At 67.4% G+C, this 41,369-nt stretch carries 44 protein-coding genes (1 of these 44 cut by a window edge); 26 read left to right on the top strand and 18 right to left on the bottom strand.

Features of this window, described 5'->3' with window-relative positions; genetic code table 11:
• Positions 1-383: 383 nt before the first annotated feature.
• On the bottom strand, positions 384-1,964 hold the full coding sequence (locus LOK44_RS27175; protein WP_237573181.1) for a molybdopterin-dependent oxidoreductase: 1,581 nt from the start codon (positions 1,962-1,964) through the stop codon (positions 384-386).
• A gap of 110 nt (positions 1,965-2,074) precedes the next feature.
• Here LOK44_RS27175 and LOK44_RS27170 point away from each other — a divergent pair, with 110 nt between their 5' ends.
• Positions 2,075-2,842: an SDR family NAD(P)-dependent oxidoreductase gene (locus LOK44_RS27170; protein WP_237573180.1), complete on the top strand. Its 768-nt coding sequence runs from the start codon at positions 2,075-2,077 to the stop codon at positions 2,840-2,842.
• A gap of 12 nt (positions 2,843-2,854) precedes the next feature.
• Here the strand turns inward: LOK44_RS27170 and LOK44_RS27165 are convergent, their stop codons facing one another.
• Both LOK44_RS27165 and LOK44_RS27160 read right to left on the bottom strand, forming a co-directional pair.
• Complete coding sequence (locus LOK44_RS27165; RefSeq protein ID WP_237573179.1) at positions 2,855-3,838, bottom strand: class I SAM-dependent methyltransferase; 984 nt, start codon at positions 3,836-3,838, stop codon at positions 2,855-2,857.
• Positions 3,839-3,871: 33 nt separating this feature from the next.
• Positions 3,872-4,546: a winged helix-turn-helix transcriptional regulator gene (locus LOK44_RS27160; RefSeq protein WP_237573201.1), complete on the bottom strand. Its 675-nt coding sequence runs from the start codon at positions 4,544-4,546 to the stop codon at positions 3,872-3,874.
• A 125-nt stretch (positions 4,547-4,671) separates the two neighbouring features.
• Between LOK44_RS27160 and LOK44_RS27155 the strand changes: the two genes are divergently transcribed.
• The 3 genes from LOK44_RS27155 to LOK44_RS27145 are packed head-to-tail and all read left to right on the top strand — an operon-like array spanning position 4,672 to position 7,784.
• A complete protein-coding gene (locus LOK44_RS27155; protein WP_237573178.1) occupies positions 4,672-5,490 on the top strand; it encodes a class I SAM-dependent methyltransferase in 819 nt (272 codons plus the stop codon).
• A 54-nt stretch (positions 5,491-5,544) separates the two neighbouring features.
• Entirely contained in the window at positions 5,545-6,732 is a 1,188-nt protein-coding gene (locus LOK44_RS27150; RefSeq protein ID WP_237573177.1) for an acyl-CoA dehydrogenase family protein, read from the top strand.
• A complete protein-coding gene (locus tag LOK44_RS27145) occupies positions 6,729-7,784 on the top strand; it encodes a phosphotransferase family protein (protein ID WP_237573176.1) in 1,056 nt (351 codons plus the stop codon). Before LOK44_RS27150 ends, LOK44_RS27145 begins: the two co-directional genes overlap by 4 nt.
• Positions 7,785-7,788: 4 nt before the next feature.
• Here the strand turns inward: LOK44_RS27145 and LOK44_RS27140 are convergent, their stop codons facing one another.
• The 3 genes from LOK44_RS27140 to LOK44_RS27130 are packed head-to-tail and all read right to left on the bottom strand — an operon-like array spanning position 7,789 to position 10,596.
• Positions 7,789-8,550, bottom strand: coding sequence for a sulfite exporter TauE/SafE family protein (locus LOK44_RS27140; protein ID WP_237573200.1), 762 nt, complete (start codon positions 8,548-8,550; stop codon positions 7,789-7,791).
• A gap of 13 nt (positions 8,551-8,563) precedes the next feature.
• Positions 8,564-10,228 (bottom strand): SulP family inorganic anion transporter, encoded by a 1,665-nt coding sequence (locus tag LOK44_RS27135; RefSeq protein ID WP_237573175.1) that lies wholly within the window; start codon positions 10,226-10,228, stop codon positions 8,564-8,566.
• Entirely contained in the window at positions 10,225-10,596 is a 372-nt protein-coding gene (locus LOK44_RS27130) for an ArsR/SmtB family transcription factor (RefSeq protein WP_237573174.1), read from the bottom strand. The genes LOK44_RS27135 and LOK44_RS27130 overlap by 4 nt, the downstream gene beginning before the upstream one ends.
• 251 nt (positions 10,597-10,847) lie before the next feature.
• On the opposite strand from LOK44_RS27130, the gene LOK44_RS27125 reads away from it, so the two are divergent.
• Positions 10,848-11,327 carry a 2-isopropylmalate synthase gene (locus tag LOK44_RS27125; RefSeq protein ID WP_237573173.1) on the top strand — a complete coding sequence of 160 codons (480 nt, stop codon included), beginning with the start codon at positions 10,848-10,850 and terminating at the stop codon, positions 11,325-11,327.
• Here LOK44_RS27125 and LOK44_RS27120 read toward each other — a convergent pair.
• Both LOK44_RS27120 and LOK44_RS27115 read right to left on the bottom strand, forming a co-directional pair.
• Positions 11,309-12,637, bottom strand: coding sequence for an MFS transporter (locus tag LOK44_RS27120; protein ID WP_237573172.1), 1,329 nt, complete (start codon positions 12,635-12,637; stop codon positions 11,309-11,311). The genes LOK44_RS27125 and LOK44_RS27120 overlap by 19 nt on opposite strands.
• A gap of 84 nt (positions 12,638-12,721) precedes the next feature.
• Entirely contained in the window at positions 12,722-14,206 is a 1,485-nt protein-coding gene (locus tag LOK44_RS27115; RefSeq protein WP_237573199.1) for a cytochrome P450, read from the bottom strand.
• 112 nt (positions 14,207-14,318) lie between these two features.
• On the opposite strand from LOK44_RS27115, the gene LOK44_RS27110 reads away from it, so the two are divergent.
• Together LOK44_RS27110 and LOK44_RS27105 are read left to right on the top strand one after the other, a co-directional pair.
• On the top strand, positions 14,319-14,984 hold the full coding sequence (locus LOK44_RS27110) for a TetR/AcrR family transcriptional regulator (protein ID WP_237573171.1): 666 nt from the start codon (positions 14,319-14,321) through the stop codon (positions 14,982-14,984).
• A gap of 23 nt (positions 14,985-15,007) precedes the next feature.
• The gene (locus tag LOK44_RS27105) at positions 15,008-15,868 is read left to right on the top strand and encodes an SDR family oxidoreductase (RefSeq protein ID WP_237573170.1); all 861 of its coding nucleotides are present in this window, start codon (positions 15,008-15,010) and stop codon (positions 15,866-15,868) included.
• A gap of 3 nt (positions 15,869-15,871) precedes the next feature.
• Here LOK44_RS27105 and LOK44_RS27100 read toward each other — a convergent pair whose 3' ends face one another.
• From LOK44_RS27100 to LOK44_RS27090, 3 genes are read right to left on the bottom strand one after another with little or no spacing between them, the layout of a single operon-like run.
• Entirely contained in the window at positions 15,872-17,032 is a 1,161-nt protein-coding gene (locus LOK44_RS27100) for an AAA family ATPase (RefSeq protein WP_237573169.1), read from the bottom strand.
• Positions 17,033-17,042: 10 nt separating this feature from the next.
• Entirely contained in the window at positions 17,043-18,122 is a 1,080-nt protein-coding gene (locus tag LOK44_RS27095) for a DNA polymerase IV (protein ID WP_237573168.1), read from the bottom strand.
• Between the two features lies 1 nt (position 18,123).
• Positions 18,124-18,732, bottom strand: coding sequence for a TetR/AcrR family transcriptional regulator (locus LOK44_RS27090; protein ID WP_237573198.1), 609 nt, complete (start codon positions 18,730-18,732; stop codon positions 18,124-18,126).
• A 96-nt stretch (positions 18,733-18,828) separates the two neighbouring features.
• Between LOK44_RS27090 and LOK44_RS27085 the strand changes: the two genes are divergently transcribed.
• From LOK44_RS27085 to LOK44_RS27060, 6 genes are all read left to right on the top strand, one after another.
• Positions 18,829-19,371: an NADPH-dependent FMN reductase gene (locus LOK44_RS27085; protein ID WP_237573167.1), complete on the top strand. Its 543-nt coding sequence runs from the start codon at positions 18,829-18,831 to the stop codon at positions 19,369-19,371.
• A gap of 451 nt (positions 19,372-19,822) precedes the next feature.
• Positions 19,823-20,065, top strand: a complete 243-nt coding sequence (locus LOK44_RS27080) for a redoxin NrdH (protein ID WP_163918334.1) — start codon at positions 19,823-19,825, stop codon at positions 20,063-20,065.
• Between the two features lie 37 nt (positions 20,066-20,102).
• On the top strand, positions 20,103-20,552 hold the full coding sequence (nrdI, locus tag LOK44_RS27075; protein WP_237573166.1) for a class Ib ribonucleoside-diphosphate reductase assembly flavoprotein NrdI: 450 nt from the start codon (positions 20,103-20,105) through the stop codon (positions 20,550-20,552).
• Positions 20,522-22,684: a class 1b ribonucleoside-diphosphate reductase subunit alpha gene (gene nrdE, locus LOK44_RS27070; RefSeq protein WP_237573165.1), complete on the top strand. Its 2,163-nt coding sequence runs from the start codon at positions 20,522-20,524 to the stop codon at positions 22,682-22,684. Before nrdI ends, nrdE begins: the two co-directional genes overlap by 31 nt.
• A gap of 27 nt (positions 22,685-22,711) precedes the next feature.
• On the top strand, positions 22,712-23,467 hold the full coding sequence (locus LOK44_RS30025; protein ID WP_237573164.1) for an NUMOD3 domain-containing DNA-binding protein: 756 nt from the start codon (positions 22,712-22,714) through the stop codon (positions 23,465-23,467).
• Positions 23,464-23,631: a hypothetical protein gene (locus LOK44_RS27060; protein WP_237573163.1), complete on the top strand. Its 168-nt coding sequence runs from the start codon at positions 23,464-23,466 to the stop codon at positions 23,629-23,631. Before LOK44_RS30025 ends, LOK44_RS27060 begins: the two co-directional genes overlap by 4 nt.
• Here LOK44_RS27060 and LOK44_RS27055 read toward each other — a convergent pair.
• Complete coding sequence (locus LOK44_RS27055; protein ID WP_237573162.1) at positions 23,628-24,014, bottom strand: DUF5997 family protein; 387 nt, start codon at positions 24,012-24,014, stop codon at positions 23,628-23,630. The two genes, LOK44_RS27060 and LOK44_RS27055, sit on opposite strands and share 4 nt — an antisense overlap.
• A gap of 28 nt (positions 24,015-24,042) precedes the next feature.
• Between LOK44_RS27055 and LOK44_RS27050 the strand changes: the two genes are divergently transcribed.
• Positions 24,043-24,756 (top strand): LysR family substrate-binding domain-containing protein, encoded by a 714-nt coding sequence (locus tag LOK44_RS27050; RefSeq protein ID WP_237573161.1) that lies wholly within the window; start codon positions 24,043-24,045, stop codon positions 24,754-24,756.
• A 54-nt stretch (positions 24,757-24,810) separates the two neighbouring features.
• Entirely contained in the window at positions 24,811-25,152 is a 342-nt protein-coding gene (locus tag LOK44_RS27045; RefSeq protein ID WP_237573160.1) for a cupin domain-containing protein, read from the top strand.
• Positions 25,153-25,158: 6 nt separating this feature from the next.
• Here the strand turns inward: LOK44_RS27045 and LOK44_RS27040 are convergent, their stop codons facing one another.
• Positions 25,159-25,956, bottom strand: a complete 798-nt coding sequence (locus LOK44_RS27040; RefSeq protein WP_237573159.1) for an SDR family NAD(P)-dependent oxidoreductase — start codon at positions 25,954-25,956, stop codon at positions 25,159-25,161.
• A 182-nt stretch (positions 25,957-26,138) separates the two neighbouring features.
• Between LOK44_RS27040 and LOK44_RS27035 the strand changes: the two genes are divergently transcribed.
• From LOK44_RS27035 to speB, 3 genes are read left to right on the top strand one after another with little or no spacing between them, the layout of a single operon-like run.
• Complete coding sequence (locus LOK44_RS27035; protein WP_237573197.1) at positions 26,139-27,701, top strand: ABC transporter substrate-binding protein; 1,563 nt, start codon at positions 26,139-26,141, stop codon at positions 27,699-27,701.
• A 5-nt stretch (positions 27,702-27,706) separates the two neighbouring features.
• Positions 27,707-28,318 (top strand): TetR/AcrR family transcriptional regulator, encoded by a 612-nt coding sequence (locus tag LOK44_RS30020; protein WP_237573158.1) that lies wholly within the window; start codon positions 27,707-27,709, stop codon positions 28,316-28,318.
• A 33-nt stretch (positions 28,319-28,351) separates the two neighbouring features.
• Positions 28,352-29,446, top strand: a complete 1,095-nt coding sequence (speB, locus tag LOK44_RS27025; RefSeq protein WP_237573157.1) for an agmatinase — start codon at positions 28,352-28,354, stop codon at positions 29,444-29,446.
• A gap of 8 nt (positions 29,447-29,454) precedes the next feature.
• Here the strand turns inward: speB and LOK44_RS27020 are convergent, their stop codons facing one another.
• Positions 29,455-30,639: a geranylgeranyl reductase family protein gene (locus LOK44_RS27020; RefSeq protein WP_237573156.1), complete on the bottom strand. Its 1,185-nt coding sequence runs from the start codon at positions 30,637-30,639 to the stop codon at positions 29,455-29,457.
• Positions 30,640-30,765: 126 nt separating this feature from the next.
• On the opposite strand from LOK44_RS27020, the gene LOK44_RS27015 reads away from it, so the two are divergent.
• The 6 genes from LOK44_RS27015 (at position 30,766) to LOK44_RS26990 (ending at position 36,632) form a co-directional block, all read left to right on the top strand.
• A complete protein-coding gene (locus tag LOK44_RS27015; protein WP_237573155.1) occupies positions 30,766-31,506 on the top strand; it encodes a TetR/AcrR family transcriptional regulator in 741 nt (246 codons plus the stop codon).
• Positions 31,507-31,542: 36 nt separating this feature from the next.
• On the top strand, positions 31,543-33,048 hold the full coding sequence (locus LOK44_RS27010) for a flavin-containing monooxygenase (protein WP_237573154.1): 1,506 nt from the start codon (positions 31,543-31,545) through the stop codon (positions 33,046-33,048).
• A gap of 145 nt (positions 33,049-33,193) precedes the next feature.
• Entirely contained in the window at positions 33,194-34,156 is a 963-nt protein-coding gene (gene nrdF, locus LOK44_RS27005; RefSeq protein ID WP_372481329.1) for a class 1b ribonucleoside-diphosphate reductase subunit beta, read from the top strand.
• 28 nt (positions 34,157-34,184) lie between these two features.
• Entirely contained in the window at positions 34,185-34,688 is a 504-nt protein-coding gene (locus tag LOK44_RS27000) for a nuclear transport factor 2 family protein (RefSeq protein ID WP_237573152.1), read from the top strand.
• 73 nt (positions 34,689-34,761) lie between these two features.
• Positions 34,762-35,832 (top strand): NAD(P)H-dependent amine dehydrogenase family protein, encoded by a 1,071-nt coding sequence (locus tag LOK44_RS26995; RefSeq protein WP_237573151.1) that lies wholly within the window; start codon positions 34,762-34,764, stop codon positions 35,830-35,832.
• Entirely contained in the window at positions 35,829-36,632 is an 804-nt protein-coding gene (locus LOK44_RS26990) for a glucose 1-dehydrogenase (RefSeq protein WP_237573150.1), read from the top strand. Before LOK44_RS26995 ends, LOK44_RS26990 begins: the two co-directional genes overlap by 4 nt.
• A 20-nt stretch (positions 36,633-36,652) precedes the next feature.
• On the opposite strand, the gene LOK44_RS26985 is transcribed toward LOK44_RS26990, so the two are convergent.
• Together LOK44_RS26985 and LOK44_RS26980 are read right to left on the bottom strand one after the other, a co-directional pair.
• Complete coding sequence (locus LOK44_RS26985) at positions 36,653-37,270, bottom strand: TetR family transcriptional regulator (RefSeq protein ID WP_237573149.1); 618 nt, start codon at positions 37,268-37,270, stop codon at positions 36,653-36,655.
• Positions 37,271-37,302: 32 nt separating this feature from the next.
• On the bottom strand, positions 37,303-37,890 hold the full coding sequence (locus tag LOK44_RS26980; RefSeq protein ID WP_237573148.1) for a TetR family transcriptional regulator: 588 nt from the start codon (positions 37,888-37,890) through the stop codon (positions 37,303-37,305).
• A gap of 89 nt (positions 37,891-37,979) precedes the next feature.
• Between LOK44_RS26980 and LOK44_RS26975 the strand changes: the two genes are divergently transcribed.
• The gene (locus LOK44_RS26975) at positions 37,980-39,023 is read left to right on the top strand and encodes an NAD(P)-dependent alcohol dehydrogenase (RefSeq protein ID WP_237573147.1); all 1,044 of its coding nucleotides are present in this window, start codon (positions 37,980-37,982) and stop codon (positions 39,021-39,023) included.
• 69 nt (positions 39,024-39,092) lie between these two features.
• Here LOK44_RS26975 and LOK44_RS26970 read toward each other — a convergent pair whose 3' ends face one another.
• The gene (locus tag LOK44_RS26970) at positions 39,093-40,148 is read right to left on the bottom strand and encodes an NAD(P)-dependent alcohol dehydrogenase (RefSeq protein ID WP_237573146.1); all 1,056 of its coding nucleotides are present in this window, start codon (positions 40,146-40,148) and stop codon (positions 39,093-39,095) included.
• A gap of 168 nt (positions 40,149-40,316) precedes the next feature.
• Positions 40,317-40,592 carry a YciI family protein gene (locus tag LOK44_RS26965; RefSeq protein ID WP_237573145.1) on the bottom strand — a complete coding sequence of 92 codons (276 nt, stop codon included), beginning with the start codon at positions 40,590-40,592 and terminating at the stop codon, positions 40,317-40,319.
• 173 nt (positions 40,593-40,765) lie between these two features.
• Here LOK44_RS26965 and LOK44_RS26960 point away from each other — a divergent pair, with 173 nt between their 5' ends.
• Positions 40,766-41,369: the 5' portion of an urea amidolyase associated protein UAAP1 gene (locus tag LOK44_RS26960; RefSeq protein ID WP_237573144.1), read on the top strand. The gene runs 257 nt beyond the window's last position; the window shows 604 of its 861 coding nt (coding positions 1-604); it begins with the start codon at positions 40,766-40,768; the stop codon falls past the right edge of the window.

The raw sequence follows: 41,369 nt of genomic DNA, 5'->3' as shown, positions 1-41,369 counted from the left end.
GCCAACACATACCGAACCTTGTCTTCAGCCGATATCTTCGACCGCCGCGACCTGGTCATCTGACACTCCTTCCGACATGTCACCAATCTTCACTCGGCGACCGTGACAAGAAGTCTGAGTCAGTGCATCGCGAACTGTTCGAACATACTTTCGACTTTACAACCTGGGTACGACAAGTCCTCGCACCAGGAAGCGGTCGTGACCAGGCTGTGGATGGATTCCGCACTGGGGATGACTCAACCCGAGAGTGGTCAGTTTGTCGGACCGCTGGTGTAGTGCGCGGTGCGGTGGGTCCGATGTAGGGCGCGGCTCACCAATCACGAACACAGTGTCGCGAGTTGTCGCCCAGAGGCGGGCATTTCGCAGAGTGGTCACCACCCACCTCACACCACGGCGAAGGACACCGTGTGCCAGCCCGTTGCGCCATCGGGTATCACGTCGGCCAGCTGTGACGTCTGGGTGGCGCCGGTACCGTCCGTCGCCCGCACCGAGATCTCGTGGAGTCCGGGCTCGCCGGCCTCCCACGTGAACTTCCACAGCCGCCAGGTCTCGTTCGAGTAGGCCGCGCCCAATTCGGCTGGCTGCCAACGATCCTCACCACCGGGCCCTTTGACCTGCACCTCGACGGCCTTCACCCCGCGGTTCTGCGCCCACGCCACACCGCCGAACGTCACGGTGCCGCGCGGCACGTCCTGCCCGCTGCGGGGCACGTCGACGCGCGACTGCGTCTTGATCGGGCCGAGAGCGGACCACCCGAGCTTCGTCCAGTACGCCTCGGCCCGATCGAACCGAGTGAGTTCCAGGTCGACGACCCACTTCGTCGCGGACACATAGCCGTACAGACCCGGCACCACCAGACGGGCGGGATACCCGTGCTCGGTCGGCAGTGGAGCGTCGTTCATGCCGATCGCCAGCAGCGAGTCCCGCTGGTCGGTCATCGCCTCGATCGGCGAACCGGCAGTGAACCCGTCGATCGACTTCGACAGCAGCATGTCCGCGTCGGACTGAACGCCCGCCCGGTCCAACAGATCCCGCACCCGATAGCCCGTCCACTTGGCGTTCGAGATCAGGTCGCCGCCCACCGGATTCGAGACGCACGCAAGCGTGACGACGTCTTCGACCACCTCGAACTGCTCGAGATCGTCGAACGTCAGGTTCACCTCGCGGTCGACCATGCCGTGAATGCGCAGGCGCCAGTCCTCGCGGCTCAGCTGCGGCACCGACAGAGCGGTGTCGATTCGGTAGAAGTCGGCGCTCGGGGTGATGAAGGAAGGCAGCGACACACCGGCGGGTTGCACGGCCGGCGGCACGGGCGCGGCAACGACCTTGGGCGTGGGCAGCGCGAAGGCGCTGCGATCACCGGAAACCGAGGCGCGCATCCTCGTCAGCACCGCACCGCCCACGCCGGTCAACGCGCCACCGGCCAGGAAGCCCAGCGTGATCAACGACAGCCGTCGACCGGGGTCCGGCACCGGGCCGATCCGGGTACCCGCGGTGGCGCGACCACGGGCGTCGCGCGCCGGAGGTCCGTCGGTGAATCTGCCCGAGGCGAGGAACCGCAGCACCGCGATACCGCACACCGTTCCCACGAGGGTGGGCACCACGTCGGCGATCGTCGCGCCCTCGCGTGACAGTACGGCCGCGCAGCCGGCGACCCCCGCCGCGGCGATGACGAGGCTGCCCACCGGTAGGCGTGGCCGCTCCAACTGCGCTGCGAGCCCCGCGATCAAGGCGATGACACCCAGGATCAACAGCGTCAGCACCAATTTGTCGGAGGTGCCGAAGGTCTGGATCGCCCATTCCTTCACCGGCCCGGGCGTGAGGTCGATGACCGCCGACCCCACCGCAGTGCGCGAATCTGCGGACGGACCGAACGGAACTGCGGCCAATTGGGCAACCCCGAGGGCGACCGCGGCGGCAGCTACGCCCGCCATCGGGCGGGGGCGAACAGCCTGACGTGCCATGCACGCCAAGGTACCTACTCGGCCACTCGAAAGCCTTAACGTAAGGTGACGACGCCAGTGCTTTACACAATGACGTCAATCTGGAAAGTACGCAGCGGAAAGGGAGCCACATGGAGATCTCGGGGAAGAAGGCGATCGTCGTCGGCGGCGCATCGGGCTTCGGCAAGGCCACCGCGGAATCACTCGCGCAGCGCGGCGCGACCGTGGCCATCCTCGACCGGCCTCAGTCGAAGGGCAAGGAAGTAGCCGACTCGATCGGCGCCTCCTTCCACGAGGTGGACGTCACCGACTTCGACGGAACCGAGAAGGTGCTCTCCGAGGCCGTGGGTGTACTCGGCGGACTCCACATCATCGTGACCACCGCGGGTGGCGGCATTGGCGAGCGCACCATCAAGAAGGACGGCCCGCACAGCCTCGACTCCTTCCGCTTCTGCATCGACCTCAACCTCATCGGCACGTTCAACATCAGCCGTCTCGCCGCGTGGCAGATGAGCCAGCAGGAGCCGGTGGACGACGAGGCCGAAGAGCGCGGCGTCATCATCAACACCGCATCGATCGCCGCCTTCGAAGGCCAGATCGGGCAGGTCGCCTACACCGCATCCAAGGCCGCGATCGCAGGCATGTGCCTCACGATGGCGCGCGACCTCGGCAGCCTCGGCATCCGCGTGACCGCCATCGCGCCAAGCCTGTTCGCGACCGGGCTCACCGAGGGCATCCCCGACGACTTCGCCAAGGCGCTCACCAAGGACGCCGCCTTCCCCAAGCGCCTGGGCAAGCCGGAGGAGTACGCCAAGCTCGCGCTGGCGATCGTCGAGAACCCCATGCTCAACGGCCAGTGCATCCGTCTGGACGCCGGACAGCGCTTCGCCCCGAAGTAGCGCCCGAGGCTCTCAGTCGGGCGAGCCACCAACTCGCTGCATGTAGAACGAACCTGGTTCTCGGTTTGGCGTCAGGAACGGGCACTGAGCCTTCAACTCGTCGTAATGGTGATGCCGTAGGTGATTGAGCGCTCCGATGACCTTCCAGTCGCCGTTCGACGTCAGGAAGGCTTCGAGTAGGTACTGCTCGTTCCAGAGTCGCACTTCATCGACAATCCACTCGGCTGGATAGTCTCGCGGCGAGAAGATGTCGTGCACGTGGACGATGACACCCGGCGCAAGTGTGGGAAGTAGTTCCAGGTACTCGAAGACGACGTCACCTCGGGGCCGGATCACGTGCGACGAGTCGATGAACAAGATGTCGTCGGCCTTCAAGCTCTCGAACATCCGAATGTCGGTGCATTCGACCTTCTCGCGGATGACCGTGACGTCCAGCTCCTCGAGCCATTGATGCTCGTAGGGCTCGATCAAGGTGTGTTGGCAGGTGAAGGTCGGGTCTTCTCGCTTGTTCGCCTCTAGAGCCCGTATGGCCATTCGCGTGGAGAACCCGCTGCCGATCTCGATGATGCGTTTCGGCTTCTTGAGGCGAATGAGGTTGTACCAGTACTCGGCATCTCCGGACTCGAACGCCCGGTTCTCCAGATAGAAGTCGTACCCACCGGCGTCGTGGCGGGGCAGCGTGGCCAACTCGCCGGCGAACGTGAACGAGTTCAAGAGTCTCAGCTGTTCGTCGACGTTCCAATCGATCCCCGGCAGGTGCCGTTCGGTGGAGATCAGTTCCCGTATGGCTGCGTTGTCGAAGGACGGTTCATAGTAGTGATCCCGCAGCGGAAAGCAGCCGGCGCGCAAGAGCATTGCCCTGGACGCGGGGAGACGTTCGACTCCAACGGTTCTGACGTACTTGAGGAGTAGCGCGCAGAGGTAGACGAGGGGGAAGATGATGACGTCGATGGCAGGCATGGCTCGAATCACCGCCTGCTTAACGGGGTTGGACATGGTCGACTACCGTTCCCTTCGCATCGAGGTTCTTCACGCGGGTCGCGGTACGTCGGCCAGCCCGCCCTGACCGATCCACATCGGGATGGCGCGGCGGACGTCGGCCGGACCGGTCAGCGCGACGCTGCCTTCCCGCATGGCGCTAGTCCACCCGATGTCGCCGCGCCACACGCGAGTGAGCGTCAGGAGACTGGTCTCCACCGTCCCCGCCACCTCGTAACCGGGATCGAAGTCGCATACGTCGGCCTTGCCGTCGGCGACCACCAGCCACCACCGGGACGCCTTGGCGGCGACCCCGTCGAGATGGAACGCCAAGGTGGTCCGCTGCGGCGGCCAGAAGTCGATCGGAACGGTGCGGTGGATGTCCCACATCAGTAGATGCGGGTCGAGATCTTCGTCGCCGAGTTCGCCTATCCAGCGCACCCCCCAGCGGCCCAGTGCGTCGACCACCGCGCCCAATTCCCGGCCGCACTCGGTCAGCGAATAGGCGGTACGGCCGTCGACCTCCTCGCGCTGCACCACCCCGGCGCGCACGAGCGACTTGAGCCGTTTCGACAGCAAGGCAGGCGACATCTTCGGAACGCCGCGGCGAAGCTCGTTGAAATGACGGCTACCCAAGAGCAATTCGCGGACCACGAGCATCGTCCACCGCTCATCGAGCAGTTCCATCGCCTTGGACACCGGACAGAACTGGCCGTATCCGGGCATCGCGATCACCCCCATCGCAGGTCAAACCCCTTGTAACCATGAAACCACCGCGGTACAGATCTGGAACTGGAATGGCACGATCCGCGGCGCGACGATGAATTCACCGGAGCCGAAGGAGCAAGAACATGACAACTGCCGTCCACGATCCCGCCCTGACCGCCAAGCATCGCGCCATGTGGGCCACGGGGGACTATCCCCGGCTGGCCACCGAGCTGGTGGCACCACTGGGTCCCGTTCTCGTCGAGGCGTGTGGAGTCAAGCCCGGCGACCGGGTGCTCGACGTCGCCGCGGGCACCGGCAACGCGTCCATTCCGGCAGCGGTGGCCGGCGGTGACGTAATCGCCAGCGACCTGACACCCGAGCTGCTCGACGCCGGACGGCTCGCCGCCGAACAGCGCGGTGTCGAGTTACGTTGGCAGGAGGCCGATGCCGAGGCGCTGCCGTTCGGCGACGCCGAATTCGACACGGTCATGTCGTGCATCGGCGTGATGTTCGCGCCCCACCACGAACTGGCCGCCGGCGAACTCCTCCGGGTGTGCCGGCCCGGCGGCACCATCGGGCTACTCAGTTGGACTCCGGAAGGGCACATCGGGCGGTTGTTCGCCGCCATGAAGCCGCATGTCCCCGCTCCGCCGCCGGGTGTCCAGGCCCCACCGCTGTGGGGCGACGAGAACCACGTTCGAGCGCTGCTCGGCAATGGGGTGGACGACGTGACGGTGCAGCGACGCTCCCTCACCGTCACAGCCTTCCCCGACGGGTCGACGTTCCGGGACTACTTCAAGGCCATCTACGGGCCGACCATCTCCGCCTACCGCGCCATCGGTGACGACCAAGACCGCATCGCGGCGTTGGATGCCGACATCGCCGCCGTTGGGGACCGGTTCGTGACCGGGCCGTCGACCATGGAGTGGGAGTACCTGCTGGTCGTGGCCCGCAGGGGCTGAACCACTTCCCGATTCCGCCACGCGATCGGTGCCGCTGCGGTCACGATGTGGGGCATGACCCAGGTTGCCCCACCCCGTGACAGTCCCGTCGTCGCCGCGGCCCGCAGCATGCGCGATCTGGTCGGCGCCCAGGCGTGTGAATCCGAGCGGATGCGCACGTTGACGCCCGCCATCGTCGACGAGATGTGGGCGTCGGGCCTGATGAGTTCGATGAACCCGGCGGCCGCAGGTGGCACCGAGCCGTCGTTTGCCGAGATGATCGAGACCTGGCTCGAGATGGCCTGGCAGGACGGGTCATTCGGCTGGATCGGCATCGCCAACCTGCCGTCCTCGTTCGCAGCCGCGGCGTACCTGCCGGACGAGGGCTTCGCCGAGGTGTTCACCGCCAACGACAATCACGTCACCATGGGCGGCCAGTTCTTCCCCAACGGTCAGGGTGCGGTGGTCGACGGTGGCTACCGGCTGAGCGGCGCATGGAGCTTCGGATCGGGCACCGGGCACGCGCAGTACGTGGCCGCGGGCTTCATGCCCACCGACGACGGTCAGCCGCGCTGGGTCTCCGAGGGCATCCCCGAGATGCACGTCGCGATCATCCCGCGCGACGAGATCACGTTCAAGGACAACTGGCACGTGCAGGGCCTCAAGGGAACCGGCTCCTACGACTACGCCGTCGAGGAACTGTTCGTGCCTGCGTCGAGGACTTTCCCGCTGTTCGCGCGCGAGCCGCGCCGGGGGAGTTCCCCGGCCACCCGGATGGGCATGATGCCGGTGACCGCCGCGGGGCATGCCGCCTGGGCGCTCGGAGTCGCCAAGAGCATGCTCGACGACGTCGCCGAACTGGCCGAGACCAAGTACCGCATGAGCGACATGGCGTCACTGGCCAGCAGGCCGACGTTTCAGAAGGGACTCGCTCGGCACGTCGCGGCCTGGCGAGCCGCGCGGCTCCTGGTGCTCGACGCCTTCACCACCGCGGAGGCGGCCGTGGCGGCGGGGGAGGACCTGACGCCGACGCTGCGCGCCGACATGCGGGTGGCGGCGGTCTACGCCACGGACGTGGCGCGCGAGTGCGCCGAGTGGTCGCATCTGGTCGCGGGCACCAGCGCGATTCGCGAGGGCACGCGACTCGAACGAGCCTTCCGCGACGTCTACACCGGCACGCAGCACGCCTTCATCAGCGAGAAGGTCGCCATCGACGCCGCGCAGATCTGGCTCGGACTCGTCGACGATCAGTTCGGGCTGTGAGCCCCCCGACCCCACCGACACTCAGCGACGACGACCGGACGGCGGTACAGAGCTGGGTCCGTCAGCAGAATCTCGGCTCGGAGGTCACCGACGTCCGGCCACTGACCGGCGGCTCCCAGAACATCGTCGTGCACCTGCTCGTCGACGGCAGGCCGATGGTGTTGCGGCGGCCGCCGCTGCATCCGCGGCCCACCAGCGACAAGACGATGCTGCGCGAGATCGCCGTGCTGCGCACGCTGGCGGGCACCGATGTGCCGCATCCCGAATTCGTCGCGGGCTGTGACGATGTGAGCGTGCTCGGCGTCGTCTTCTATTTGATGGAGGAGGTCGACGGGTTCAATCCGGGCAACGAGATGGCCCGGCCCTACGTCGACGACGCCGCGATGCGCCACGACGTGTGCCTGTCCTACGCCGCGAGCCTCGCGCGACTCGGCGACGTCGCCTGGGAGGGCAGCCCGCTGGCCGAGCTGCAGCGGCCGGGATCGTTCATCGGCCGGCAGGTCCCGCAATTCCTGCGGCTGCTCGAAAGCTATCGGCACGACGCGTACGACCCGCGCACACTGTCGGTCGACGTCCTCGCCGACTGGCTCCGGACGAATCAGCCCGACGACGGGCGGCCCGGCGTCATGCACGGCGACGCACACCTGAACAACGTTCTGCTGCGCCGAGATCGAGCCGAACTGGCCGCCTTCATCGACTGGGAGATGTGCACCGTCGGCGATCCGCTGCTCGACCTCGGCTGGATGATGGTGTGCTGGCCCACCGAACCCAACACGATCGACGCCGGCGCGGAGCTGGCGGCACTCGGCGGGCTTGCCACCCGGGCCGAACTGCTCGAGGCCTACCTCGCCGCCGGTGGCCGCGCTACGCCGCACCTGCCCTGGTACGTGGCGCTGGCGTGCTTCAAGCTCGGCATCGTCATAGAGGGCACCTGGTCGCGCTATCTAGCCGGGCAGGCGAATCGTGAAGCGGGGCAACGGCTGCACGAGTCCGCGATGTCGCTGATCGACCTCGGCACACGGGTGGCCCACGGCGAGGACGTCTTCGCCTGAGCGGTCAGCGGTAGGCGTCGAGGCCCAGCTTCACCGCCAGGGCCAGCCCGGCCACGGAGATGCCGAGGCGCAGCGGCGTCGCAGGCGCGCGCCGCACGATGATCGGCCCAAGGCGCGCCCCGATCAGGCACCCGACGCCCATCGCGACGACGGCAGGCCAGTGCACGTGCGCGAAGACGACGAAGATTAGGGCGGCCACACCGTTCGCGATGCCCAGCACCACGTTCTTGGTGGCGTTGGCGTGCGCCAGGGTGTCGCTCGCGGTGCTGAGGAACAGCGCCAGCAGCAGCACTCCCGCCGCGGCGCCGAAGAACCCGCCGTAGATCGAGATCAAGAAGACCGCCGCGCAGACCAGCACCGTCTGCACGATGCCGCCCTCGTCACCGTCGGCGCGGGTGCGGCGCGGCAGGGCGATGAGGACCGACGACACGGCGAGGAGCACGGGAACGGCGTCCTCGAAGCCCTCCGACGGAATCGACAGCAGCAGTACCGCGCCGAGGACACCGCCGACCGCGGCCATCGGGACCAGCCTGAGCAGGGCCGCGCGCTGGCCCGCCAGTTCTGGTCGCGATCCCCACACCGATCCGACGCCGTTGAACACCAGGGCGACGGTGTTGGTGACGTTGGCCGTGACCGGCGGCAGACCGACCAGGAGCAGCGCCGGGTAGGTCGACACCGAGGCGAGGCCGGCGATGCTGCCGGTGAGCCCACCGCCGACGCCTGCAACGAACAGCAGCAGCACGTCCCACCACGTCAGCGCCATCATCAAGCGATGAACCCTAGGCGATGCCCGCCGATTTGGGGACTCGAGGCGGCCCAACGGCGTGAGCGCGTGCGTGGACGATGGCTTCGTCGAGAGAGTCGATCATGTGGTTCTCGTGCCGGAGCGACTCGAGGATTCCAACGTTGGTCAGCAGTGACATGTGTGCGGGCTGGACTCCCTTGACGATCACCGTGATGCCGCGTGCCTCGAGTTCACCTGCGACCCGGGCCAGCGTGTTCGCGCCGGTCGCGTCGAGCATGCCCAGCTGTGACATCCTGATCACGACCACGCGTATGTCGCGATGGTCGGCGTCGACGATCATGCTCGAAATCCGTTCGGCTGCACCGAAGAACATCGCGCCGTCCAGACGCAGCAGCGCGATGTGCTCGTCACCCGGCAGCGCCGGTGAAGGAAGTTCCTCGCGTATGACGCTGCTGCGCCGGGCGACGGTGCGAAGCGCGAAGAACGCGGCCACCAGTACTCCGATCTCGACCGCTTCGATCAAGTCGAAGCACACCGTGACGACCGCGGTGAGTACGAAGGTCAGGGCATCCGATCGGGTGGAGCGCATGATCTTGACGACGGTGTCGAGGGAGATCATCTTGAACGAGGTGACCACGAGAACGGCGGCCAGGGCGGCCAGCGGGATGGCCGCGACCGGACCGGTCGCCAGGTAGACCACCCCCAGCAGCAGCAGCGAGTGCACGATGGCCGCGAAACGGGTGCGCGCGCCCGAACGCACATTGACGGCCGTCCGCGCAATCGCCCCGGTGGCGGGCATTCCGCCGAAGACGCCGGACGCGACCGACGCCAGTCCCTGGCCGATCAGTTCACGGTCCGGGTCATAGCGCCCCGTGGTCGACATGGTGGCAGCGACCCTCGCCGAGAGTAGGGATTCGATGCCAGCCAGGGCTGCGATCGCCAGCGCCGCTCCGAGCAGGGTCCGCATTGCCGCTAGGTCGGCGTGGGGCATGACAGGTGCCGTCAGGTGCGAGGGCAGCGCGCCGATCCGCGCCACCGGCACGGCGAGCACGCCCACCAGAATGGATGCTGCGACCACGCCGAGCAGTGACCCGGGTATTGCGCGATGCAATCGGGGCAGTCCGACCATCAGGACGCCGACCAGGACCGCCACGGCAAGTGACCATCCGGCCGACGACCAGTCGGGTGACGAGACGACGCCCCACGCCGCAGCGAGTGGCCGTTGCCCCACCTGCCCGACGTGGCCGAAGACCGCAGGTATCTGCTGCAGGAAGATGATCGTCGCGATGCCGAGGGTGAAACCCTCGATGACGGGCCACGGTATGAAGGTCACGGCACGGCCGAGGCCGGTTGCGCCCGCAGCCAGCACCAGAACTCCGGCCACCACCGTCACCAGCGCGACACTGCCGACGCCGTAGTGCAGGACGACGGGGGCCAACACGACCGCCATGGCTCCGGTGGGGCCCGAGACCTGAACGTGTGACCCTCCGAAGACCGCGGCGACGACTCCGGCTACCACGGCTGTGACCAGGCCGGCGGCGGCTCCGACGCCGGAGCTGATGCCGAAGGCCAAGGCCAGCGGTAGGGCCACCACGCCCACGGTGACGCCTGCGAGCGCGTCGCGACGCCACGATCGGGGAAGTTCGGCGTAGTCGGACCGCTGCGGCAGCAGACGCGCTGCTCGCTGCGCGATCTTCACTGCGGGGTGCCGATGGGTGGCAGCGACTGCAGAGCGTCGAGCTTGTCGCGATTGGCGGCCAATGTGTCGGCGAGGAACGCTCGCGCGATGAGCAAGAGTTCGGCGATCTTCGGGTTGGCGAGGCGGTAGAAGACGGAGTTGCCCACCCGCTCGGCGGCAACCACGTGATGTCGCCTCAACACCGCGAGGTGCTGCGACAGCAGCGTCGGCTCGATGCCGGTAGCCGCCAAGATGTCGCTGACCGGGGTGGGCTCGGTGGCCGACGACAGGATTTCCAGCACCCGGATGCGGGCGGGGTGGGCGAGGGACTTGAACAGGTTGGCCTTGATTTCGTACAGCGGCTGTTCTGCACCGGTCGGAAATAGCACGGCGGCCGCCTTCACATGATGAATTGAGAGAATCCTAAAGTCATCATATGCCCCCATCGGTGGCGGCGTTGCGCCCGAGCACCGCCGCGAACCAAACCGCTTGCACGAGCGGTCGCCGACGGCCTAGCATCGCTGACGTGCCGAAGCGACTCGTAGTAGCAACCCGCAGCGGGGTCTGATTCAGACCGACCCCTCGCTGTGGGTCGTGCTACACCGTCGGTCACTTCCTCCACTGGAAAGTTCCGGCACACATGATCTCCACCTTCGCGAGCCCACTCGGGCCGTCCACCACCATCACGGCCTCGCTGCCGCGGGGCCTTCGCGAGGAGGCAGAGTCCATGTCGGTCGACGCATTCCACGCCACCTACGCACCCACGTCGGGACCGTTGCGTCTCGGCAACTGGGAGTGCACCGACGAACGCACGGGCACACTCGGCCCGCAGGCGCGCACCTACCGGGCCACAATCGCCGTCGGCGACGGCATCGGGACGTCCACCGCGGTCGCGGCCGGACCCATCGGCGCGCTCACCGCGATGCTGCACGAGCGGGGCATCGCCGTCGAGATGCTGGGGTTCCACCAGAAGCAGGTCGACGGTGCGACGGCGACGTTCATCCGCGGCACCGACGGCTACCGTGAGGACTGGGCGATGGGCTGGTCGCAGGACTCCACCCAATCGGCGCTGCGCGCGGTGATCGCCTGCGCGAACCGGCTTTACGCCACCGCCTCCTGAAGCGCTAGCGGCCGCAGGGCCAACGTCGCGGCCACGCTGATCACGCCGGTCAGCACCAGGTAACCGCACGCCAGCCATGGCGAGCCGCCCGCCGCGGCGATCAGCGCGGTCAGGATCAGTGGTGTCAGGCCGGACGAGTAGACCCCCGACAGCTGGTACACCGTGGACAGACCCGTGTAGCGGATGCGGGTCGGAAACAGTGACGCGTACAGCGTGCCCTGCGCGCCATAGAACCAGGCGTGCACGACGCCGAAGACGAGCACCATGCCGATCGCGAACGCGGTGAGGCTGCCGGTGCCGAACAACGCGAACACCGGGAACACCGCGAGCGCATAGGCGGCGATCCCGCTGGCGTACACGCGTTTCGGGCCGTATCGGTCGGCCAGCAGGCCCGACACCGGGATCAGCGCGGCCATCAGCAGCGCGGCGACCGTCACGACGACGAGCGTGGGCACCTTCGCGAAGTGCAACGTGCCGGTCGCATACGAGATCGCGAACACGCCCCACGTGTTGAACGCCGCACCCTCACCCCACCGCGACAACATGCCGAGCACCGTCGAGCGCAGCGCGGGCGGGCGGAACACGTCGCGAACCGGCACCGTCGAGGTGTCGCCGCTGGCCCGCGCCCGCTCGAACTCCGGAGTCTCGGTCGCCTTGAGCCGCACCACGACACCGACGACCACGAGCGCGACGCTCAGCAGGAACGCGATGCGCCACCCGTACGTCTGGAAGGCCTCGTCGGACATCGCGACCTGCAGCAGCGCGAACACCCCGGTGCCCAGTGCGAGACCGAGCGCCAGACCCACCTGCGGGATGCTGCCGAACAGTCCGCGCCGATTGGGCGGGCTGTGCTCGACGGCCAGTAGCACGGCGCCCGCCCACTCACCGCCGAGGGCGAAGCCCTGCACGATGCGCAGCAGGAGCAGCAGGATCGGCGCCAGCACCCCGATCTGCGCCGCGGTGGGGAGCACGCCCATCAGTGCGGTGGCGCCGCCCATCAGCAGCATGGTCAGGGCGAGGGTGCGCTTGCGCCCGATGCGGTCGCCGACGTGGCCGAAGACGAAGCCGCCGATCGGTCGGACCACGAAACCGACCGCGAACGTCGCGAACGACAGCAGCGTGCCAACCAACGAACTCTGGTCCGGGAAGAACGCCTTGTTGAAGACCAGGCTCGCGGCGGTGGCGTAGAGGAAGAAGTCGTACCACTCGATGGTGGTGCCGATGAGGCTCGCGGCCAGCGCCGTGCGGACGGTCTTCGCGGCGTCGTCGGCAGGCGGCCGTGCGTCGGTCGAGGAGTCGGTGGTCGTCACGTACAGGCACTTAGCCCGAGATTCGCCGCACGATCAAGGGTTGTGCGCACGCCGATCCGAACTGCCGCGCCCGCGGCCGGCGCCTCAGCGCAGCGGACGCAGCACGATCGGCATGCCGTCCATCGGGATCGGCATGCCGCCGTAGTCCCAGTGCGCCTTGTAGCCGGGGCGGGCCAGCTCGAGGCGGTACTTGCGCAGCAGCCGGTGCATGACGGTCTTGATCTCGAGCTGACCGAACACCATGCCGATGCACTTGTGGGCGCCGCCACCGAACGGGGCGAAGGCGTAGCGGTGCTGCTTGTGCTCGTTGCGCGGCTCGGCGAAGCGCGCCGGGTCGAACTTCTCCGGATCCGTCCACAGTTCGGGCAGGTGGTGGTTCATCGACGGCCACGTCACCACGGTGGTGTTCGCGGGCAGGTGGTGACCGCACAACTCGGTGTCGCGCACCGTCATCCGCACGTTGAACGGCAGCGGGGTGACCAGCCGCAGCGACTCGTTCATGACGAGGTCGAGCGTCTCGAGCTTCTCGAGCGCGTCGATGTCGAGCGGTCCGTCGCCGAGGCGGTCGGACTCCTCGCGCACCCGGTCCTGCCACTCCGGGTTGGCGGCCAGGTTGTAGGCCATCGTCGTCAACGTCGACGTCGAGGTGTCGTGCGCCGCCATCATCAGGAAGATCATGTGGTTGACGATGTCTTCGTCGGAGAACGTGTTGCCGTCTTCGTCGGCGGTGTGACACAGCACGCTCAGCATGTCGGTGCCCTCGGAGTTGCGCTTCTCCTTGACCCTGGCGACGAAGTAGTCGTCGAGCACCTTGCGCGCCTGCAGCCCACGCCACCACTTGAACGGCGGGACGGGGGTGCGGATGATCGCGCCGCCCGCGCGGGTGGTCATCGTGAACGCGTCGTTGACCTTGGTGACGAGTTCCTTGTCACCGCCGTGCTCGTGGCCCATGAAGACGACGCTGGCGATGTCGAGGGTGAGTTCCTTGACCGCCGGATAGAACAGGAAGCGGTTGTCGTTGGCCGCCCAGTCGTTGGCCACGACGTCGGAGGCCACCCGGTCGATGTGCTCGACGTAGCCGGTGAGACGGCTGCGGATGAACGCCTCCTGCATGATCCGCCGATGGAACATGTGCTCGTCGAAGTCGAGCATCATCAGGCCGCGGTTGAAGAACGGCCCGATCACCGGGTGCCAGCCCTTCTGCGAGTAGTCCTTGTTGCGGTTGGAGAACACCGTCTGCGTGGCGTCCGGTCCCAGCGCCAGCACCGACGGCAGGGCGGCGGAGTGCATGTAGTGCACCGGCCCGTGCTTGCGGTACACGTCGAGCACGAAGTCGGGTCCACCGCGGAACGTCTCGATCATGTGGCCCAGGACCGGCAGGCCCGCGTCGCCCATGACGGGCTTGAGGTCGCTGCCCGCGGGCGGCTCGGCCAGCACGAACTGGGGCCACTCGCGCTGGCGCAGCCGCTTTTCGACGGCGCCCATCCCCGGGAAGTTGTTGATCGACGGGGTGAGGCGTCGTTTCGCCTCACCAAGCAGATACTCGGGGGTGTTGATGGTCGCCATGATTCTCCTTGGCTGAGTTCGTGTGGTCGATCTCACTCTGGGCACCATCCTGATGTGCTGTCTTGACGCCTGTCAAGTTTGTCCCAGGCGTGGCGCGGTGCCAAGGTGGATGCCCATGACCCCCGACTCGTCGACCGCATCGGTGGCGGCACCGGTCTCCGCCGACGCCGAGCCCCGTCGCAGCCGAGGCGACCGCCAGCGCGAGGCGATCATCACCGCCGTCCGCGAACTACTCGAGGTGAAGTCGTTTGCCGACCTCTCGGTCAGCATGATCAGCGAGCGGGCCGGGGTGGCCCGGTCGGGCTTCTACTTCTACTTCGACTCCAAGTACGCCGTGCTCGCCGTGATCGTGGCCGACGCGATGGAGGAGCTGGACAAGCTCACCCACGACTACGCCCCGCGCGAGCCCGACGAGACACCGGCCGAGTTCGCCAAGCGCATGGTCGGCAGCGCCGCCGCGGTGTTCGGCAGCCGGGACCCCGTCATGCAGGCATTCACGCTGGCGCAGAACACCGACGCCCAGATCCGCGAGATCATGAACGACTTCGAGGACACGGTGATCGACAAGATCGTCGGCCTCGTCCAGCAGGATTCCGGTGCCCGACCCATCACCGACGACCTGCCCGCCCTGGTCCGCATGTTGACCGCGACCACGGCGATGACCCTGTCCCGCGACAGCGGCTTCGTGGGCCGCGGCACCGATCCCGCTCGCGCGCTCGACGTCGTCGAACGGTTGTGGCTCAACGCACTGTGGGGCGGCGACGCCACCGAACTGCGCTGACCCGCGCCGGTAGGGTCGGCTGCATGGCGCAGCGCAGCGGTTACGCAGGGAAACGGTGCTTCCTCACCGGGGCGGCCAGCGGCATCGGCAGGGCGACGGCTCTGAAGCTCGCCGGCGAGGGTGCCGAACTGTTCCTCACCGACCGCAACGCCGACGGACTCGCCGAGACGGTGGCCGACGCCCGCGCACTCGGCGCGCAGGTCAGCGCCCACCGCGCCCTCGACGTCTCGGACTACGAGCAGGTGGCCGCGTTCGCCGCCGACATCCACGCGTCCCACCCGGCCATGGACGTCGTGATGAACATCGCGGGCGTGTCGGCATGGGGCACCGTCAGCACGCTCGAACACCGGCACTGGGAGTCGATGGTGTCGATCAACCTGATGGGACCGATCCACGTCATCGAGTCGTTCGTCCCGCCCATGGTCGCGGCGGGCCGCGGTGGTCACCTGGTCAACGTGTCATCGGCTGCAGGCCTCGTCGCGCTGCCGTGGCACGCCGCGTACAGCGCGAGCAAGTACGGGCTGCGCGGGGTCAGCGAGGTGCTGCGGTTCGACCTGGCTCGCCACGGCATACGGGTGTCGCTGGTGGTTCCCGGTGCAGTCAAGACGCCGCTCGTGCAGACCGTCGAGATCGCAGGCGTCGACCGCGAGCACCCGCAGGTGCGCAAGTGGGTCGACCGGTTCGGCGGCCACGCCGTCTCGGCCGAGCACGTCGCCGACCGCATCCTGGTCGGCATGGGGCGCAACCGCTACCTGATCCACACCTCGCCCGACATCCGAGCGCTATACGCCTTCAAGCGATTTGCGTGGTGGCCGTACAGCGTCGCCATGCGCCAGGTGAACGTGATCTTCACCAAGGCGCTGCGGCCGCCGAAGGTAGGCTGACGCTCAGCGCTTGCCCCAATCCCACGGCGGCGCAGTCAGATTCGTCTGACCGGTGATGCGGGTCTCGCCCCAGTCCTTGTGCAGTTCGATCTCGGCGGCGTCCTCGCCCGCCAGGAGTTCGCGCATGGCGGGGGAGTGCGTGACCACGACGACCTGCGTCACCGCCGCGGCCGACCGAATCATCGCCGCGAGCGGTGCGATGAGGTCGGGGTGCAGCGACGTCTCCGGTTCGTTGAGCACCATGAGCGACGGCGGCGACGGACTGAGCAGCGCCGCTCCCCACAGCAGGAAGCGTAGGGTGCCGTCGGACAGTTCGGCGGTGCGCAGCGGGCGCAGCATCCCCTTCTGCTGCAGTTGGAGTTCGAACAGGCCGTCGTTGGTGGCCACCGACACCGTGGCCCCGTCGAAGGCCTCGGCGACCGCGCGATGCAGATCGTCGAAGCCCGCCTCGACGATGGTCTGCACCGCGGCGGCCAGGTCGGCGCCGTCGTCGGCGAGCACCGGCGTGCGGGTGCCGACGCGCGGCTGACGTGCGGGTGCCCCGGCGTCGACCCGGAAGCCGTCGTAGAACCGCCACGTGCGCAACCGATCCCGCACCGCGGCCAGCTCGGGCAGCGCACCGGCGCTCGCGAACTCGGCCAGCACGCTGCGATAAGCGGGCAGCGACTTGGTGAGTTGGTCGAACCCGCGCCCGGACTCCGATGCCACCTCGGCGTAGTCGCGGCCGCGCGAAACCAGCGTCGCACTCCTGCGCAGCCGCGGGCCCGCGAACACCGCCTCGCGCTTGATCTCCGGGTCGCGCCCGAACATCGACTTCGGACCGGCGTACTGGGGCAGTCCGAGATCGATCAGGTAGCCGAAGTCGTCTGAGCTGAACCCGAGTTCGAGTGAGACGGGCCGGTTGCGGGTAGTGCCCTCGACGGTGCCGGTGCGACGCGCTCCGCCGAGACCCTCGGGCCCGGCCCACAGTACGGATTCGAGGCCGCCCTCGCGGGCGAGCGAGCCGATGACCTCGTTGCGCGCGCAGGCCGCGAGCAGACCGAGCCCGCGGTAGACCGACGACTTGCCGGTGCCGTTGGCACCCGTCACCACGGTGAGGCGGGACAGCGGCATGATCAGTTCGCGCAGCGATCGGTAGCCCCGGACGGCGACGGTGTGCAGCACGGTGGCGACGTTAGCCCGGGAGCCCGACAGATTCGGGGTGGGCGGCGTCGGAGCCCGCCATGGCCAACTCGAGTCGCACGCCGAGCAGGCGCACCGGCCTGTCGAGTTCGAACTGGTCGAACACCGCGAGCGCCGTTTCGACGACCGTGGCCTCGTCAGTGGTGGGGGCCGGCAGCTTGCGGATCTTCGTCCTGGTGAAGAACGTCTTGGTGCGCACCGTCACCGCAACGCGGGTGACGACGCGCTCCTGCGCTACCACCTCGGCGAGGGTCTGCCTCGCCAATGCCCTGATGGCCGAGTCCATTTGGTCGCGGTCGGTCAGATCGGTCGGGAACGTGGTGACGTGACTGCGCGAGCGCGGGACCCACGGCTCGGACCGGACGGTCTCGTCGCCGCCGCCCTTGGCGAGCAGCAGGATCCCCAGTCCCGTCGACGGGCCGAAGGCATCGGTGAGCACCGCGGGGTCGGTGGTCGCGAGGTCGGCGACCGTGGTGATGCCCATGCCCGCGAGACGCTTCGTGGTCTTCGGGCCGACGCCCCACAGCGCGTCGACCCCCCGGTCGCCCATGACGGTCATCCAGTTCTCGTCGGTCAGCGCGTAGACCCCGCCCGGCTTGCCGAACCCCGTCGCCACCTTGGCCCGCTGCTTGTTGTCACTGATGCCGACCGAGCACGACAGGCCCGTTTCGGCGGCGACGACGGCGCGGATGCGCTCGGCGGACTCGACGGGGTCGACCGTGCCGTTCGGGTCGTCGAGTCCGACGTACGCCTCGTCCCATCCCCACACCTCGACGGGGTGGCCGAGATCGCGCAGCAGGCCCATCACCTGTTCCGACGCCTCGTCGTAGGCGGCGGAGTCCGACGGCAGGAACACCGCGTCAGGGCACTTGCGCGCCGCCGCGCGCAGCGGCATGCCCGCATGGACGCCGAATTCACGCGCCTCGTACGACGCACACGTGACGACCTTGCGTGGTTCGGCCGGATCGCCGTTGCCGCCGACGATCACGGGTGACCCGACGAGGTCGGGACGGCGCCGCAGTTCGACCGACGCGAGGAACTGGTCGAGGTCGACGTGCAGGACCCAACTCATGTCAGGTACCGCACAGCTTTCGAACCACGTCCTCCCAGGCCTTGCCCTGCGTCTCGAGGCTGCGGCGCAGGTCCTCGACCTGGTGGGTGACGTAGACGGCGTCGAGCAGGGACAGTAGGGCGTCGGTCTGGCCGTCGAGGTCGCCGCTGGTGCCTGCGGTGGCGAGCAGCATCCGGATGTGGGAGCGGTGCAGCATCGCCGGCGCGTTGAACCGGGTCTGCGGGTCGCGGCCCGCGTCCGACAGCAGCGCGCGGTGGTCCCAGGCGAAGCGGAGGCGTTCGCGGCCGTAGGCCAGCAGTCGCTCGAGCGGCGGCGCCCCGGGTCCGAGTGGAGGCGGACCGAACATGAAGGCCTGCTGCTGTACCTTCTCGTCCTCGTCGAGCAGGACGATCATCAGGCCCGCGCGGCTGCCGAATCGGCGGAACAGCGTGCCCTTGCCGACCCCAGCAGCCGAGGCGACGTCGTCCATGGTGACCGCGTCGGCGCCGTGCTCGGCGATGAGCGTGCGAGCCGCGTCGAGTAGCAGCGCCCTGTTGCGGGCCGCATCGCCGCGTTCGTGCGGCGCAGAATCGGTGATCGGGAGCCCGGCCAGCCCGGCTGACTCGTTGATGGCGGCCACTACCGCACTTTAGCTCAGCCGGAATCAATCGGACCACGGTCCGGTTATTCTGTGCAAGCATCACGGGGCTACGAAAGGGAATGGAAGATGTCGAACGTCAAGGTATTGGTTCTGCTGGGCAGCCTCCGCAAGGAGTCGGTGAATCGGCAACTCGCCGAACTCGCCACGGACGTCGCGCCGGCGGGGACGTCGGTCGAGCTGTTCGACCGGCTGGGTGAGGTGCCCTTCTACAACGAGGACATCGACAACGACGACGCGCCGGAGCCGGTGCGGGCACTGCGTGCCGCGGCCGCCGAGGCCGACGCCGCGCTGATCGTCACGCCCGAGTACAACGGCAGCATCCCCGGCGTGTTGAAGAACGCCATCGACTGGCTGTCGCGGCCGTACGGCAACAGCGCGTTCGGGGGCAAGCCCGCCGCGGTGGTGGGTGCTGCGCTCGGTCAGTACGGCGGGGTGTGGGCGCACGACGAGACCCGGAAGTCCTTCGGCATCGCTGGCGCCCGGGTCGTGGAGGACCTCAAGCTGTCCATTCCTTCCGCGTCGTTCGACGGCAAGCACCCGCGCGAGAACGCCGAGGTGGTCTCCGACCTGCGGGACGTCGTCGAGAAGCTGGTGGCAGAGGTCGGCTGACCCGCTCGACCCGAAGCCGCCGGTGCGCCCGATCGGGTGCGCCGGCGGCTTTGCTGCTGGGGGACGAAGTCCGGTTTCGTGTCGGTGCCACCTGATAGACCGGCACCGGACGCACGACACGGCGCGAATGTGACGTGCGACACGCCGGTGATTTCTGGTGCCGAGCGCTTACGACCAGGGAATTCCATGAATGTCGTTCAGAACATCTTGTATCCGTATCGCTTGTCGGCCACTAGGTGTAGTGTCTTGCAGACCGACAGACCCCCACGGTTCCTCACCGAATCGCAGGTCGGCCGGAGCGCACAATCCGGCTGGATCGGGTCTCGGACCCGGGTGGATTCGTCGCCCCGATCGGCCGGGAGCGCAGGAATTTCACGGGTCCGTGGGTCGCTGAACATCAGTGAGAAGCAGTAGCCAGTCAGTCAGTTCCCGCAGAGGAGTCGTGCCGCAGATGACCGTCACCGTTTACACCAAGCCGGCTTGCGTGCAGTGCAACGCCACCTACAAGGCGCTCGACAAGCAGGGCGTCGCGTATGACGTCATCGACATCACCGAGAACCCCGAGGCACGCGACTACGTGATGGCGCTCGGTTACCTGCAGGCTCCCGTCGTGGTGGCAGGCGGCGATCACTGGTCGGGATTCCGGCCCGACCGGATCAAGACGCTCGGCGGAGCCGTCGCGGTCACGGCCTGACGATCGGGTGTTCGGCGACCAGGAAGGAGGAAGCGGGATGTCGGGAACGAATCTCGTCTACTTCTCCAGCGTCTCCGAGAACACCCACCGCTTCGTCGAGAAGCTGGAACTGTCTGCGATCCGCATCCCGCTCCGCGAGCGGATCCAGGTCAGCGACCCCTACGTGCTGGTGTTGCCCACCTACGGCGGTGGGCACGCGAACGGCCCCGATCCCGACGCCGGGGGATACGTCCCCAAGCAGGTGATCGCCTTCCTGAATGACGAACACAATCGATCGCTGATCCGCGGCGTCATCGCCGCGGGCAACAGCAACTTCGGCGCCGAGTTCGGCTACGCCGGCGACGTCGTCTCCCGCAAGTGCGGCGTCCCATACCTCTACCGCTTCGAACTGATGGGGACGACCGATGACGTCTTCGCGGTGCGAGCGGGCCTAGAAGACTTTTGGAAGGACCAGACGTGTCACCAACCCTCACTGCAGAACCTGTAGTCGCGCCTCACGCCGTGGCCGGCGAGATGGATTACCACGCGCTCAACGCGATGCTCAATCTGTACGACGCGGACGGCAAGATCCAGTTCGACAAGGACCGGGAAGCCGCCAACCAGTACTTCCTGCAGCACGTCAACCAGAACACGGTGTTCTTCCACAACCAGGACGAGAAGCTCGACTACCTGGTGCAGAAGGAGTACTACGAGCGCGAGGTGCTCGACCAGTACTCGCGCAACTTCGTCAAGACGCTGCTCGACCGGGCGTACGCCAAGAAGTTCCGCTTCCCGACGTTCCTCGGTGCGTTCAAGTACTACACCTCGTACACGCTCAAGACGTTCGACGGGAAGCGCTACCTCGAGCGCTTCGAGGACCGCGTCGTGATGGTGTCGCTGACGCTGGCCGCCGGTGACACCACGCTGGCCGAGAAGCTCGTCGACGAGATCATCGACGGCCGGTTCCAGCCGGCCACCCCGACGTTCCTCAACTCGGGCAAGAAGCAGCGCGGCGAGCCCGTGTCGTGCTTCCTGCTTCGCATCGAGGACAACATGGAGTCGATCGGCCGCTCGATCAACTCGGCGCTGCAGCTGTCCAAGCGCGGCGGCGGAGTGGCGTTGCTGCTGACCAACATTCGCGAGCACGGCGCGCCGATCAAGAACATCGAGAACCAGAGTTCCGGCGTCATCCCGATCATGAAGCTGCTCGAGGACTCGTTCTCCTACGCCAACCAGCTCGGGGCACGCCAAGGCGCGGGCGCGGTGTACCTGCACGCGCACCACCCCGACATCTACCGGTTCCTCGACACCAAGCGCGAAAACGCCGACGAGAAGATCCGCATCAAGACGCTCTCGCTGGGCGTCGTGATTCCGGACATCACGTTCGAGCTGGCCAAGAAGAACGAGGACATGTACCTGTTCTCGCCGTACGACGTCGAGCGCGTGTACGGCGTGCCGTTCGCCGACATCTCGGTCACCGAGAAGTACTACGAGATGGTCGACGACGCCCGGATCCGCAAGACCAAGATCAAGGCGCGTGAGTTCTTCCAGACCCTCGCCGAGTTGCAGTTCGAGTCCGGCTACCCGTACATCATGTACGAGGACACGGTGAACCGTGCCAACCCGATCAAGGGCAAGATCACCCACAGCAACCTGTGCTCGGAGATCCTGCAGGTGTCGACGCCCTCAGAGTTCAACGAGGACCTGTCGTATGCCAAGGTCGGCAAGGACATCTCCTGCAACCTCGGGTCGCTCAACATCGCCAAGGCAATGGACTCGCCGGACTTCGCGCAGACCATCGAGGTGGCGATCCGCGGTCTGACCGCGGTCAGCGATCAGACCTCGATCACGTCGGTGCCGTCGATCGAGCAGGGCAACAACGAATCCCACGCTATTGGGCTTGGGCAGATGAATCTGCACGGGTACCTGGCCCGCGAGCGGATCATGTACGGCTCCGAAGAGGGCGTCGACTTCACCAACATCTACTTCTACACGGTGCTCTACCACGCGCTGCGGGCATCGAATCGCATTGCGATCGAACGCGGTTCGCGCTTCGGCGGCTTCGAGGACTCGAAGTACGCATCCGGTGAGTTCTTCGACAAGTACACCGATGAGGTGTGGGAGCCGGCGACCCCGCGGGTGCGGGAGCTGTTCGCCGATGCGGGCATCCGCATCCCCACGCAGGAGGACTGGAAGCGGTTGAAGGAGTCGGTGCAGACGCACGGCATCTACAACCAGAACCTGCAGGCCGTTCCGCCGACCGGCTCGATCTCCTACATCAACCACTCGACCTCGTCGATCCACCCGGTCGCCAGCAAGATCGAGATCCGCAAGGAAGGCAAGATCGGGCGCGTCTACTACCCGGCGCCCTATCTCACCAACGACAACCTGGACTACTACCAGGACGCGTACGAGATCGGCTACGAGAAGATCATCGACACCTACGCCGCGGCCACCCAGCACGTGGACCAGGGTCTGTCGCTGACGCTGTTCTTCAAGGACACCGCCAGCACCCGCGACGTGAACAAGGCGCAGATCTACGCCTGGCGCAAGGGCATCAAGACGCTGTACTACATCCGCCTACGCCAGATGGCGTTACAAGGCACTGAGGTGGAAAATTGCGTCAGCTGCATGTTGTGACCTCGGGTCTCTGATAGCAGAAACCCTGTGGCAGGCGAACTTCCGACCGGCGGTGTGATCTACGGGATCACGCTCCGGTCGGAGTTCGTCTACCGCTATGTAGGTCTCACGACCAAATCCGTCGCGATTCGGCTGCGGCAACACGTCAAAGTCGCTCGGTCGGGGCGCAAGACGCCGTTCTACGACTGGCTCCGAGTCCACGACGGCGACGACATCGTCGCCGACGAACTCGAGCAGGTAGACGGATTGCAAGAACTCGGGCAAGCGGAGATCCTCTGGATCGAGCTGCTCAGGCGGGAGGGCCATCCGCTGCTCAACCTCTCACAGGGGGGTTTGGGGCCCATGGGCATCGAGTGGACCGCCGAGATGCGGGAAGCTGCTCGGCTTCGCTCGACGGGGCGCAAGGGCGTAAGCAGATTCGCTGAAGAGAATCCGTTCTACGGTCGGAGTCACGACGCTGAACTGCGCGCGAAGTGGTCACAACTCCGGCGGGGACAGAACTTGGGGCCGGACAATCCCAACTACGGGAAGTTCGGTCAAGATCACCCAAGCTTCGGCCATGTCATGTCGGAGCAGGCCCGTAAGACACTTGCCGAGCAGCGACGAGGAGCCGGGAACCCCAACTTCGGGCGTCGGGCGAGCGATGAAACGCGTGCCAAGATGTCGGCCGTCCGCAAGGGGCGGCCAATGCCGTCGAGCAAGCGCAATGCTCACACTCGGCATCACACCAATCGGGGGGTCAAGAAGGACACGTGTCGATACTGCGCTGAAGAGTCGGAATGAGTTCGACCACCGTTGAGGTCATCCTCATCACCGCCCTGGTACTCGGGATCGTCGTCGCGATGTTCGGCGCGATCTACGCCTGGGAGAAGTGGGTCGTCGGCAGTCGGCTGGAGCAGCGCATCGACGACTTCTTCGACCGCGTCAGCGACAAGTTCTTCCGCTAGCGCTCGCGGGCCTGGTCCTCGCGCTGCGCCTTGAGGCGTCGCTCCTCGCGCAGCACGGTCTGATAGCTCTTGCGTTCGGCGATCAGCCACTCGGGCTTCTCCTCGAGCAGCGCATTGATCTGCTCGGTGGTGAGCGCCTCGGTGACGCCGCCGCGCGCGAGACCGGCAATCGAGACGCCCAGCTTCGCCGCGACGAGGTTCTTCGGGTGCGGGCCGTTCTTGCGGAGGTCCTTGAGCCACTGCGGCGGGTCGGCCGCCAGGGCGGCCAGGTCGGAGCGGGTGATCGCGTTCTCCTGGAACTCCGGTGGTGTCGCTGGCAGGTAGACGTCCAGCTTCTTCGCCGCGGTGGCGGGTTTCATGGACTGCGCGTTCGGCCTGCTCATGCGCAGAGCCTATCGGTAGCCTGAGGCCGTGGCCCCGTCCTCGCTCACCGTTGGGTACGTGCCCGGTGTGACGCCTGCGAAGTGGGCCCGGATCTGGGCCGAGCGCCACCCCGGCGTGCCGCTCCGGCTGAGCGCCGTGGACGCGGTCGACGCCGCCGACGCGGTGCGGACCGGATCCCTCGACGTGGCGCTGCTTCGCCCGCCTGCCGATGCGTCTGGGCTGGCCGTCATTCCCCTCTACGAGGAGACGACGGTGGTGGTGGTGCCTGCCGACCACGTCCTAACCGCCGTCGACACCGTCGCCGCCGCAGACCTCGACGACGAGCCGGTCCTGGTCCCACTGGACGACGTGGTCGCCTGGGCCGCCGCCCCCGGTGTGCCGGTCGAGCATCGGCCCGAAACCACCGGCGACGCAACCGAACTCGTTGCCGCGGGCGTCGGCATTCTCGTCGTTCCGCAGTCGTTGGCTCGGCTGCATCACCGCAAGGACCTGGCGTACCGCCCGATCGTCGAGGCGCCCGGGTGTCCGGTAGCGCTCGCCTTCCCCGAGGGGCCGCCGCCGGCGCTGGTCGAGGAGTTCATCGGCATCGTCCGTGGTCGCACCCCGGGTTCGTCGCGCGGGCGGGCGGAGCCACCGCCGAAGCGCACGGCACGGGAGAAGACCCTCGCGAAGCAGGCCGCCCGCGCCGCCGCGGGGAAGCTCGCCCGCAAACCGGGCCCGGCCAAGCGCGGTCGACGCTAGGACCAGGCGCCGATTACCCGGTTTGGCCCGCCCGGGCACGGGTAGCGTGCGGGCATGGAGAAGTTGTCGTTGACGGGACTGGCTGACGAGCAACTCGAGATCGCGCGCAGCGCCCACGCGGGGCGCTCGGCTCACACCATCTACGGCGGACACGACCACGAGTTGCGCCAGACGGTGATCGCGCTGACCAAGGGGAATCGCCTCGACGACCACGAAAGCCCTGGCCAGGCAACGCTGTTGGTGCTCCGCGGACGGGTGCGCGTCGCCATGTCAGCCGATGACGCCGACGCCGTGGAGTGCGCCGAGGGCGACTACCTGTTGCTCCCGCTCGAGCGGCACAACCTCGCCGCTCTCGAGGACTCAGCGGTCCTGCTGACGGTGGTCAAGAAGCTCTGACTCGGCTCAGTCGGCCACCTTGGCGCCCGTGATCGAGTTTCCGCCGTCGATCGCCAACGTGGTGCCCGTGACGTACGAGGCACCCGGCACGGCCAGGAACGCGACGCCCGCGGCCACCTCGGCGGCAGTCGCCGACCTGCCGACCGGGGTGGCGTTGCCCGCGATGACCTCGGACGGCAGCTGGGCGGCCGTGGCGATCCAGCCCGGCACCACCACGTTGGCGGTCACGCCGTCGGCCGCGTAGTCGACCGCAACCGACCGGGTCATCCCCAACATCGCGGCCTTGGCGGTGTGGTAGCCGACGTCCCCGGTATATGCGGTGAGGATGCCTGCCGTCGACGCCACGTTGACGATCCGTCCGTACCCCCGCTCGACCATGCCGGGCAGCGCGGCACGGCTGACGAAGAACGCGCTGTCGACGTTGCGTCGCAGCGCCAGTGCCCACTCGTCGTCGGTCATCACCATCAGGGAGTTCGGGCGTTCTGGGCTGTTGACCGACGCCAGCCCCGCGTTGTTGACGACGATGTCGACCTTGCCGAACGCGGCCTCGGTCGCGGCGACCAGCTCACGAGCTGCGTCGGGATCCATCAGGTCCGCGACGAACGAGTGCGCGGCAATGCCCTCGGCCTGCAGATCGCCAGCCCGCTGCGCCGCGCGATCGGTGGTCCCGGTGACCATCACCGACGCCCCGAACTGGCCCAGGAGTCGGGCTGACGCGAACCCGATCCCCAGGTCGCTGCTCGATCCCGTGACGAGCGCCACCTGGCCGGTCAGATCGAATGCGGCGGGCACCTTTGTGGGCATCGTGTTACGTCCCTTCTGATTTCAGCGTGCCAACCCGTGCTGGGCGGGCCTGTCGGGAGAACACTAGATCGCCACCGGACTCGTTTCTAGGTCGAACGACCAAAACTTGGACGTTCGTACAAACTAGTAACCGCCATGTCACGCCGACGAAATGGACTGCGCCGACACTCGTTGACGTGAGCATGAATCGCATGTCCGGCATCGCATCCCTGGCCGCGACCGTCCTGCTGTTGGCGACCACGGCCTGCTCGGGCTCCAGCAATCAGGCGACCGATGCCGAGGCGTTGACGTCGTCGATCCGGACCCCGATGATGTCCGACCCGCCGCCGCTGGACCCCGACGTGTTCTATCAGCCCGAGGGCCTGCTGATCATGACGTCGGCATACCAGGGCCTGCTGCGCTATGCCCCGGGGACGACCAAGGTGGAGGGCCTGCTCGCCACGAAATGGACTGTCTCACCCGACGGTCTGACGTACACGTTCACGTTGCGCGACGGTGTGAAGTTCTCCGACGGAACGCCGTTCGACTCGGCGGCAGCCAAGGCCAGCTTCCAGCGCCGGATCGACATGGCCGCCGGACCGTCGTACATGCTCGCTGACGTCGCGGGCATGACGACACCAGACCCGAAGACCTTCGTCGTCACGCTCACCAAGCCGGTGGCGCCATTCCTCGACTACCTGGCCTCGCCCTACGGTCCGCTGATGACCAGCCCGGCCGCCATCGCCGAGAACGCCGCCGGGGATGACCGCGCCGCGGCATGGCTGGCATCGCACACCGCGGGCACCGGCCCCTACGAGCTGACCGAGGCGGTCCCGGCCAGTCACTACACGCTCAGCGCCAACGCGAACTACTGGGGCGAGAAACCGCAGATCTCCACCGTCTCGCTGCCGGTCATCCCAGCGACCGCCGTGCAGCGGCTACAACTCGAGAACGGTCAGCTCGACATGATCCTGCACGGGCTGTCCAAGGGCGACTACGAGGGGTTGAGCACCAACCCCAACACCGAGGTGCGGCAGGAGAACGCACTCGTGAAGGCACTGGTGATGGTCAACCCCGACTCGCGCGTCTTCGGGCCGGCCCCGGCCCGGGCGGCGCTAGCCGCGGGCCTCGACCAGACCGCGCTGACCACAGCAGTATTCGGCGATCAGGGGTCCCCGTCCACGCAGTTCTATCCGACCGGGATGCTGCCCGACGGTGCCGTTCCCGACGTCCACGCCTTCGACCCGTCGAAGCTGAAGGCCCTCGGCGCCGCAGGGGGCGACGTCGAGATCGGCTTCCCCACCGGGGACAGCAGCCTGCAGGACCTCGCCAACCAGATGCAGGTGATCCTGCAGCAGGCGGGGCTGACAGCGACCGTCCGCGACTTTCCCCTCGCCCAGTTCTTCGCGCTCGTCGACAACCCCGACCAGCGGCCCGACCTCCTGCTGGCCTCCTTCAATCCCGATGCGGCGCATCCCGATACGTGGTCGCGGATCTATCAATACACGAACGCGCCGGTCAACCTGCAGGGCTGCGCGGTGCCCGCAGCGGACGCGCTGCTCGACGCCGGTAGCGCCGAGCCCGACCCAGCCAGGTCGCAGGCGCTGTATGTCGACGCGGCCAAGGCCTACCGTGACTCGATGTGCTGGGTGAACCTGGGAGACCTCCACAACACGGTCGCCGCCCGGAAGGGCTACTCCAACTGGAGCAGCCAGCCGGCTTGGATGTGGGACACCGACTTCTCCACGGTCACGTATCAGGGGTGAGGTGAGTGGCCACCCAGACGGGGAACACCGCCCGTGGCGTGCAGCGCCGCACCGAGATCATCGACGCCGCGATAGCGGTCATGGCCCAGGTGGGCCTGGCCGGACTTTCGATGCGGGTGGTGGCCAATCAGGCCGGAATCCCACTCGGTGCGCTGAGCTACTACTTCGACGACAAGGCCGACCTGGTCGCGCAAGCCTTTGCGCAGTTGTCGGACCGCGAAATCGAGCGGGTGGTCCGCACCGCCGAGCAGTTGTCCCCGTCGATGTCGGCAGACCAGTTGGCCGACGCGGTGGCCGACATGATCATCGACGGCTTCACGTCACCGCAGGGCGCGATCGTCACGCGCTACGAACTGGTGACCGAGGCCAGCCGGGATGAGCGGCTGCGACCGATGTTCGAAGCGTGGTACGCCGCAATGGTTCCGGCGCTGAGCCGGCTGTTCCGCGATCTCGGCTCCCGGCAGCCGGAACTGGACTCCCGCACCGTGATGGCCGTGACCGCGGGGCTGGAGATCGACAACATCTACCGACCGCTGGGACCGGTGGACAAGCGACGGATCCGCGCCACCATCCGGCACGCATTCCGGGCCCTGATCGCCATGCACGAAACCACCTGAGCGTCAGCTCACCTCACAGAAGGCGGAAGTCAATTGCTGCGCAGCGCATTCGGACCGGACATCACCTTCCTCGGCGTGCCGCGGTGTGACCTCGACGACGTGTCGAGTTACGCCGATGCCGACATCGTCATCCTTGGCGCGCCGCTCGACGGCGGCACGACGTACCGTTCGGGCGCCCGCTTCGGGCCGTCGGCGCTGCGCCAGGCCTGCTACCTGCCGCAGGACGGTTCCCGCCCCAGCCTGGCGCTGCGGGTCGACGGGCTCAAGGACCTGGAGGTGTACGACGCAGGTGACGTGGCGCTCTACAACGGAAACATCGAGCAGGCAGTCGGTTTGATCGAGGAGGAGGTCTACAAGGTCTCCGCCGCCGGTGCGATCCCGATCGTCCTCGGCGGCGACCACACGATCGCCTGGCCCGATCACACCGGGGTGGCCCGTCAGCACGGGTTCGGCAAGGTGTCGATGATCCACTTCGACGCCCATGCCGACACCGGCGACCTCCACTCGGGATCGCTGGTCGGGCACGGTCTGCCGATGCGGCGGCTGATCGAGTCCGGCGCACTGCGCGGTGATCGCTTCCTGCAGCTCGGGCTGCGCGGGTACTGGCCCGACGAGCCGGTGCTGCAGTGGATGGCCGCCCAGGGCCTACGGTCCTACGAGATGACCGAGATCGTGAGCCGCGGGTTGGAGACCTGCCTGACCGAGGCCTTCGCGATCGCCACCGACGACTGCGAGGGCGTGTTCCTGTCGGTCGACATCGACGTGTGCGATCCGGGTCACGCACCGGGCACGGGAACCCCTGAGCCAGGTGGCTTTTCGGCGCGTGAGCTACTCGACGCGGTGCGGAGGATCTGCTACGAGCTGCCCGTCCTGGGCGTCGACGTCGTCGAGGTCGCACCGCCGTATGACCACGCCGACATCACGGCACTGCTCGGCAACCGCGTCGTCCTGGAGGTGATATCGGCCATCGCACGGCGCCGCAAGGACGCCGAACAGGGGACGACCTGGGATCCCAGTCAGCCGCTGCTCGCAGGGCGGGAGGTCGACGAGCAGCTGCGGCTGATCGCCGAAGGCGAGGCGGCGCGCCGACGCGGAGAAGGTGGGGCCCGACCGCACCACCACCACTAGGGCGTCGGCTACTTCGGGGTGTGCTGCGGCCCCTGGGCCTTCTTGTACAACGCCTTGAGCATGCGATCGCGGAACGCGGAGTTGTCGATCAGCTTGACGCCCGCGCCCGCGAGCTTCGGCCTGCCGATCAACTGGTGCATGTAGCGGCCACGCCGGTACTCCCGACCCCACGCCGCCTCCATGCGCTGGGCGTAGTTCGTGAAGTCGTCCGGGCCGCCATTGGTGAGCGCCGCGATCGCGCATTCGCCTGCCGCGAGACCGGATTCGAGCGCCTTGGAAATGCCCGCGCCCGACGCCGGCTTGCCCGCCCCCAGCGAGTCGCCGGTGAACAGCACGCCGGGGCGCCACGGCGGCCACGCCGTGAACCCCATCGGCAGCCGCCACGCGCGCACGCTCTTGTTCTTCTTGAGTTCCTCGATCGGCGGCAGTTCCCAATCCCGCGGCAGCGTGCGCAGGAACTCGCCGAGGAACTGCGTCGCGTTGATCGACTGCCAGTTCTTGTAGCTGTTGACGTAGCCGAGCCCGATGTTGAACACGCCGTTGCCCATCGGGAACACCCAGCCGTACCCGGGCAGCTGGTCACCCTCGAACACCAGCTTGAGGTAGATGTCGAGCGAGTCCGTGTCGGGGCGGTTGGCGTGCATCTCCGAGCGGATCGCGATCGCCGAGTAGCCGTTGTACTCCGAGTCGATCTTGAGCGCCCGCTTGATGGGGGAGTAGGCGCCGTCGGCTGCGATCACCGCGTCGCCGAGGACCTTCTCGCCGCCCTTCAGCACGACGCCGACGACGCGACCATTCGAGTCGACCTCCGGCGCGCTGACCTCCGCGCCCTGGCGCACCTCGGCGCCTGCGGACTCCGCGTGCTTGAGCAGCAGGGTGTCGAGTTCGGTGCGGCTGACCGTGTGGCCGTGGTCGGGCATGCCCGGCCGCCGCGGGAACGACAGCTCCCATGCGCTCGGGCTGAACACCGTGACGCGATTGACCCGGTGGAACGCGGACACCTCGTGGGCCAGGCCCATCTTTTGCAGATAGCTGACGGCGCGCGCGGTGAGGCCGTCACCGCAGGGCTTGTCGCGCGGGAACTGCGCCTTGTCCAGGACGACGACCTTGGCGCCGGTTCGTGCGGCCTGCCACGCGGCGGCCGAACCCGAGGGTCCACCTCCGGCGATCACCAGGTCGTATCGCTGCGTCATGGGCCTCGTCTCACTCGCGGGGGCTGCATCTCGGCGACGATCGTACCCGCGGCGACAGGGCCCGGCGGGCTGAGCGGAACGGCGCGGTAGGGCAGGTCAAGCGGTACCAGCGGGTACAGTAACTTCGTGCGCAGACCGTCGATACCCCGTCCGGGGCCCCAGCCCGGGGCGAAGGTCGACGCGCGCAGCGAACGCTGGCGGGAGCACCGCAAGAAGGTCCGTTCGGAGATCGTCGATGCGGCGTTTCGCGCCATCGACACCCTCGGTCCCGAGGTGAGCCTGCGCGAGATCGCCGAGGAAGCGGGCACCGCCAAACCGAAGATCTACCGCCACTTCACCGACAAGTCGGACCTGTTCCAGGCGATCGGCGAGCGGCTGCGGGACATGCTGTGGGCGGCGATCTTCCCGCACATCGACATCGCCAAGGATCCGGCCCGGGAGGTGATCCGGCGTAGCGTCGAGCAGTACGTCCTGCTGGTCGATCAGCATCCCAACGTGTGCCGATTCCTGATCCAGGGGCGGTTCGCCGAGCAGAGCGAGTCGACGATGCGGGCGCTCAACGAGGGCCGCGAGGTCACGCTGGCGATGGCGAGCATGTTCAGCAACGAACTGCGCGAGATGGAACTCGACAGCGCCGCGATCGAGCTGGCGGCGTACACCACCTACGGTTCGGCGGCGGCCGCCACCGACTGGTGGCTTGGGCCTCAGGTCGACAGCGAGCGCCGGATGCCACGCGAGCAATTCGTCGGGTACATGGCGACGATCATGCTGGGTGCCATCCACGGCACGTGCGAGCTGCTCGGCATCAAGATCGATGCCGAACTGCCGCTGCACGAGGGCGTGCAGCGCCGCGAATCCGTCGCCTGATACCCGGTACCCGGGTTCCCAGGTATTCTGGTCGGCATGACCGTAGCCGCTCAGGCCGACGACACGTCCGTCCGCTCCACCCCCGTCCGCACCCGCGCACTCATCATCGGCACCGGATTCTCCGGGCTGGGCATGGCCATCGCGCTGCAGAAGCAAAACGTCGACTTCCTCATCCTCGAGAAGGCCGATGACATCGGCGGCACCTGGCGCGACAACACCTACCCGGGCTGCGCCTGCGACATCCCGTCGCACATGTACTCCTTCTCCTTCGAGCCCAAGCCGGACTGGCGCCACATGTGGTCGTTGCAGCCCGAGATCTTCGACTACCTCAAGGGCGTCGCCGACAAGTACGGCCTGCGCCGCTACGTCCGGTTCGGCTCCCACGTCGAGCGCGCGCACTGGGACGAGGACGAGTCGGCGTGGCACGTCTTCACCGCTGACGGCGACGAGTACGTCGCACAGTTCCTGATCTCGGGCGCCGGGGCACTGCACATTCCGCTGGTGCCCGAGTTCGCCGGTGTCGACGAGTTCGAGGGGGAGTCCTTCCACTCGGCCCAGTGGAATCACGACGTCGACATCACAGGCAAGCGCGTCGCGGTGATCGGCACCGGCGCCAGCGCGATCCAGCTGGTGCCCGCCATCGTCGATGAGGTGGCCGAGCTGCAGGTCTACCAGCGCACCCCACCGTGGGTGATGCCGCGACCCAACAACGCGCTGCCCGAGTGGATCCGGCGCGTGTTCACCGAGGTTCCGGGCACCAGAGCGCTGACCCGACTCGGCATCTACTGGGCCCACGAGGTGGTGGGCTTCGGCATGACCAAGCAGCCGGCTCTGCTGCGCGTCGGGTCGTGGCTCGGCAAGTGGAACATCCGCCGCAGCGTGAAGGATCGCGAACTGCGCCGCAAGCTCACGCCGGACTACCGCGCGGGCTGCAAGCGCATCCTGAACTCCGACACGTACTACGGCGGCATCGCGAACCCCAAGACCGAGGTGGTCACCGACCGCATCGACCGGTTCACGGCCAACGGGATCGTGACCGCCGACGGGCGCGAGCGCCCGGTGGACGTGGTGGTCTTCGCCACCGGCTTCCACGTGACCGACTCCTACACCTACGTCGACATCAAGGGACCCGGCGGCGAGGACCTGGTGGACCGGTGGAACCGGGAGGGCGTCCAGGCGCACCGCGGCATCGCCGTCGCCGACATGCCCAACCTATTCTTCCTGCTCGGTCCCAACACCGGTCTGGGGCACAACTCGGTGGTGTTCATGATCGAGGCGCAGATCCGCTACGTCGCCCAGGCCATCGCCGCCGTCGACAAGGCCGGCGTCAAGGCGCTGGCGCCCAAGCGCAGCGCACAGGACGAGTTCAACCGGCAGTTGCACGCCGATCTGGACAGGTCGGTGTGGAGCACGGGCGGCTGCAGTAGCTGGTACATGGACGAGCACGGCAGGAACCGCACGCTGTGGGGCGGGATGACCTGGCAGTACTGGCTGGCCACGCGTCGGCTGCGTCGCTCGGAGTTCACGTTCTCCGGACGCTGACGATCGGTTCGCGTCACGACACGCGACCACAAGTGGTTGTGTTCTCCCGCGATGTCGGACCCCAGGGGTAGTGTCGCCTTCAGCTGGCCAAGTCGTCTCGGCGACAACTCTTCTGCAGTGAAATGGGGTTCTGGTGTCCGAAGGAATCAAGCTGGTCGACCGCGTCTCGGCGATCAACTGGAACCGCGTCCCCGACGAGAAGGACGCCGAGGTCTGGGAACGCCTGACCGGTAACTTCTGGTTGCCGGAGAAGGTGCCGGTGTCCAATGACATCCCGTCCTGGGGCACGCTCACCGAGCACGAGAAGCAGCTCACCATGCGGGTCTTCACCGGGCTGACGCTGCTGGACACGATCCAGGGCACCGTCGGTGCCGTGAGCCTGATCCCGGACGCGCTGACCCCGCACGAAGAGGCGGTGTACACCAACATCGCGTTCATGGAGTCGGTGCACGCGAAGAGCTACAGCAACATCTTCTCGACGCTGTGCTCGACGGTCGACATCGACGAGGCGTTCCGCTGGTCGGAGGAGAACCCGAACCTGCAGCGCAAGGCGCAGATCGTGATGGACTTCTACAAGGGCGACGATCCGCTCAAGCGCAAGGTCGCGTCGACCCTGCTCGAGAGTTTCCTGTTCTACTCGGGCTTCTACCTGCCGATGTACTGGAGCAGCCGCGCCAAGTTGACGAACACCGCCGACATGATCCGCCTCATCATCCGCGACGAGGCCGTGCACGGCTACTACATCGGCTACAAGTTCCAGAAGGGCCTCGCCCTCGCCGACGACGCCCGCAAGGCCGAACTCAAGGACTACACCTACGAACTGCTCTTCGAGCTGTACGACAACGAGGTGGAGTACACCCAGGACCTCTACGACGGGGTTGGGCTAACCGAGGACGTCAAGAAGTTCTTGCGCTACAACGCCAACAAGGCGCTGATGAACCTCGGCTACGAGGCGCTGTTCCCCAAGGACGAGACCGACGTGAACCCGGCCATCCTGTCGGCGTTGAGCCCCAATGCCGACGAGAACCACGACTTCTTCTCCGGCTCGGGGTCGAGCTACGTCATCGGCAAGGCCGTCAACACCACTGACGAGGACTGGGACTTCTAGCTCTCCCCGCCGAGCCCTGGAGGCGACGATGGCCGAGTTGAACGACCGCGAACGGGAAGCCCTGGAGTCCTACCGGCGATACGTCGCGCAGCGGGAACTCTGCGTGACGGGGGAGGCGCCGTGGTCGACGATCGGCGCCTGGTTCACCGAGGATGCCGTCTTCGTCGATCCGGCCTGGGGTCGGGTGCAGGGTCGTGACGAGATCACCCGCTACCTCGACCACTCGATGGCCGGCTTCCAGGGCTGGACCTTTCCTGAGGAGTGGACGATGGTCGACGGCGACCGTCTGGTGACGTACTGGTGGAATCGGCTGCCAGGAAGTCGCGCCGACGGATCTCACTATCAGGCGCCGGCGTTCTCGCTGCTCCACCACGCGGGTGACGGGCTCTTCGACTACGAGTTGGACGTGCTGAACATCGCCGAGATCGGCGAGCTGATTGGCGAATCCGCGTGGGTGCCGGGCCCCGGGATGTCGATTCCCGGAGCCCATCCCGATCGGAACATCACCCCACCACGCCTCGCCTCACCCTGACGGCAACGCATCGGCTGCGCGTGACAGCGACAGCGATCTTGACAGTGACTCTCACGCGGGCTTTGAATGAGCCATGGCGATTCGAGTGGTGCAGTGGGCAACGGGCGGGGTCGGCAAGGCGGCCATCGAGGCGGTCCTAGCTCATCCCGACCTCGAACTGGCTGGCGCGTGGGTCCACTCGGAGGCGAAGGACGGCAAGGACGTCGGCGAACTCGTCGGCCTGGACCCGATCGGCATCGCCGCCACCACCAGCGCGGAGGAGATACTCGCCCTCGATGCCGACTGCGTGGTCTACAGCCCACTGCTCCCCAACGAGGACGAGGTGGTGGCGCTCCTCCGGTCCGGCAAGAACGTGGTGACGCCCGTGGGTTGGGTCTACCCCGACCTGGCCAACTGCGGAGCGATCCTCGACGCCTGCGCCGAAGGCCGCAGTACGTTGCACGGCACGGGGATTCACCCCGGCGGCATCACGGAGCGGTTCCCGCTGATGGTGTCGGCGCTCACCGCCGGGGTCACCCACGTGCGCTCGGAGGAGTTCAGTGACATCCGCACCTACAACGCGCCCGACGTCGTGCGGCACATCATGGGATTCGGCGTGACGCCCGAGGAGGCGATGGCGGGCCCGATCGTCGGCCTGCTGGGCGCCGGCTTCAAGGCATCGGTGCGGATGATCGTGACGGAGATGGGATTCGACGTAGATCCCGAATTGGACACGGTGCAGGAGGTCGCGGTCGCCACCCAGCCGATCGATACGCCGGTGGGCGTGATCGAGCCGGGTCAGGTGGCCGCCCGGAAGTTCCATTGGCGGGCGTTGGTGGATGGCACGCCGGTGGTCACCGCGAGCGTCAACTGGTTCATGGGCGAGGAGCACTTCGACCCCGCGTGGAGCTTCGGGCCGAAGGGCGAGCGGTTCGAGATCGAGATCAGCGGTGAGCCCGACGTCTTGGTCACCTTCAAGGGCCTGCAACCCGACACCATCGAGGAGGGGCTGATCCGCAACCCCGGCATCGTCGTCACCGCCAATCATTGCGTCAGCGCGATCCCCTACGTGGTGGCGGCCGAACCCGGCATCAAGACCTACCTCGACCTGCCGCTGCTGGCCGGCCGGGCGGCGCCTCGATTCGGACGGGGCCGCACGTCGTGATCCTCGACGACTTCCGGCTCGACGGCCGCGTCGCGGTCGTCACCGGCGCCGGGCAGGGCATCGGTCGCGGCATCGCGATCGGACTCGCCGAGGCAGGCGCGAGCGTCGTGATCGGAGCGCGCACCGCTGCCGATCTCGACGAGGTGGTCGCTCACGTCGAGGGGGCCGGTGGCACCGCGATGGCCGTCGTGACCGACGTCCTCGTCGACGAGGACCGGCGCCGGCTCGTGGATTCGGCCGTTCGGCAGTACGGCCGCCTCGACGTTCTGATCAACAACGCCGGCGGAACGGGACCGCGGCCCGCGATGGCGACGTCGGAGCGGTTCTTCGACATGGCGATGAAGTTCAACGTCACATCGCCGTTCCTCATGAGCCAGCTCGCCGCGCAGGCGATGGTGGACACCGCGGGCAGCGGGGCCATCGTCAACATCTCCTCGCGCGCGTCGGACATGGTCCTCGGCGCGTTCACCGCCTACGGTGCCGGCAAGGCCGCGCTCAATCAGATGACCCGAAACCTCGCAGCCGAGTTCGCGCCGCTGGTGCGGGTGAACGGGATCATCGTCGGCGGCGTGGCGACCAAGGGACTCGAGGTCGTGCTGACCAACGACGACCTGCGGGCTCAGTTCGAGGCCAACACCCCGATGGGCAGGCCGGGAACGCCGCGCGACATTGCTTGCGCCGCACTCTATCTCGCGTCGCCGGCGTCGTCGTGGGTGACCGGCAAGCTGCTCCACGTCGACGGTGGCTGCGAGCGACCGGCGATGGACGTGCCCGTACCGCGGTTGCGTCCCAGCCACTGACGCCCCGGTCGGCGCAGGACTCAGCGCCGGCGCGCGACCTGGTCGAGGGCCTGCTCGGTGAGCGCGTGCAGGGACTCACTCTGGCCGTAGGTCAGCCACCACTCGTAGGCGTATTCGACGGCGGCGACGGCGCTGCGAACCAGGACGCCGGCCCGCATGTCGGTTGCGATGTCGGCGTCCGACAGGCGCGCCGCGACGGCACCGACGAGTTCGTCGCAGTCCTCGCGGCTCAGTAGGGAGGCGCGGCGCAACTCAGCCGGCGCCGATGCCATTGCGCGCCGCCACAATTCGAGTGTCTCGTCGTCGTCCACGAACTGCGAAGTGCGGGCGAGGATGGCCGCCGCCAGCGAGTCGGCGACGTCCTCATCGAGAGGGCGGGCGTGGAAATTGGCGACGATTCGTGCTCGCCCCCGCTGCGTCGCGCCCAGCAGGAGGTGCTCCTTGCTCGGGACGTGTCGGAAGAACGTACTCGGCGAGATGCCGACCTCCTCGGCGATGGCCTCGGTGGTGACGTTGTCGAAACCCTCTGCGGCGAAGAGGCGTAACGCGGCCTGCTGGATCTCGGCGCGCAGCGCGATGCGTTGCCGCTCGCGCAGTGGCAGCGGGGCGACGCTGGCATCACCCGGGGTCGTGGGCACGCTGATGAGTCTTCTGACCACGAGAGTCTGTGTCAACGTGACACCGGGTCGAACGCGTGGCTCACCGCCCGGGCCAGCGCGGCTCGGCGGCGATCGTGGACCTTGCGCGGTTCCCGCGCCGACGCCGTCACCTGGAGCGACGACGGCGACCAGCTGAGTGCGATCGCGGTCAGCATGGACAGCACGTCCACCGGATCGAGCGACGGGTCGACGTGACCGCTCGCCTGGGCCGCTTCGATGAGTTCGACCTTCTCTGCGTCCCGGCCGTCGGGAAGCAGAGTGCCGGTGGGGTTGCGTTCCAGCCGCATCCACGCGGCGAGCCGGACGAGTGCGGGACGCTTGAGGCAGTTGTCGTACAGCGCCACGGCGTACCCGGGGAGGTCCCGCGCGTCCAGCGGCACCTCGTCGACGAGCCATGCGATGTGGCTCTCGAAGACGGCGTCGAAGAGGCGATCCTTGCTGCCGAAGTATTGGTAGAGCTGCGCCTTGTTCGACTGTGCTGCCGCGACGATCCTGTCCACGCGGGCGCCCGCGATCCCACGTTCGGCGAACTCCGAGGCGGCGGCGTCCATCAGTCGTTGGCGCGTGGCCTCGCCACGAGCGGTCGGTGCCGTCTGCATGCGCCAAGTCTAAACCGACCAGTTGGTCTTCATCGTGGATCGGGGCGTACCGTCAAACAGACTAGTTGGTTTATTTGGATGGAGTGACGATGGCGCGACGAGTACGAGGGCTGGCCGCATCCGCGGCCGACCAGCCGATCGAGGAATGGGAATTCGAGCGACGCGATCTGCGCCCCGACGACGTCGCGGTGCGGATCACCCACTGCGGCGTATGCCATACCGACCTGCACGCCTGGCATGGAGAACCCGCCTACGGCAACGTCTTTCCGCTGGTGCCGGGTCACGAGTTCGTCGGTGAGGTGGCCGAGATCGGGGACGCCGTCAGCGACTTCGCGGTCGGTGACGCCGTCGCGGTCGGCAACATCGTGGACTCGTGCGAGGTGTGCGACATGTGCGTCGGCGGGCACGAGCAGTTCTGCGTCGAGTTCCCGACCCTCACCTACGGCGGTGTCGACCGGCGCGACGGCCGGCCCACCCACGGTGCGTACTCGACGGAGTACGTCGTGACCGAGGGATTCGTCTACCACCTGCCCGAGGGCCTCGATCCGGCCGGCGTGGCACCGCTCATGTGCGCAGGCGTCACGGTGTGGGAACCGCTCGAGCAGTGGGGGATCGGTCCGGGCCTGACGGTTGGTGTCGTCGCACTGGGTGGCCTTGGCCATCTCGCGGTCAAGTTCGCGGTGGCCCTCGGTGCGGAGGTCGACCTGTTCACGACGTCACCGGGCAAGGCCGACGCGGCACGGCGGCTTGGCGCACGTCGGGTGGTCGTGTCCACCGACGAGGAGCAGATGGCCGAGGCGCGGGGCCGCTACGACTTCATCATCGACACCGTGGCCGTCGCCCACGACGTCTCCGGCTACACGATGGCCCTGAAGTTCGGCGGCACGCTATGTCTGGTGGGCGCCCTGGACCCGACGTCGATCAACCCGCTCGCGATGCTCGGGCGCAACCTGACCGTCGCCGGCGGCGGTGGGAGGCCGGCGACTCGGCGAATGCTCGAGTTCTGCGGGAAGCACGGCATCACCGCCGACGTCGAGGTGCTGCCCGCCTCGGCGGTCGGCGACGCCTTCGACCGCCTGGCGCGCAACGACGTCGAGTTCCGCTTCAGCCTGGACATGGCTGGGTTGCGGTAGCGCCCGTAAACGCGAACGCGAACGCGGGCGGGGCTCCGGTGAGGAACCCCGCCCGCGTCGCCGAGTCGGTTAAAGCGTCGAGTTGTCGATCACGAAGCGGTAGCGCACGTCGCTGGCGAGCATGCGCTGGTAGGCCTCGTTCACGTATGACGCCTCGATGACCTCGATCTCCGGGGTCACGTCGTGCTCGGCGCAGAAGTCGAGCATCTCCTGCGTCTCGCGGATGCCGCCGATCAGGGAGCCCGACAGGCTCTTGCGGCCGAAGATCAGCGCACCGGCGGGCACGGGCATCGGGTTCTCCGGCATGCCCAGTTCGACCAGCGTGCCGTCGAGCTTGAGCAGCCCCAGGTAGTCGGCCATGTCCAGGTTCGCCGACACCGTGTTCAGGATCAGGTCGAAGGAGCCGCGAAGCTTCTTGAACGTGTCCGGGTCGCTGGTCGCGTAGTACTCGGACGCGCCGAGCCGCAGGCCGTCCTCCATCTTCTTGAGCGACTGGCTCAGCACGGCGACCTCGGCGCCCATCGCCTTGGCGATCTTCACGCCGAGGTGGCCAAGGCCGCCGAGGCCAATCACTGCGACGCGCTTGCCGGGGCCCGCGCCCCAGTGGTGCAGCGGAGAGTAGGTGGTGATGCCGGCGCACAGCAGCGGAGCCGCCTTGTCCAACTCGATCGAGTCGGGGATGCGCAACACGTAGTTCTCGTCGACGACGATCGAGTCGCTGTAGCCGCCCTGGGTGGGCTGGCCGTCGCGGCCGACGCCGTTGTAGGTGCCGATCATGCCGGGGTTGTTGCAGTACTGCTCCTCGCCGGCCTTGCAGTACTCGCACTCACGGCAGGAGTCGACGAAGCAGCCCACGCCGACGCGGTCGCCGACTGCGTACTTCGTCACGTCGGAGCCGACCTCGGTGACGATGCCCGCAATCTCGTGGCCGGGGACCATCGGGTACTTCACCTTGCCCCACTCGCCGCTGACGGTGTGCAGGTCCGAGTGGCAGATGCCTGCGAATTTGATGTCGATGGACACGTCGTTCGCGCCGACGTCGCGGCGGTCGATGGTGGTCTTGCTCAGCGGTGCGTCCGCGCCCCAGGCGGCGGTCGCAGCGTATGCGTTAACGGTTGTGGTCATGTCTCCAAGTGCCTCTTCGTTTCGTCTGGCAAACATTACTTCGCTGTGACGTTTAGCGAAGGTAATGAATATGGGCGCAGCATCGAGCCCCTCCGGCCGGTCCAACGGCCCACGTCCCGGGTTTAATCCCGGATCACCATGATCGCGCGTTTTGCCAGGTCTCGCGCGTCAGAGACCCGGCGCACGCTTCCCGGCGTTGAAGCCGACCCGCTCGTAGTCGACGAGTCCCGCGAGTTGATAGGGGTCGTTCGCGATCAGGTCGTCGGCCTCCTCGGCGGTGATGTCGCCGGTGACCAGCACGCCACCGGCGCCCGACTCCTGCCTGCCGGCCAGGATCAGGCGGCCTGACGCGATCTCACCGTCGATCCACTCGAGGTGGGCCGGTCGCGTCTGATCGACGACGTCGAGGGGTTGCACATAGGTCAGGGTGAGGACGTGGAACACGCGATCACCCTATCGGCCCCACGCCGAGGCGACCGAATACCTGTCACATGACAGACACACCCGTCTCCCGTTGTTAACGAAGTCCGGGCGATCGGTTACACGCGGGCAACCACCGGCGCTGCCGTGAGGCGAAAACTATCAAGCGACAGAAATAGTCGAACCGGGAGTGTGGTGTGACCAGCGACCTGACCACCGTCGTGGGTACGGCGACGACCGCCGGCGCGAAGGCGCACGCCCGCGCCCAGCACGGACGCACGGTGGACGAGATGCGCCACGTGCCCGCCACGGACAGCACCACGGTGCCCGCCGACGTTCCGGCCGACCGCCTGGTGTGGTCGGAAACCGTTGCCTCGGGCGGCTATTCGACGGCCGTGCTGGCGCGCGGCACCCGCATCCGCCTGGCCGACCCCCTCGGCGACGCATGCGTGCACCTGCTCCTGCATCGCGCCGACGCGCCCCACGAGCGGCTCAACATCGCCGACACCGTCAAGGTCCCGTGGCAGGCCTACCCGTCGACGGGGCATCCGCTGCTCAGCGGCTTCGGTCGCGTTCTGGCGACGATCGTCGCCGACACCTCCACCGCGCACGACGCCCTCGCGGGCACCAGCACCCGAGAGGGCAACCTGGCCCGCTACGGTGCCTGCGCACCGGAATCCCCATCGCCTGCCGGGCGAGAGCTGCTCCTCCTCGGCGCGCTCAAACACGGCCTCTCGCAACGTGATCTGCCTCCCTCGCTGTCGTTCTTCAAGGGCGTGCGCGTCGACGTCGACGGGAGCC

Origin of the sequence: Mycolicibacterium lacusdiani, assembly GCF_021916785.1 — a bacterium.
Classification (GTDB): Bacteria; Actinomycetota; Actinomycetes; order Mycobacteriales; family Mycobacteriaceae; genus Mycobacterium; species Mycobacterium lacusdiani.
This window is presented reverse-complemented; position numbering and strand designations above follow the sequence as displayed.

Bases quoted from the DNA above. Each gene is read 5' to 3' on its own strand.
- LOK44_RS27175 (WP_237573181.1), bottom strand. From the start codon at position 1,964: ATGGCACGTCAGGCTGTTCGCCCCCGCCCGATGGCGGGCGTAGCTGCC.
- LOK44_RS27170 (WP_237573180.1), top strand. From the start codon at position 2,075: ATGGAGATCTCGGGGAAGAAGGCGATCGTCGTCGGCGGCGCATCGGGC.
- LOK44_RS27165 (WP_237573179.1), bottom strand. From the start codon at position 3,838: ATGTCCAACCCCGTTAAGCAGGCGGTGATTCGAGCCATGCCTGCCATC.
- LOK44_RS27160 (WP_237573201.1), bottom strand. From the start codon at position 4,546: ATGCCCGGATACGGCCAGTTCTGTCCGGTGTCCAAGGCGATGGAACTG.
- LOK44_RS27155 (WP_237573178.1), top strand. From the start codon at position 4,672: ATGACAACTGCCGTCCACGATCCCGCCCTGACCGCCAAGCATCGCGCC.
- LOK44_RS27150 (WP_237573177.1), top strand. From the start codon at position 5,545: ATGACCCAGGTTGCCCCACCCCGTGACAGTCCCGTCGTCGCCGCGGCC.
- LOK44_RS27140 (WP_237573200.1), bottom strand. From the start codon at position 8,550: ATGATGGCGCTGACGTGGTGGGACGTGCTGCTGCTGTTCGTTGCAGGC.
- LOK44_RS27125 (WP_237573173.1), top strand. From the start codon at position 10,848: ATGATCTCCACCTTCGCGAGCCCACTCGGGCCGTCCACCACCATCACG.
- LOK44_RS27110 (WP_237573171.1), top strand. From the start codon at position 14,319: ATGACCCCCGACTCGTCGACCGCATCGGTGGCGGCACCGGTCTCCGCC.
- LOK44_RS27105 (WP_237573170.1), top strand. From the start codon at position 15,008: ATGGCGCAGCGCAGCGGTTACGCAGGGAAACGGTGCTTCCTCACCGGG.
- LOK44_RS27095 (WP_237573168.1), bottom strand. From the start codon at position 18,122: ATGAGTTGGGTCCTGCACGTCGACCTCGACCAGTTCCTCGCGTCGGTC.
- LOK44_RS27085 (WP_237573167.1), top strand. From the start codon at position 18,829: ATGTCGAACGTCAAGGTATTGGTTCTGCTGGGCAGCCTCCGCAAGGAG.
- LOK44_RS27080 (WP_163918334.1), top strand. From the start codon at position 19,823: ATGACCGTCACCGTTTACACCAAGCCGGCTTGCGTGCAGTGCAACGCC.
- nrdI (WP_237573166.1), top strand. From the start codon at position 20,103: ATGTCGGGAACGAATCTCGTCTACTTCTCCAGCGTCTCCGAGAACACC.
- LOK44_RS27060 (WP_237573163.1), top strand. From the start codon at position 23,464: ATGAGTTCGACCACCGTTGAGGTCATCCTCATCACCGCCCTGGTACTC.
- LOK44_RS27055 (WP_237573162.1), bottom strand. From the start codon at position 24,014: ATGAGCAGGCCGAACGCGCAGTCCATGAAACCCGCCACCGCGGCGAAG.
- LOK44_RS27045 (WP_237573160.1), top strand. From the start codon at position 24,811: ATGGAGAAGTTGTCGTTGACGGGACTGGCTGACGAGCAACTCGAGATC.
- LOK44_RS27040 (WP_237573159.1), bottom strand. From the start codon at position 25,956: ATGCCCACAAAGGTGCCCGCCGCATTCGATCTGACCGGCCAGGTGGCG.
- LOK44_RS27035 (WP_237573197.1), top strand. From the start codon at position 26,139: ATGAATCGCATGTCCGGCATCGCATCCCTGGCCGCGACCGTCCTGCTG.
- LOK44_RS27020 (WP_237573156.1), bottom strand. From the start codon at position 30,639: ATGACGCAGCGATACGACCTGGTGATCGCCGGAGGTGGACCCTCGGGT.
- LOK44_RS27010 (WP_237573154.1), top strand. From the start codon at position 31,543: ATGACCGTAGCCGCTCAGGCCGACGACACGTCCGTCCGCTCCACCCCC.
- LOK44_RS27000 (WP_237573152.1), top strand. From the start codon at position 34,185: ATGGCCGAGTTGAACGACCGCGAACGGGAAGCCCTGGAGTCCTACCGG.
- LOK44_RS26995 (WP_237573151.1), top strand. From the start codon at position 34,762: ATGGCGATTCGAGTGGTGCAGTGGGCAACGGGCGGGGTCGGCAAGGCG.
- LOK44_RS26980 (WP_237573148.1), bottom strand. From the start codon at position 37,890: ATGCAGACGGCACCGACCGCTCGTGGCGAGGCCACGCGCCAACGACTG.
- LOK44_RS26975 (WP_237573147.1), top strand. From the start codon at position 37,980: ATGGCGCGACGAGTACGAGGGCTGGCCGCATCCGCGGCCGACCAGCCG.
- LOK44_RS26970 (WP_237573146.1), bottom strand. From the start codon at position 40,148: ATGACCACAACCGTTAACGCATACGCTGCGACCGCCGCCTGGGGCGCG.